46 protein-coding genes and 14 pseudogenes (2 of these 60 only partly in view) are annotated in these 57,671 nt (G+C 38.6%); 12 read left to right on the top strand and 48 right to left on the bottom strand.

What is annotated here, in order from left to right; genetic code table 11:
* The 6 genes and pseudogenes from NST05_RS06270 to NST05_RS06295 all read right to left on the bottom strand — a co-directional run.
* Positions 1-636 (bottom strand): annotated as a pseudogene (locus NST05_RS06270) (IS1182 family transposase); its annotated part reaches 922 nt to the left of the window's first position; the annotation flags it as partial.
* A gap of 397 nt (positions 637-1,033) precedes the next feature.
* Positions 1,034-2,482: a HEPN domain-containing protein gene (locus NST05_RS06275; protein ID WP_340742938.1), complete on the bottom strand. Its 1,449-nt coding sequence runs from the start codon at positions 2,480-2,482 to the stop codon at positions 1,034-1,036.
* 261 nt (positions 2,483-2,743) lie between these two features.
* Positions 2,744-3,958 carry a restriction endonuclease subunit S gene (locus NST05_RS06280; protein WP_340742939.1) on the bottom strand — a complete coding sequence of 405 codons (1,215 nt, stop codon included), beginning with the start codon at positions 3,956-3,958 and terminating at the stop codon, positions 2,744-2,746.
* Positions 3,948-5,543 carry a type I restriction-modification system subunit M gene (locus tag NST05_RS06285; RefSeq protein WP_340742940.1) on the bottom strand — a complete coding sequence of 532 codons (1,596 nt, stop codon included), beginning with the start codon at positions 5,541-5,543 and terminating at the stop codon, positions 3,948-3,950. The genes NST05_RS06280 and NST05_RS06285 overlap by 11 nt, the downstream gene beginning before the upstream one ends.
* Positions 5,543-8,619: pseudogene (locus NST05_RS06290) on the bottom strand (type I restriction endonuclease subunit R). The gene NST05_RS06285 and the pseudogene NST05_RS06290 overlap by 1 nt, the downstream one beginning before the upstream one ends.
* Before the next feature lie 10 nt (positions 8,620-8,629).
* Positions 8,630-9,004 (bottom strand): hypothetical protein, encoded by a 375-nt coding sequence (locus NST05_RS06295; RefSeq protein WP_239604323.1) that lies wholly within the window; start codon positions 9,002-9,004, stop codon positions 8,630-8,632.
* A 66-nt stretch (positions 9,005-9,070) separates the two neighbouring features.
* On the opposite strand from NST05_RS06295, the pseudogene NST05_RS06300 reads away from it, so the two are divergent.
* Positions 9,071-9,547, top strand: a pseudogene (locus NST05_RS06300) (IS982 family transposase); the annotation flags it as partial.
* 1 nt (position 9,548) lies between these two features.
* Positions 9,549-9,749 (top strand): annotated as a pseudogene (locus NST05_RS06305) (transposase); the annotation flags it as partial.
* Positions 9,750-9,878: 129 nt separating this feature from the next.
* On the opposite strand, the pseudogene NST05_RS06310 reads toward NST05_RS06305, so the two are convergent.
* The 19 genes and pseudogenes from NST05_RS06310 to NST05_RS06400 all read right to left on the bottom strand — a co-directional run.
* A pseudogene (locus NST05_RS06310) lies at positions 9,879-10,367 on the bottom strand (IS5 family transposase); the annotation flags it as partial.
* Between the two features lie 44 nt (positions 10,368-10,411).
* Positions 10,412-11,596 carry a hypothetical protein gene (locus NST05_RS06315; RefSeq protein ID WP_340742941.1) on the bottom strand — a complete coding sequence of 395 codons (1,185 nt, stop codon included), beginning with the start codon at positions 11,594-11,596 and terminating at the stop codon, positions 10,412-10,414.
* Positions 11,590-12,444 (bottom strand): nucleotidyl transferase AbiEii/AbiGii toxin family protein, encoded by an 855-nt coding sequence (locus tag NST05_RS06320; protein ID WP_010730321.1) that lies wholly within the window; start codon positions 12,442-12,444, stop codon positions 11,590-11,592. Before NST05_RS06320 ends, NST05_RS06315 begins: the two co-directional genes overlap by 7 nt.
* Entirely contained in the window at positions 12,441-13,034 is a 594-nt protein-coding gene (locus tag NST05_RS06325) for a type IV toxin-antitoxin system AbiEi family antitoxin domain-containing protein (RefSeq protein ID WP_010730322.1), read from the bottom strand. Before NST05_RS06325 ends, NST05_RS06320 begins: the two co-directional genes overlap by 4 nt.
* 121 nt (positions 13,035-13,155) lie before the next feature.
* Positions 13,156-15,960, bottom strand: coding sequence for a phage tail tip lysozyme (locus NST05_RS06330; RefSeq protein WP_340742942.1), 2,805 nt, complete (start codon positions 15,958-15,960; stop codon positions 13,156-13,158).
* On the bottom strand, positions 15,957-18,305 hold the full coding sequence (locus NST05_RS06335) for a VirB4-like conjugal transfer ATPase, CD1110 family (RefSeq protein ID WP_340742943.1): 2,349 nt from the start codon (positions 18,303-18,305) through the stop codon (positions 15,957-15,959). Before NST05_RS06335 ends, NST05_RS06330 begins: the two co-directional genes overlap by 4 nt.
* Complete coding sequence (locus NST05_RS06340; RefSeq protein ID WP_014294887.1) at positions 18,262-18,615, bottom strand: PrgI family protein; 354 nt, start codon at positions 18,613-18,615, stop codon at positions 18,262-18,264. The genes NST05_RS06335 and NST05_RS06340 overlap by 44 nt, the downstream gene beginning before the upstream one ends.
* Positions 18,616-18,670: 55 nt before the next feature.
* Positions 18,671-19,525: a conjugal transfer protein TrbL gene (locus NST05_RS06345; protein WP_340742944.1), complete on the bottom strand. Its 855-nt coding sequence runs from the start codon at positions 19,523-19,525 to the stop codon at positions 18,671-18,673.
* A gap of 16 nt (positions 19,526-19,541) precedes the next feature.
* Positions 19,542-19,784 carry a hypothetical protein gene (locus tag NST05_RS06350; RefSeq protein WP_001072180.1) on the bottom strand — a complete coding sequence of 81 codons (243 nt, stop codon included), beginning with the start codon at positions 19,782-19,784 and terminating at the stop codon, positions 19,542-19,544.
* A gap of 17 nt (positions 19,785-19,801) precedes the next feature.
* On the bottom strand, positions 19,802-21,622 hold the full coding sequence (locus NST05_RS06355) for a VirD4-like conjugal transfer protein, CD1115 family (RefSeq protein ID WP_340742945.1): 1,821 nt from the start codon (positions 21,620-21,622) through the stop codon (positions 19,802-19,804).
* On the bottom strand, positions 21,622-22,110 hold the full coding sequence (locus NST05_RS06360) for a hypothetical protein (protein WP_340742946.1): 489 nt from the start codon (positions 22,108-22,110) through the stop codon (positions 21,622-21,624). Before NST05_RS06360 ends, NST05_RS06355 begins: the two co-directional genes overlap by 1 nt.
* Before the next feature lie 76 nt (positions 22,111-22,186).
* Positions 22,187-22,768, bottom strand: coding sequence for a CPBP family intramembrane glutamic endopeptidase (locus NST05_RS06365; protein WP_180482470.1), 582 nt, complete (start codon positions 22,766-22,768; stop codon positions 22,187-22,189).
* Between the two features lie 2 nt (positions 22,769-22,770).
* On the bottom strand, positions 22,771-23,004 hold the full coding sequence (locus tag NST05_RS06370; RefSeq protein ID WP_105141499.1) for a transcriptional regulator: 234 nt from the start codon (positions 23,002-23,004) through the stop codon (positions 22,771-22,773).
* 9 nt (positions 23,005-23,013) lie between these two features.
* Positions 23,014-23,397, bottom strand: a complete 384-nt coding sequence (locus NST05_RS06375) for a hypothetical protein (RefSeq protein WP_180482469.1) — start codon at positions 23,395-23,397, stop codon at positions 23,014-23,016.
* Positions 23,398-23,406: 9 nt separating this feature from the next.
* On the bottom strand, positions 23,407-23,835 hold the full coding sequence (locus tag NST05_RS06380) for a hypothetical protein (protein ID WP_010730330.1): 429 nt from the start codon (positions 23,833-23,835) through the stop codon (positions 23,407-23,409).
* Positions 23,819-25,174, bottom strand: coding sequence for a DNA (cytosine-5-)-methyltransferase (gene dcm, locus NST05_RS06385; RefSeq protein WP_340742947.1), 1,356 nt, complete (start codon positions 25,172-25,174; stop codon positions 23,819-23,821). The genes NST05_RS06380 and dcm overlap by 17 nt, the downstream gene beginning before the upstream one ends.
* 157 nt (positions 25,175-25,331) lie before the next feature.
* Positions 25,332-26,156 (bottom strand): replication initiator protein A, encoded by an 825-nt coding sequence (locus NST05_RS06390; RefSeq protein WP_180482467.1) that lies wholly within the window; start codon positions 26,154-26,156, stop codon positions 25,332-25,334.
* Entirely contained in the window at positions 26,153-26,326 is a 174-nt protein-coding gene (locus NST05_RS06395) for a hypothetical protein (protein ID WP_018165721.1), read from the bottom strand. The genes NST05_RS06390 and NST05_RS06395 overlap by 4 nt, the downstream gene beginning before the upstream one ends.
* 356 nt (positions 26,327-26,682) lie before the next feature.
* Positions 26,683-27,225 (bottom strand): annotated as a pseudogene (locus NST05_RS06400) (amidase family protein); the annotation flags it as partial.
* A gap of 541 nt (positions 27,226-27,766) precedes the next feature.
* Between NST05_RS06400 and NST05_RS06405 the strand changes: the two are divergent.
* Positions 27,767-29,218 carry a peptide MFS transporter gene (locus NST05_RS06405; RefSeq protein WP_084828800.1) on the top strand — a complete coding sequence of 484 codons (1,452 nt, stop codon included), beginning with the start codon at positions 27,767-27,769 and terminating at the stop codon, positions 29,216-29,218.
* Positions 29,219-29,379: 161 nt separating this feature from the next.
* On the opposite strand, the pseudogene NST05_RS06410 reads toward NST05_RS06405, so the two are convergent.
* From NST05_RS06410 to NST05_RS06445, 8 genes and pseudogenes are all read right to left on the bottom strand, one after another.
* Positions 29,380-29,832: pseudogene (locus tag NST05_RS06410) on the bottom strand (amidase family protein); the annotation flags it as partial.
* Between the two features lie 85 nt (positions 29,833-29,917).
* Positions 29,918-30,547, bottom strand: a complete 630-nt coding sequence (gene pyrE / locus NST05_RS06415; protein ID WP_011681117.1) for an orotate phosphoribosyltransferase — start codon at positions 30,545-30,547, stop codon at positions 29,918-29,920.
* Between the two features lie 88 nt (positions 30,548-30,635).
* Entirely contained in the window at positions 30,636-31,331 is a 696-nt protein-coding gene (gene pyrF, locus NST05_RS06420) for an orotidine-5'-phosphate decarboxylase (RefSeq protein WP_084828799.1), read from the bottom strand.
* A gap of 244 nt (positions 31,332-31,575) precedes the next feature.
* Positions 31,576-32,532: a dihydroorotate dehydrogenase gene (locus NST05_RS06425; protein WP_171815035.1), complete on the bottom strand. Its 957-nt coding sequence runs from the start codon at positions 32,530-32,532 to the stop codon at positions 31,576-31,578.
* A 9-nt stretch (positions 32,533-32,541) separates the two neighbouring features.
* Positions 32,542-33,315, bottom strand: a complete 774-nt coding sequence (locus NST05_RS06430) for a dihydroorotate dehydrogenase electron transfer subunit (protein ID WP_252989160.1) — start codon at positions 33,313-33,315, stop codon at positions 32,542-32,544.
* Positions 33,316-33,585: 270 nt separating this feature from the next.
* Complete coding sequence (locus NST05_RS06435; RefSeq protein ID WP_084828797.1) at positions 33,586-34,134, bottom strand: DJ-1 family glyoxalase III; 549 nt, start codon at positions 34,132-34,134, stop codon at positions 33,586-33,588.
* 133 nt (positions 34,135-34,267) lie between these two features.
* Positions 34,268-34,399 (bottom strand): TraX family protein, encoded by a 132-nt coding sequence (locus NST05_RS06440; protein ID WP_207563313.1) that lies wholly within the window; start codon positions 34,397-34,399, stop codon positions 34,268-34,270.
* Positions 34,356-34,823 carry a LaaN protein gene (locus NST05_RS06445; RefSeq protein WP_340742948.1) on the bottom strand — a complete coding sequence of 156 codons (468 nt, stop codon included), beginning with the start codon at positions 34,821-34,823 and terminating at the stop codon, positions 34,356-34,358. Before NST05_RS06445 ends, NST05_RS06440 begins: the two co-directional genes overlap by 44 nt.
* Positions 34,824-35,185: 362 nt before the next feature.
* Between NST05_RS06445 and NST05_RS06450 the strand changes: the two genes are divergently transcribed.
* The 4 genes and pseudogenes from NST05_RS06450 (at position 35,186) to NST05_RS06465 (ending at position 38,563) form a co-directional block, all read left to right on the top strand.
* Positions 35,186-36,844 (top strand): Rqc2 family fibronectin-binding protein, encoded by a 1,659-nt coding sequence (locus tag NST05_RS06450; RefSeq protein ID WP_084828795.1) that lies wholly within the window; start codon positions 35,186-35,188, stop codon positions 36,842-36,844.
* A 925-nt stretch (positions 36,845-37,769) separates the two neighbouring features.
* Positions 37,770-37,940, top strand: a complete 171-nt coding sequence (locus NST05_RS06455) for a hypothetical protein (protein ID WP_263405624.1) — start codon at positions 37,770-37,772, stop codon at positions 37,938-37,940.
* Positions 37,877-38,214, top strand: a pseudogene (locus NST05_RS06460) (MATE family efflux transporter). Before NST05_RS06455 ends, NST05_RS06460 begins: the two are co-directional and overlap by 64 nt.
* Positions 38,215-38,290: 76 nt before the next feature.
* On the top strand, positions 38,291-38,563 hold the full coding sequence (locus NST05_RS06465; protein ID WP_232694069.1) for a hypothetical protein: 273 nt from the start codon (positions 38,291-38,293) through the stop codon (positions 38,561-38,563).
* Between the two features lie 608 nt (positions 38,564-39,171).
* On the opposite strand, the gene NST05_RS06470 is transcribed toward NST05_RS06465, so the two are convergent.
* Entirely contained in the window at positions 39,172-39,447 is a 276-nt protein-coding gene (locus tag NST05_RS06470; RefSeq protein ID WP_223899659.1) for an ABC transporter substrate-binding protein, read from the bottom strand.
* A 143-nt stretch (positions 39,448-39,590) separates the two neighbouring features.
* On the opposite strand from NST05_RS06470, the gene NST05_RS06475 reads away from it, so the two are divergent.
* Positions 39,591-40,226, top strand: a complete 636-nt coding sequence (locus NST05_RS06475; RefSeq protein WP_011681099.1) for an HAD hydrolase-like protein — start codon at positions 39,591-39,593, stop codon at positions 40,224-40,226.
* Between the two features lie 61 nt (positions 40,227-40,287).
* Here the strand turns inward: NST05_RS06475 and NST05_RS06480 are convergent, their stop codons facing one another.
* From NST05_RS06480 to NST05_RS06505, 6 genes and pseudogenes are all read right to left on the bottom strand, one after another.
* On the bottom strand, positions 40,288-41,052 hold the full coding sequence (locus tag NST05_RS06480; protein WP_084828792.1) for a nucleoside phosphorylase: 765 nt from the start codon (positions 41,050-41,052) through the stop codon (positions 40,288-40,290).
* 426 nt (positions 41,053-41,478) lie between these two features.
* On the bottom strand, positions 41,479-41,850 hold the full coding sequence (locus NST05_RS06485; RefSeq protein ID WP_084828791.1) for a hypothetical protein: 372 nt from the start codon (positions 41,848-41,850) through the stop codon (positions 41,479-41,481).
* Between the two features lie 461 nt (positions 41,851-42,311).
* Positions 42,312-43,019, bottom strand: a pseudogene (locus tag NST05_RS06490) (alpha/beta hydrolase).
* Positions 43,020-43,431: 412 nt separating this feature from the next.
* Positions 43,432-44,468 (bottom strand): annotated as a pseudogene (locus tag NST05_RS06495) (alcohol dehydrogenase catalytic domain-containing protein).
* Between the two features lie 62 nt (positions 44,469-44,530).
* Positions 44,531-45,719, bottom strand: a pseudogene (hemH, locus tag NST05_RS06500) (ferrochelatase).
* Positions 45,720-45,830: 111 nt separating this feature from the next.
* Entirely contained in the window at positions 45,831-46,727 is an 897-nt protein-coding gene (locus NST05_RS06505; protein ID WP_065973155.1) for a cation diffusion facilitator family transporter, read from the bottom strand.
* A gap of 133 nt (positions 46,728-46,860) precedes the next feature.
* Between NST05_RS06505 and NST05_RS06510 the strand changes: the two genes are divergently transcribed.
* Entirely contained in the window at positions 46,861-47,400 is a 540-nt protein-coding gene (locus tag NST05_RS06510) for a TetR/AcrR family transcriptional regulator (protein WP_002944663.1), read from the top strand.
* Between the two features lie 38 nt (positions 47,401-47,438).
* Positions 47,439-47,772 (top strand): annotated as a pseudogene (locus tag NST05_RS06515) (glucuronide permease).
* 55 nt (positions 47,773-47,827) lie between these two features.
* Here NST05_RS06515 and NST05_RS06520 read toward each other — a convergent pair.
* Positions 47,828-48,682, bottom strand: a pseudogene (locus NST05_RS06520) (SDR family NAD(P)-dependent oxidoreductase); the annotation flags it as partial.
* A 119-nt stretch (positions 48,683-48,801) separates the two neighbouring features.
* Here NST05_RS06520 and NST05_RS06525 point away from each other — a divergent pair.
* Both NST05_RS06525 and NST05_RS06530 read left to right on the top strand, forming a co-directional pair.
* On the top strand, positions 48,802-49,506 hold the full coding sequence (locus NST05_RS06525; RefSeq protein WP_252989159.1) for an ABC transporter permease: 705 nt from the start codon (positions 48,802-48,804) through the stop codon (positions 49,504-49,506).
* Positions 49,507-49,762: 256 nt separating this feature from the next.
* Positions 49,763-51,012 (top strand): annotated as a pseudogene (locus NST05_RS06530) (ISL3 family transposase).
* Positions 51,013-51,070: 58 nt separating this feature from the next.
* On the opposite strand, the gene budA reads toward NST05_RS06530, so the two are convergent.
* The 7 genes from budA to NST05_RS06565 all read right to left on the bottom strand — a co-directional run.
* Positions 51,071-51,790 carry an acetolactate decarboxylase gene (budA, locus tag NST05_RS06535; RefSeq protein WP_084828786.1) on the bottom strand — a complete coding sequence of 240 codons (720 nt, stop codon included), beginning with the start codon at positions 51,788-51,790 and terminating at the stop codon, positions 51,071-51,073.
* Between the two features lie 15 nt (positions 51,791-51,805).
* Positions 51,806-53,482, bottom strand: a complete 1,677-nt coding sequence (gene alsS, locus NST05_RS06540) for an acetolactate synthase AlsS (RefSeq protein ID WP_084828785.1) — start codon at positions 53,480-53,482, stop codon at positions 51,806-51,808.
* 252 nt (positions 53,483-53,734) lie between these two features.
* Positions 53,735-54,907: an MFS transporter gene (locus tag NST05_RS06545; RefSeq protein WP_084828784.1), complete on the bottom strand. Its 1,173-nt coding sequence runs from the start codon at positions 54,905-54,907 to the stop codon at positions 53,735-53,737.
* 6 nt (positions 54,908-54,913) lie between these two features.
* Positions 54,914-55,657, bottom strand: a complete 744-nt coding sequence (locus tag NST05_RS06550) for an arginase family protein (RefSeq protein ID WP_011225905.1) — start codon at positions 55,655-55,657, stop codon at positions 54,914-54,916.
* Positions 55,654-56,871, bottom strand: a complete 1,218-nt coding sequence (locus tag NST05_RS06555) for a radical SAM/SPASM domain-containing protein (RefSeq protein ID WP_014727516.1) — start codon at positions 56,869-56,871, stop codon at positions 55,654-55,656. Before NST05_RS06555 ends, NST05_RS06550 begins: the two co-directional genes overlap by 4 nt.
* Before the next feature lie 82 nt (positions 56,872-56,953).
* Positions 56,954-57,103: a KGR family RaS-RiPP peptide gene (locus NST05_RS06560; protein ID WP_002947897.1), complete on the bottom strand. Its 150-nt coding sequence runs from the start codon at positions 57,101-57,103 to the stop codon at positions 56,954-56,956.
* A 59-nt stretch (positions 57,104-57,162) separates the two neighbouring features.
* Positions 57,163-57,671, bottom strand: partial view of a Fe-S oxidoreductase gene (locus tag NST05_RS06565; protein WP_084828783.1) — the 3' portion only. The gene runs 292 nt beyond the window's last position; only the last 509 of its 801 coding nucleotides appear in the window; the start codon falls outside the window, past its right edge — the gene reads right to left on this strand; it ends in the stop codon at positions 57,163-57,165.

A 57,671-nucleotide genomic window follows, 5' to 3' on the forward strand; every position in this document is an offset into this window, starting at 1 on the left:
AGCTTCTTCCACCTCATCTAGTACTTGTTCAGTTTCTTGTAGGAGTTGTTTGAGCCCCTCGCTAGTGAGGCATTCTTCCTTGGACAAGGCAGTATTCACCCCTTCTTGAACTAGCTTGTCATAAAGGGCAGAAATGTTTCCATTTAAGGCATCTTCATAGCGTTCAACGGCCTTTTTCCACGTGAAGGAATACTTATTGGCATCAGCTTCTACCTTCGTTCCGTCAATGAAGAGAGCCTCATCTTCAATCAATCCATTCTCTCTGAGGAGGAGAGTGAAGTAGATGAAGGCAGTTTTGATGAGCTGATTGGCGTGTGTGCTAGCCCGAAAGCTATTTATGGTACGATAACAGACGTAGGTATCCTGACTCAGCCATTTCATAGGAATAACTTCTTCATTCATCTGAACGATTTTCCGACCAGAGAATACCTGACGAGCATAGGCAAACAGGGTCATTTTGAGCAACATAGCTGGATGAAATGCTGGACGACCAGTATGGGAAGTTTCTTCCAATAGAACGGATTGAGGAATAGTATCCACAAACTGACTAATCAGACGAGCCTCATGCGTTGCAGGTAAGTCCCAAGCAATATTTAATTCCAAACTAAGCTGATTTGTGTTATACTGTTTATACATTTTCATGCCTTTCTAGTTGTTTTGTGATTATTATAATTATAAAGCATGAAGTGGAAAACGAGCAACTCCTAATTGGAACTGCTCGTTTTTTTATTGTGAGAAGCTAGTTTTTGCCCAGCCTCCAAAAGATCTTTCTTTTTGTCATACAAAAAGAAGAAAAAATCTCTCGTATTTTGTTTGTTCATCCACTAAAAATATGCGAACAGTATGGCTTCATTCAATCCTGTTCTTACAAGTCAAAAGCATCGAATCGTCCTTGGACGATTCAACAAAAAAAGTAGTCGTTTTTGGACGACTACTAAGTTCTAAACATTCATTACTCTGTCCTCTCTGTCTTTTTTCTCAATTTTAAACTAAAATAGATTTTTTGGAAAACTTTGCAACAGAACCAACATATTTATGAATTTTCATAGACATATTTCATATCTAACTCTTTGTAAATATAAAATCTTAATATTTCTTGCAACAGTAATTTTGTTTCATACATTTCATTAAAATCACTAATCATTAATGGATATTTATGTTTGGAATCTCCGTGAGTATGATAATTACGTGTTTGAATTAACTTTTTTATTAATAATTCTTTATCTGGGTATTTCGAAAAGATTTTAACTTTACTTGGTTCGTCTATTGAATCAAATAAATTTGCCAGACGTTCGGCAAGCACAGGTCCTCTTGGGCCAAATTTTAATTTATTTTCGAACTTTTTCCTAAATTCTTGTAGAATTGATGTTTTTATAAAATCAAGCAAAGCTTTCCTTGCCATTTGCTCACCATCTGATAAATTTTCACATTTCTTAAAATTCATAAAGTTTCTAGAGTATACTTCTAAATTTCGTATTGCGTCAACAAGTTGATCTTCTAAGTATAAATCACCATGAAGATTTTTTGAAAATTCCCTAACTATAAATTCAAGTTCCTCTGATTTATCAAACCAATGATTTAGTATATTGTCAAAGTTTGACTCAATTTTCCTTAATGAAATCTCTTGATGGGTAAACTTATTCCAAGCTTTATATTTTCTGGCATGCTGTACAAAATACTTACCTCTAATAAGAGATAAGCGTTTTTCCTCTATTATTTTATAATCTACTAAAAACTCAATATCAGTAAATGACAATGGAATATTTGATAAAATCTCAATAAACTCTTTAAACTTTACCGAAGTTTTATAAAATTCGTCAAAATTTCTTGCTTCTAATTTTTCTGATTTAAGTTTAATAAAATAATCACTTTTAAAAGATGGAGTTGTGTATGAAGTATTTAATATTGCTGTATCTTCCAAAGTGATTCCCAAAGCATTAATCAATACTTTCTTCGATTGGTATTTATTTACTGCACTTTCAAAAATAGTTTGATCCGCCGTTCGCTTTATATCCACTAATGATTTATCTACCCATTCTTCAATGTGTTCAAAACTAAACTTATATTCTACAGATTTTTCACTCTCTAACTTATCAAACAGATTCTTAAAAGATTCAGAACTATAATTGAAATTTTCAATTGCACTGTAATATACATTATAAATTTTGAAATTTTTTACATGATATTTAGTTATTGGAAATCCAGGGGAGGAGGATGTTCCAGTAGGTTCTCCATAGGTATTTAATATTATAATTTTTCCATCGCTTGAATATCCGTAAATTTTCTCCAAATACTTTCCAAATCCAAAAGATATTCCAGACTCTACTTCGAACGCACCGAATAATTCAAGTACAATTTCACTAGGAGAATAATGTAAAATACCACTTAAGGAATCATGCTCATTAACAATATCTTCGGGTATTTCTGAAAAATACCCTTTTATTTCAAACTCTTTATCCCAAGTATAATCTTTAAATTTCATATTATTCTTTATTCTTTCTATTTTATTTTTCTTTTAAAAAAATCACTTATTATCATTTTCAACAAACTTTGCAACAGAACCCTTTCTGAAATTAAATAAATAATTAATTAAATTGTTTATTTATGACCAGGACCGTATTTCTAAACTTCTTTTATGGTTTATTATATCACTTAACAAAAAAACAGCCCCCATTATCTAATCAATAGATAATTAGGGCTGTTTTAATAGTATTTTCGAGGGGTTATTATCTAATTATAGCCCCTATACAAACATATTTTGTAAAAAGCCTTTTTTCTGTTCTTTCAACAAATCTAACTTACGTTGATGAAGTGCGATAGTATCGTCTAGATGTTTGAAGAACGCTCCAATTTTTTGTTGTTCTTCATAACTCGGATAAAATTCAACCCATTTTTCAACTTCCTTTTTGGATAAGTTTGTTTGACTTACTCCATCATCAAAACGTAAAAAATAATGATTTCTATTCATCAATGAATGCAAAAAATATGAATTAGTATCCGCATGTGGAGTGATCCCTGCAATTCGCTGATTCAAGCTATACTTATTATCTTCATTGATTAAAAAGGTTCGAGCAATTGCCCTACCATTTGGAACATCACTTAAAACAAATGCTATTTCATTCTTAGAAAGAGGTGCAATCATTTCATCAGAATACTTCTTAACCAGACCATTTGTAGAAACGAATTTTGAATTTACAACAATATAATCTCCATATTCTGAAATATCTTTTTCATGAGCTTTCCCGTTTCTATAATCGGCAACTTCAATTAACTTACGCTCTTCCCAATCGCCAGCAAACCCCGCAAATCTCAATTCAGGAATTTTTTCTCCAGCTTTTGGAAACATTTTTTGCAAGTAGCCTTTTTTCTGTTCTTTAAGTAAATCTAACTTACGCTGATGAAGAGCGATAGTGTTATCTAATTGTTTGAAGAACGAACCAATTTTTTCTTGTTCTGAAAGAGTTGGTGTAGGTATTTCTATCTCCAACATCTTTGTTTTAGATATGTTATATCGTGAAATTCCTTGTGCTAAGAACGTTATTTTCTTTCTAATAGAAGGTGAACGTAGCATAGATGCCATATAATTTAAATCGAAAGATACCCGAGGACGATATCCAAATGTAAAGCTATTTAAATATACATTTTCAGTATCGTGTGTCCAAACAGATGACATACCAACTTCTTCTGGCGTTTCTGAAGATGTTGTAAAGAATATATCACCCTTTTGAACTTGATTTTGTTTCTCATCGATTTCAATTGCATCAAGCTGATCTAGGGTTGCTATAGGATTTTGAAAAACATTGACATAGGTTACAAATTTTGCTGATCCATGACCAAAATCTTCTTTAGTTTTTCCAGTTAATCCAGTAAAAGTATTCCCAACATCATCTAACTTACGCTCTTCCCAATCATCCGTAAAACCTTCAAACCTTAATTGTGGACTCTTTTTACTCATCATGCCCACCTCTCAAAAGAAGACGCATCGAATCAATCAATGCTTGATTCTCTTCACTTTCTGAAAAATTGTTAATCAACGATAAGAGTACTTGCTCTTGTTGAACTAATTCTTCATTGACCTTAAGGAGATTGGTATTTACTGCAACCAAATCAACCGGTTCCTCTTCCTCAAAGGTATCGACATAACGAGGGATATTTAAGTTAAAGTCATTTTCTTGGATCTCATCAAAACTTGCAACATGAGCATATCTTTCAATATCTTCTCGCTTTTTGTAGATAGAAACAATTTTATCAATATGTTCATCCAACAGGACATTTTGATTTTTTTGTTTTTCAAAGTCTTGAGAAGCATCGATAAACAAGACATCACGACGAGAGCGGTTTTTCTTCAAAATAATAACCGTTGTCGGAATACTCGTTCCAAAAAAGATATTGGCCGGCAATCCAATGACTGCATCAATAGCTCCCATCTCTAAAAGAGCTTGACGGATGGTTCCTTCTGCGGCTCCTCTAAAGAGAACGCCATGCGGAAGGACAATTCCCATTGTTCCCGATTCTTTCAAATGGTAAAAACCGTGAAGGAGAAAGGCAAAATCCGCTTTAGATTTAGGCGCTAATTTTCCAAAACGCTCAAAGCGAGGGTCAGAGAGAAATTTATCTGCCGCTGACCATTTTGCTGAGTAAGGAGGGTTCATCACCACAGAATCAAACTGATAAGGCTCTTCTGATGGCCAATCGGCATCTAAAGTATCCCCATTATTAAGATTCATGCGTTCTTTATCTACCCCATGAAGAATTAAGTTCATACGTGCCAAGTTAAAGGTCGTCGTATTTAGCTCTTGGCCATGATAATGGACTTGATTAGGGTTTTTGAGATAACGACGAATATTAAGCATCAAAGAACCTGAACCCATCGCAGGGTCATAGATATGAAAAGGCGCACGGGTTTCTTGTCCGATCGACGTAATTTCTGACATGATGCGTGAAACAGCTTGTGGGGTATAAAACTCGCCTGCTTTTTTACCCGCACCTGCCGCAAACATCCCGATTAAATACTCATAGGCGTCGCCAATCACATCCCCATTGTGTTCAAATAAATCAATCTCATCTAAGGCACGCAAGACCTCAGTAATCGTCACATTACGTTGTTGTGCATTTGAGCCTAATTTTGTGGAGTTTAAATCAATGTCCGCAAACAATCCACTGAATTCTTCTCCTTGACGTTCCAACTCATTAAAACCTGCTTGTAAGTCGGTCAAGTTAAATTCATAGTTGTCAGCTTTGATGCGGTAGTGATAAAACAATTGATCGGGTTGGATAAAGTAACCTTGTTTGGGTTGGATATTTTCGATTAAATCGTCTTTGTCTTCTTCGTACCATTCCATGAAGCCTGCATACTGAGTGGAACGTTCTGGGAAGGTATCTGTCTTCCCATTTTCTTGTTCATAAACTTCTCTCAGCTGCGCATCAGACAAGTACTTATAGAAAATTAATCCCAGTAAGTAGTTTTTATACTCACTTGCATCCATCTTCCCACGTAAGATATCCGCAGAAGCCCATAGTTGTTGATTTAAACCTGTCGCCATTATAATTCTTCCTTCCATTTTTGAAGATGTTCAAAATTTTGTTGTAGTCGTTCTTCTAAAACTTTTGTTCTTCTTCTGTATTTTTCACCCGTTTTGGCTTCGAACTCTTCTTTACTAAGAGTCATCGAATCCAGTAAATGGGTTAAATAAGGGATCGTTTTCTTATCGCCTTGATATTCATTCATTGCAGACTGTAAAAAGTCGAAAGATAATCCAAATTCTTCGGCTTCTTTTTGAAGTTGTCTTTGAATTTCATTTTGAATCGATGTCTCTTTTAATTGAGCCACATCAATCTCTTCAGCAGTATTGACGAGTTGATCTTTCAAGGTGTGATACATCTGTTGGATTTGAGGATCCTTTTGTTGGATTTCTTTTTCAAATTTTTCAACGGCTCCTGCTTCGTTTAGTTGAATAGCTTTCAAAAGTTGATTAATATAAAAACTATCCACGACATCTTTATGTGTCGCATTGAGCTGCGAAGAAAAAGCAATCTCTTGTAAAAGCTTCTCAAAGTCCTCCTCAGTATGCCCCTCATCCTCAATCATTTCTTTAATCTTTGTTTTAACATTTTCCGTTTTACCTTGATATTGTGGCAACTGATCCACTACTTCTGAAAATGCTTCAAAGTCCTCTTCGTATTGATCATAGCTTCGGAGCGCTTTATAACTCTTTTCTAGCTTTTGATAAGCACTTACTTGCGCAATCATCGTTTTAAGATCATTGGGATTATCCCATAGGTCGGCTTCGCTTTGTTTATAAAGTGTTGAACATTCGATAAATTCTTTTTTGACTTCTTCATATTCTCTTGGAATCAGTTGACCAAAGTTTTGATTTTCATTTGAGAATAGACGAAACGTGTTTTGCACATTTTCTTTCATGGTGAAGGGTTTTCTAAAAGAGACAATCAACCCAGAATCTTTTCCTGTATAAATACGGTTGGTTCTTGAGAACGCTTGAAGGAGCTTTTGATAGTTCATTTCTCGATCAATATATAAGGTTTGAATCGTTGGAGAATCAAAGCCTGTCAATAAACGATCGACAACAATGACAAAATCTAGCCACTGACCATCCGATTGATATTGCTTTTCCTTACGGGCCAACCGTTTATTAATATTTTGATTGTAGAGTTTCTCATCTTGATAAGGAGAAGCATCAAACTGTTTCGCATACTCTTTCATGATCTCTACTAATTCATCGTCTTGTTCATTTTTTTTAATTGATCCGGATTGGTTGAGAAGGTAATAGCTACTCTTGGGAAATCTTTATCAATCAGTTGATGACGTTCATCAAATTGTCGCCCATTCAAGAGTGTCCCATTATCTTTCATTTCCTTTAAAATCCGGTAAATATGTTTGGCTTGGGCAATCGAGTGAGTGGTAAGAATGGCTGACATCGTAGGAAAACCATTCTTTACCTTGAACTTTTTGACCACACTTCTCCGATTAAAGATTTTTTGTAACATGGTACGAATATGTTCATCTGTTTCATAAAGTTCCGTAGGCAATAATTTTTCTTGTTGGAGGGCATCGTCTGGCAACTTTCCTTTATTGAGTTGGGTGACAATCACCTCTTGATCCTCTTCTGAAACCAGTGAATAATACTCGACTTGAAAGCCTAAAACAGCCCCATCATCCATAGCATTTTTGGTTGTATAGGAGTGAAGGAGTGGCCCGTACTGCTGGCTCGTTGTTCTAGCAAAAGTTCCATTTTCTTGCTTTTTATTTGCTTCAAAAATAGGCGTCCCCGTTAATCCAAACCAGGTTGAATTGGGTAATATTTTCTTAATCCGCTTCATTTCCTCATCACTAACCGCACGATGAGCCTCATCAACAATAAAAACAATATGTTCTTGCCGTAGCTTCTCAAATTGATTCGAGCCTTTTTCTTCACTCTCTTGTTGGGCGCTTCGCATAGCCGCAGAGAGTTTTTGAATCGTGGTCACTAAAATCGTATTATTATTTTTTGATGATAGGAGGTTTCGAGCCAACTGTTTTTGATTTTTGATCCCAACAATCAAAGTATTGGCTACCGAATTTCCGGTCGTTTGTCCGGTATGATATTCCGAGGCAAACTTAGTAAACTCATCCTGCGTTTGAGCATCTAAGTCTGTTCTATCAACAACCATGACCGTACGATCAACACCGATCGCATTTTGTGCTAATAATTTCGTTGCGACAAAACTGGTAATGGTCTTTCCTGAACCTGTCGCATGCCAAATGAATCCTCCTTCATGCTGTGCCGCTTTTTGACGAATCTTACGAATAGCATGAATTTGGTAAGGCCTTAAAACCATGAGGAATTTTTGATTTTTTTGATCATCGACGAGAATGGTATATTGGCTAATCAATTCATGGGCATCGGGTATCCGCAAAACTGTACGAGTAAAATCAAACAAATCGGAAACCGTTTGATTGTCTTCAGTCCGCCAATTAAATAAAAACTTCTTCATCCGAGCATAGGCTTCAGCGGTATCTTCACTAGGTCTTGCAAAGTATCGGGTATCGACTTTATTTGAAATCACCATGATTTGAGTAGTTGCGTAAATCCCTTTAAAAAATCCATCTTCTGCATAACGCTGAATTTGATAATAAGCTTGCATGAAACCGTCTTTAGCGGACTCTTTTTTGAGCTCAATATGAATGATTGGGAGCCCATTAATCAGCAAGCTCACATCTCCACGATCTACTCTAGAGGAATCTGGGACCACTTGGTGAACTACCTCATAAGAAGAAGTTCCTCCTGAGATATCCTTATTTCTAAAGGCTTCTAAAGTCACTTTTTTCCCATTTTCTCGCTCTAATAAAACTTGAGCCACCCCGTTTTCTCCTCTAAGCCATTGAGAAGCTAAAAAAGGCGTTCCGGTCAAACGTGAAAACTCGACTTTGACTTGCTTGAATTCTTTGTCCGTTAATAGTTGCTCTTCCAATACTGCTAAATTTATTCGGTTCAAATGGCCTCTAAAGTTTTGCCAAAGTGCTTCTTCCGACTTCAAGTCCGGACGATAAGTCCACTGATTTTCTTTCTCACTTAAGATCTGTATGAACTGGTTTTCAATCATTTGTTCCGAATGACTCATTTGATTCCCCTCATTTCCATAGTTGCCACCATTTTTTAGATTCTGTTTTTACCGGGTCTTTTTCTTTTGCCTTGTTTCGTTCTTCTTCTGATAACTTCAATTGAACTTTCTGTCGTTCAATTTCTTCCTGCGCCTCACCCCTTATCGACGAGCCATCTTTCATATCCTCCTGAGGCATTTTAAGAGCTTTCAATTCATTGATTTCTGATTTATACTCTTCTAGTACTTTTTTATCCTGTAAGGCTTGACGTTGTTGGTGGTCTAAAAGATTTTGCATATTACTTAATTGTTTAAATTGTTCATCTTTAGTGTTTTGTAAATCTTTTATCTGCTCTTTTTGATACTCAATTATATCTATTATACCCGAATTGCTAGTTGATTTCATTGAAAAATATATAAGTCGTGCTATCCTAAGCTTAAACCACTAAGAATTAGAAAGCGCACGACCTATATGACTTATAATAGCACACTTACAAAAGTTTTTGTTTATTTACTGACAAGCATTGAAGCGATTTATCAAACAAGCGTTCCACTCGAAATACAAAATCGAAAGAACGTCCATCTTGCAACATCTGACTGTTTAGTGATTACTTGTTACCTGTGGGGAGTGCTTCATTTTAGTGAAACACTTAAAGCAAAGCACCAATTGGCTCAAAGTCTATTCCCTAATTTTCTAGAATATTCTCGCTTTGTTCGTCGTTGTAATGCACTCTTACCGAGTATTCAACTCATTCGCCAAGCTCTCGTCTTTAAAGAAGTTGAAGGGATTGATGTGTCTATTATTGACAGCTTTCCCATTCCTTTGTGTCAGCCGATTCGTAATTTTAGAAGCAAAGTTTTGGGCGACTATGCAAATATTGGCTACAATGCTACCAAAGGTCAGTACTTTTATGGCTGTAAATGTCATGCTTTAGTCAGTGAATCAGGCTAAAATGTTTAATAAAATCATTTCGAAAATACGTGTCCGTATTGAACATGTATTTGGCTTTGTTGAAAATTCAATGCATGGTTCTAGTTTACGTTCTATTGGATTCGATCGAGCTGTTTTAAATACTGACCTTACAAATCTGACTTATAACTTATTGAGGTACGAACAAGTTAAACGTTTAAATCTCAAAACATGGAGGTAATCTGTCTAAAATAAGAATAAACAGTCAAGTGGCGTCTGTAACATAAAGAAAAACACAGTAGACTATGCTTAGTTTTCTGTGTTTTTTTCTAATTTCATTTAGAGGTGAATTAATTGGTAGTTATTAGAGGTGCCCTTTAATCAATTCATTTTCGTCTTTTGGATTACGTTGTTTAGGCGCCTCTATGAATGTTGCATCAACAATCTGTCCTTTATGAGCGATCATCCCTTGTGATTCAAGTTTTTCTTGAAAGGCAGAAAAAAGTCAGTTTCCTCTATTAGATTTTGATAGCTGATTTCTAAAGTTCCAGATAGTCTTTGCGTCTGGTACCTTGTCATCAATCTTAAGGAATCTTCTAAACGAAATCCGGTCAATCATTTGATATTCCATTGCATCATCAGATAGATTGTATAAGCGTTGTAAAATTAGAATTTTCAACATTAAAACAAGGTCATAGGGCGGTCTACCACCATGAGATTTATTTTTTAAATCATACTTAAAAATCCGGTTAAGAGTTGGGCGAAAACACTCGAAATCAACCACTTTTTCTAGCCGCTCAAGAGGGTCTCCTTTTAAACTTAATTTTTCAAGATAGTCACTATCTCCAAATAAATTCATCTTCAATACCTCGTTAGCTTATTTTTAATCTATTATACCTCTTTTCATACGTTTTTAGAGGTGCCCTTATACATATAACAACCAAATATATCTAGTATTCTCTCCCCGTATTCTTCAAATATTTGATGAATCTTTTGAGAAAGAGATAGATAAGAAATAACTGATTTTTTCAGATCTTTGTAAATTTTTTTCTTTTTACCTGTTGAGGTTTCAATTAAACACTCCAATTCTTTGCTGACTTCCTCTTCCAGTCTTTTTCTTTGATCACTTTTCCATTTATCTTCTGAAAATAGTTTGCTAAACTCCCATTCAAAGGCAGCAGTTCTTAGCACAAAACTGGCAGCATCAATTATCCGACTATCACTAAAACTCTTACCTAGATGTCTGAGATATAGATTATTTTCAGCTATGTCATTTAATATCTTCCCCTCATAACCAGCAATATATTTTTGTTGAATATATCTTCCATCTTTCAATGGCTTCATTTCAATCTCAATATCTTCTCCAATTTCAACGTATTGTCCAACATTACTTTCCCTACTTGACAATTGAATCTTAGTAAAACTAATATTTCTACGATTACAAAGAAATTGGATAAACTCTTTTGCAATACGATTTAATTCTAGTATAAAAGAATAATCTTGAGTTTCTTCAAAATAAAAAACCATTGACGATGATAGGGTTAGAGGTGGTTTTTCAATAGATAGACTCGTTGTCCTTGTAATTCCGAAATAAACTTGAACTTCTTTTCCAAAAACGGTAAACTTCTGTTCTTTTGTCGTTGTGGAGTCAAAATCATAGGTACTAATTTTTATTTTTCCATCATGTTCTTCAGGCTTATACGAAATTTCAAAAGCATGATTGATTGGATGAATATAGTTTAGTTCTAACCCACTGAAAGATATCCGACTAATCATCGGTCTTTCAGAGTCACTAAAAAAATAGGCCAAAAACGGTACAGTAATAACACCATTGTTTTCATGAAGTTGAATGTGTTTATTTGTTAGAAATGTAATAACTTGATTTGTTTCATTTGTACGTCCATAAAGAAAGTCTTCTTCTACAAATTTAGGATCTCCAGGCCAAGCATATCCCCCAGTTTCCAATTTTTTATGAAACCAAGAATACTTAATCGAATCTTTCTCTTCTTTAGGAATCAAGGATAACTTTTCTTTATCAAATGTAAAGAAAAATTCATAACCCATCATCTTCAAAGTTCCTGTCAGCATATACTACTAACTCCTAATTGATTTAAAATAATTGCCACCACTTCTATCGACTCCTCAAAACTAATTTCACTGGCATACCTAAATGATTTTTGATAGCGAGACCAAAGCTGTTTCTGGTAATCAGAGCTGCGGATTTCCTCTAGTTGACTTTCCCAATTTGTCAAAACATCTAAGCTTTCTCTTTTCTTAGCAGTATTGTTTAGAGCAGTTTTCAATATTGGGATATCAATCTCATCTTTTCGAAGGTGATATAATGTGAAGAGGTCATAGCGATCACGAGGTCTAGTTGAAGCAGCTCCTCGACGAATAATCGTTTCTAATTTTTCAGCAAGAACAGTTTCTAAATTATAAGTCCAAACTTCTAGTTTATTCTCTGAAAAAACAGACTGCAATTGATAAGTAATTTCTCGTGGTGTTATCCGATCACCTGTTGTTATATCAATAAAGACAACTTCACGTAGGGTATCGAATGTCGCCTTGAGTTTGAGGGTAAAGCCCCCATATTCATCATCTTGTCGAATTGGCTCTAACATATCAACTTCAAATTGAAAACCTTCGGAAGGTTGACTTACAATTTCTTTGAAGATTGTTTGAATATTTTCCTCGCTAAGAGGTTGGCCTTTCAAAGTAACATCTAAATCCATAGTTGTTCGTTTATCTAAGCCAATCATCTGTCCGATAAGGAATCCACCTTTCACAATGAAAGAATCTTTATACCGACTTTCAGAGATGAGTTTTAAGATTGTCTCAATCAAATAGTTCTGCTGAACTTGTTGAGCAGGTATCCCTTTTTCTCTTGCGATATTCTTAATTTTCGCTTTGAAACTATTAGCATTTGAAAATTTCACGACAAAACCTCCACATAAGATTGTAGCTTTTCAGTGACATTAAATAGTTTTGCATAGTGATACATCTTGGCATAATTCACAGTTCCTTTTTTGAAATAAGCTTGAAACGCTGGAGCAATGACTTGAACATCAACATGATAGGCTGTTCTCAAACACTCTACCAAAGTTCGTTCCATATCATATACTGAGATAAACTGTCCAGCCTGTCGCTCTAGTTTTATAATACCGATTTCATGATGATTTCTAGCAACAATCGGCTTAACACCAGCTTCTTTCATTAGCCTCGTGTTCGTCCCAAAAGGAAAAGTCATCACAGGTTCAAATGGAACAGTGAGGGAAAGGCCATGTAACCATAGTGCTGTTTCTAAGGAATAAATTCCTTTTGGAAAACGATACTGTAAACTAAAGAAATCATCAATATAGGTATCAGGCAGATGATAAATCCCTCTTTCAATTGATTCCACTTTACCTTTTGAGACCAATTGATTCAGTTGTTGGTAAGAAAAGTTAAGCTCTTCAATATCACGAAAAGTTATAACTCCATGATTTTTTTTTATGTAATTATAGACAGGTTTCTCTAACAAATCCACATTACCACCTCCTAAATAATATGCTAACATTTCACTACAATGTTAGCATATTATTTATAAAAAATCAATCACAAACAAAACAATATGCTAACAAATTGTTAAATTGTTAGCATATTGTTTTCTATTTCGTCGTATAGGCAAAGCTAATTGTACTATCGACTCCTGATAATTTACGGAATGTATAGTTAGGATTACCATTAACATTGGTCTCTGAGATGAGGAAAGAACCATCAGGATAAACTTTCTCGACAAAGGCGACATGACCGTATTCTGTTGGCGATCCATGACCTCCTCCCGCAAAGGAAATAATCGCTCCTGCTTTTGGTTGCTTGCCTGTATCTCCACCAAGACGTGCTGCTGTTGCCACCCAATCTTGACCATTACCCATGGTACTGATGATTGGGATTTTCTCACCGTTTCGGCCTTTGAGTTTCAATCCCAATTGGTTGATACGAGCAGCTACTCCCCACGTACATTGCCCATAGGCATAGCCCATACCGTCACCTCCACCTGGAACGGAATTGTCATAAAGGTCTCCTCGAACTGCTTCCAGCGCTTTTGGATCACTTTGAGCAGTTCCACCATTTGGTTGGCTAAAGCCTTTCTCAATTTGGTAATACCACTCTGTAGCTCTCGTTTGACGTTCTAGGAGTTTATCACCACTATTTCCCTCCCAATAAATGAGAAAGACTTGGGCAAGACTGGCTGGGCTACCTGAATTTTTGAAAAAGTCTTTTAACCAGTTGGTATAGTAAGGATTGTCCCCATGGAGCATAAAATCCAGTTGTAAGCCTAAGTCATACCACTTCTGATTTTTCCCTTTGGCATACTCTAATAATAAAGTATGTCTGCGTGACCCATCTGCAGTATCTGTCCATTGCCCCAAGCCTAAGCCACGTCTTAAAATATTCGGGTACCTGCCATTATAGATAGCTGGACCATTAAGGGACAACCAGCCCTCATCATCCCAAGAACTGGCACTTGCCCCAACAGGAGGCGATAAATAGTCACCTTCAGCTCGTTTAGGATTGATAGAGGATTCTACTGACCAGTTTCCTAAAATAGCCGCAATGGCTTGATTGGTCGCTCCTTGACTCTTCAAATACTCATAGATAGCTTTGGCTCTCGAAAACTCATCGCCTCCAAATTGACCAATAGTCGGGAGAATGGTCGTTTGGAGTTGAATGACTTTAGGAAAGTAAAAGGCTGGATTGACGTAAACCAGTTTCTCTGAATCATCGTCAACCTTTTTATAAGTCACTTTTAGACCAGCACCATCCTTGGTTTGACCAATCACTTCCCCTGCTTGGACTTTTTGGCCATCGCTCACTCTACCAGTATGGATATTAAACAAGGTCAATTGAGACTTGTTTAGTCCCTTACCTGACGTGATGATAATGTTCTCGCCATCTAGGGAAACCTTACCATCCATGGGAGCCACAATCACTTGATTTTCTTTAGCTTCTAGAATGATATGGTGATGAAGCGTTGGCTTGTCATCAATCACCTCATAACCATAACGAACTGTCATGGTAAGCGCGTCATCTTCAGTCTGATTTTGGAAAGGATTATCCAATTCTTGGAGGGCAAGGTAGGCGCCTTCCTCACTTAATTCCTTTAAGTCTTCTCTATCCTCATCAGAAAGCTTATAGGCAAGCTCCTTGGTCAACTCAAGCATGGATTTTAAAGAATCCCCACCGTTTAAGTCCTGCCAAAGCTGACTGAGATAGGCTTGATAAGTTTTATCCCCTTCTTCCATGACCTCATCTAAAGAATAATCTTGATACTTGAGATTCATAAAGCCCATGACATCATCAATCTTGGTGTAATAGGTAATGCCAGTGGGATTGGTTCGGGTGTTTTCCGCATCTTCCCACGTCATGTGCGTATAGGCTTTTGTCAGTTCACTCTCATCCTGTTGAATGAGAGTGGTTCCTGAAATTCCTATCACAAAACTCATCATCAAAAGCAAGAAAAACAAGAGACCTGACACGACCCAAGTCATAGGATTAAGGGCAATCGATGAAAAGAAGGTCTGGCTATTCTTAATCGCTTGAATAACCCTTGTTATTCCTGACACACTCTGTTTTCTAGCTTGTTTGAGAAAGGTCTGGTAACGTCTTCTTGGTTTTAAGGGTTTCTGTCGGGTGAACCCTTTCCCCTTTTTAAAGTTCTGATACCGCTCCCTACCATGAGCGGCTTTCGTCTTAGTAAACCGAAGACCTGTCTGCCCACTTTTGACAAGGAGTTTTCCTGACTGATAAGTAAATCTCCCATAGCGTCTTCCTTTAATCACAGACTCTTTTAGGGCTCTGATTCCCTCCAAGTCATCATCTTGAGCGACTACATCCAGTGATTCTGAAGCGACATAGCGTAACCCTCGTTTGACCTTAGTCGAGGGGTTCTTAAACTGATGTGCTTTTTTCAGTTGTTTCACGTCACGCTTCGCTGATTTCACCTCTTTTTCTGCCTGAAGGCGTTCAAGAGGTTTTTCTTTTTGAAACTGAAACCGTGGCGTTTTTGATTCTGTTGGCTTTTTCTGATCGGTAAACTTAGAAGTGGCTTTCTCCTCTTTTTCGGCTATCTTGACCTCTGCCAAGTGTTTTCTCGCTACTGCTAGGCGCTGTCTGGCTTGAGGAAGCCGATACTTCTTAATTTCCTTACGTTTTAGCCATCTGGGAGACACATAGGAAATGGCTTCCTTGAAGGTATCTGTCGCTAGGTCTTTTTCCTCCTGATAGGTTTGCTTCAGAGTCTGACGTTGTTCCCTTGTTTCAGCTTTCTCAGCTCGGCGCATGATAAAGCGTCGTTTAGGAAGTGAGCGTTTTAACCCCTTCTTCTCCCTACGGTAATGGATACGACTAGCCTTTAAACTACTCTGAAAGGTTTTACGGGCAACCTTGACCTTCTGTTGCTCTCTTGTCATGATTCACCCCTCATCTTTTCTGGATCGGTACTCATGATGTCAAAGAGTTGAGTTTGAAGTGGGATTTTATTTCTAAAGGGAACAACCGTTGAGCCTGCCTTAATCAATCCAGCTCCCTTTTCTGGATTAACCAAGTATTTCTCAAGCTCCTTAGATAAGCCCAAGAGATGGACCAATTCTTCTCGGTCACTCTTAGCTTGTTTTAGAAGTATCATGAACTCGCTATTAGCGATAATACGTCTGCCGTTGGCATCAAGAAGTAAGGTTTCTACGTTTTGAGTAATGCCTGTGGGAATGGCCCCATACTTACGGACACGGCTCCATAATTTGAAGAAGAAATCAGAAGCGTACTTATCCAACAACAGAAGCTGCATTTCATCAAAGTAAATCCAGGTCTTCTTGCCAAGTTTTTGGTTTTTAACCACACGATTCCAAATCTGGTCAAAAATGACCATGAGGGCAATCTGCTTCAACTCATCCCCTAACTTTTTGACATTGTAAATGAGGAAATGGCTATCCGTTTTAATATTAGTACGGTGTGAGAAAATATCGAGTGACCCTTCCACATAAAGCTCCATATCAAGGGCTAAGTCTTTGGCTTCTTGTTCAGGTTGTTTAGAGAGAACAAAGACCCATTCCACGAGAGATGGTGTCTCAAAATGCTTATAGGTCAACCGTGTCACACGGTCAATCAATGACTTTTCTCGACCATCCATTTTTCGGTCTAAGAGTTTCCCAATCCAAGAGAGAAGAAATTCAGATTTGACCTTAATAGGGTCTTCATCCATATTATCATCGGATAAGTCTAAAACATTTAAGAAAGTGGTAGAGTCAGGCGCAATATCAATGCTCTCCCCACAAAAGGCTTGACCAATGATACTGTACTCATTTTCAGGGTCTACAATGATGATTTCGGTATTACTCTCTTCTTCTTTTAACTTGGTTGAGATGATTTCATGCTTAGTCGCCATCCCTTTACCAGCACCTGATGTCCCTAGAATCAAGCCTGATGGGGTATTGAGTTTCCCACGGTCAATGGTGATGATATTACTTGAAATCTGATTTATCCCATAGAATTTCCCTCCCTTATCTTGTAGGTCAACAGAGGTCCAGGGGGAATTAACGGCAATATTTGAGGTCAAAAGAGACCGAGACACACCCTCAAGGTAGTTCTTGCCAAATGGCAATAAGCTATTAAAGGCAGCTTCTTGCATATAGGTCAGATTATCAATCACAAGGTCATTAGAACCTGCCACTTGTTTGATAATATCAAGGGAGTGCTTCAATTGGTCTTCGTCATCCGCAAAGACCCCAATCACAAAGAGGGTATCAAAGAGCTTATCGCCTGTTTGCGTCATGGTTTTAATCAGCTCATCGGCTTCATCGATGTTACTTTCTAGAACCTGACTAACCTTTTCAAGATATACGCCAGATCGTGCCATCTTTTGTTGTTCCCCAATTTTTTGCGATTCCATCAAAGTCTTCTTAGTGCGGAGCTTGGTCATGGCTTCTGACTTGGCTGACCCTTTAGCATGAAGACTAATCATCACTTCTAAATCCGACTGCATGAGTTCTCGTAAGAACTTATCCCCCAACTCCATCCCATAGTCACGAACATAGACAATCTGAAGCAGTTTATCATCCATTTCAATATGATTTTTGTGCTTAAAGGACAGACTGGTTGGGGCAATAAAGTGCTTAGTTGTTTGTCCTGAACGCACCAGGTCTTGATAGGTAAAGGGCAAATGATTTTCCCCTCGCAACATATCAGCCAAGTGATTCACACGGCTTTCTCCACTGAGGAGGGTAAAGTTCGCATCAATTTCAGAAAAACCACTCTTGAAGTATTCCCCAATCTGAGACAGGGAGCGATAAGCGAGTTTCGGATTTTGGTCTGACTTCCCAAAAGAAATGAGCTTAACCACTGAAAAGTTATTTTCTCCAGCTTCAAGGTTATTTTCCATGATACGATTGAGTTCTTCACGATAGGTATCGTAGCCATCCTCATGAAAAGGATACAAGACACCCTTTCTAAACTTATCCAAGTTGACCCTCTGGTTAAAAATAGTAAGTTGGAAATTGGTCTTGTCATCCAAACTATTAATCAAGTCCGAATAGGTTTCCATAATGGCTCCCTTATCCTCCAAACCAACCGTTTGGTAATTGACATCTCCTAAAAGATAGGACTGAGAAAAATAATCTGGGGTGACTTGCATGAGACCACTAGGAAAAAGGCATTGGTAAAGAAGCGTATTAACAGTTGTTGGTAGCACTTCTTTTGATTTACGTGTCTTCTTGTGCTTAGAAGAGGTCTTTGGTTTCATTGAGCGATTTGTTTTTTTCATTGCGTATTCCTTTCTGTCCAGTTAGTGTACGGTCTGGTATGGTCATTTCATAATGCCATCGATAATTAAGATAGGTTTCAAAAGGTAAGTCATTAGGGCGATAGACCCCAAATAACATGAGGGGAATGGTAAAGGTAAAGATAAGACCATAGACAAACCAATCCCCAAATTGCCAATAAAAGAGGTTTAATCCTAAAATCAGGATGGTAATGGCAATGGCTGGCAAGACAAAGATGACTTGTCGTGTGGTAAAGCCTAGCCAAGCCCTATGTTGGACTTTTGTGATGTCCTTAAAAACACGTGTATTCATAAGACTCCAATCTAAGATGAAAAAAGATTGGGAGGAACGTCCTTCCCAATCCTCCTTACATGCCTAGGATACTTCTGGCAGTCCGTTGACTGCCCACCAAGGCAATGATCAATAAAATAGCCTGAACTAAACCACCAAAGGCAGTTGCTAGCGTCTCCATCACTCCCGCACCATTTGAGAGAGCCAATTCCCCAGCTGATTCAAAGAGGGGAACAAGGGAAATAATTAAGAAAATCAAGACCCCTTGAAGGGCATAGACCATGATGTTTTTCAGGTAGCCAATCCCAACGCTTCGCCAGTCATCACTGAGGAAAGTCGGAATCGTTAGAGGCGCAAATGGAATCATGAGGTAAAGTTGGATAAAGCGAATGGTAATGAGGAGATTCACCACCATAACACTAACCAACCGCACTAACCATATCAGAATGGCAAAAAAGCCAACAATGAGTTTTCCAATAATTCCTGACCCTTTAAGTCCTGAAACGGTCTCATAAGTCGTTCCACCATGAGAAACGACACCAGCTACACCTTCAATGATGTGAGAAGCAACGGCTAAAATGGCTTCTACAATAACAGTGGTGTTTGTAATCACTACTGCCACCATGATATAAGAGATAATCATAGGGGCAATAGCTTCAAAGGTCATGGCACCACCTGAGTTGGCGATTTTCTTAGCCATCTTAGAAAACTCAAGGACTAAAACGACTGCTAAAATAGCCACTCCCAAGGGCTGCATCACTCCTTTTGTGATCGCTGACATATACGACCACACGGTTGGGTTATAATCCGCAAGGGATTTGACCAAGTTGGCCGTCGATTCTAAGTCCACGTTAAAGCCTTCAAAAAGGCTATCGCTCGAAATTTTCTCTGACGCTAGAAAGACAAAAGCTGAAGGTAATGTGTTGTTCATGTCATACTTAGCCCTCCTAAATGGTAATTTGAGTGATAAAGGCACCAGCGGCACCTACCATTACACCACCCACAATTTCTAAGATGGCATTGCGGACACCAGGTCCACCATCTTTGATATTGGTTGATAGGTTTATAATGCCCATGACGACAAGAAAGGCACCTGTCGCAACCATTCCTTTTTGTAAGAGCGCCATGGCTTGGGCAAACATGGAACTAGCGTCCACGCCATAAACAAAGCCTGTTAATTTTTGGTTCATACGATTCCTCTTTTCTATTAGTGTAGTGTGCTTTCTTTGCTTAAATCCCTAACCTTGTGGTCTGAGGGTTCAAACGGAACTTCCTCTGTTTTGAGGGGGTCAATGTGGTAATGCCACCAACGTTCATCTGACTCCTTATCCACCAGGTATTGCCAGTTCTTGTGTTTCAAGGGGAAGAACTTTTTCTCCTTAAAAACAGGAACCCCTGCTATTCTCACCAAGCACTCATCACGTTTCATGTTTCCAACTTCATCAGGGGTCATGAGATCCCTTGCGATTTTCTGATGAGACGTTGACCCAGACCCTGTTTGGCCATACGACCGACTGGTACTTCTCACATCAATGGTTTGTTTGCCTAAGAGACCACTCATAAACTTAAAGGTCTCTTCATCATTACCTCCAAGATAAAGCAAACTGTCACAGTTTCCTAGAATGGTTTTCCAAGCCTCCTTCTCCTTATAGAGCCCTTGAAGTTGGGCAATGTTTTGAAGAATGGGTACGAGACTCATGTTCCGTGAGCGAACTGTTGAGGTTTGTTCCGCAAAGTCTGGAATTTCACCGACATTCGCAAATTCATCTAAATAACTTCTCACGTGGATAGGTAGTTGTCCCTTAAAGTCCACATCAGCTTGTCTGGTTAAGGTTGAAAAGACGGTGGAGAAAAAGAGGGCTGAGAGAAAGCGAAAGGTGGTGTCATTATCTGGAATAACGAGATAGACCATAGTTTTCTGCGTTCCCCATGTTTTTAAGTCCAAGGTGTCACGTTTAGTTAAATCAATGACGGATTGGATATTAAAGAGGGCAAACTTAGCCGTTGTTACGGCAATTACTGAATCCAAGGTCTTATCCTTGTAGTTTTGGAAATCTGCCCAGTTACGCATGGTGAAGTTTTCTGTCCCATATGTCTTGGCATAGGTCTCAAACATCACTTCTAAGACACTCTTATCTTGATTTTCTCCTTTGGATAAGAGCTTGATGAGTTTTCCAATTTCAGAAAAAGAGGGGTAACGCCCTCGCTTACGACGACTGTCTGCTTCTTCTTTGGTACTGCCTGGAGGATTGTAAAAATCCACCAAGTAAGAGGAAATGGCTCTGACTAAGGTCATGGAAGCTTCATCCCAAAAAGGATCACTGCGACTGCCATTGCCCTTAGTGTTATTGAAATAGACCGTAAGCATACGGTTCAAATCATTCTCCGTTTCCACATAACGAAAAGGATTAAAACCATCTGAGTTGGTCATGTTTACGAGGTCTAAGACCTTGACCTGATAGTCATTCTCTAAAAAGAGCTTCCCTGTCTTTTCAGCTAAGTGATCCTTAGGGTCAACGACAATATTGGAACAGTTAAGCTGAATCAGATTGGGTTTGACAAACCGAAAGGTCTTCCCGCTACCAGACCCACCGATGACCACAAGGTTCTTGTTTCGGTCAAACTGTGGGACTTTCTTTTCTAACAGGGTTAGCCTAACGTTTCGTGACAAAATAGTGTCATTGAAAGGATTCTTACTGAGAAAGGCTTTACGCTCACGACTATTCCCAAACCGAGCAGAGCCATATTCAGCCCCCTCTCGGTAAACCTTTTGACCAGTTGAAACATAAAGATAGACTAGGCCCACCGTCACAATCCCAAAGCAAAAGCCTAAAACCGATCTACCAGTAAAATGACCATTCCACAAGGGATTTAAGACCTGATTCTGTCCTTCGCCTAAGAGATAGGCAAGCCGTTCCAAGGGCGGTTGATTAGGTAGGCTATCGTAAAGCAAGACTAGCCGATGGCAGAAATAGCCAAAGGCAAGCCCTAAAATACCAAAGATAAAAACTTTTTTCCCTGAGACCATTAGTGAATGACCTCCTTTGTTTTCACAGCAGAGGGTTCTGACATCACAATCTGTTCCTTGGCTTGTGCGATTTCCTCATCAAGGGTTTTATCCATAGTTAGCCCTTTCAGTTTTTCTGGATTGGAAACGAGCTTTTGAAGTAACTCATCTAAGTGCTTGTCTAAGAGCGACTTATCCTTAGCATAGAAATGCAGGTAATCTCCTTGCCAACTAATGGCAATAGGAAGGTTTTCTGATTCCACCAATTCCTTGAATTTCTCGACATCAACTGGTTTATCCAAAATGTCATTTGAGATATTCAGCGACTCAATGGCATATGGACTTTGAAGGAGTTCTTCTAACTTTTGAACCCCAATCTTATAAGCCGAGTCTTGTACTAGGACGTGTCTGGCTGACCACTCTAAGAGTTTGAGAAGGACCTTCACCGTAAACATAGCACTCCGTTCCGCATATTGAATCGCTTGGCGTTCCTGTTGTTCAGATGACATCATTTCCTCCTTTATATGATTCCCCATCAAAACAATAGGGTGCTTTCATGATACGAAAGCACCCTTGATTTTGGTATCACAATAAAGATAGGAAAAAGACAATTCCGTTCCAAGACAGGTGAACGAGAGTTGAGCTCAAACAGTCTGTTTGCCCTCTAACCACACCAAGGGTGAGACCTAAACTCCCATAAAGCACCCAAGTGAATAGACTGGATGGGTGATGAGCTAAAGCAAAAAGGGAACTCGTTAACAACACTTGAATCACTGGTTGAGACAAGACTCCCCACAACACCTCTCTATAAAAGACTTCTTCCACAACACTGGCATTAAGGAGAAAAAGAATAAAGGACAGAACAGGAATCTGGTCTTGAACAGTCACTAACGTTTCTTGGTTTGGTTCGCTTCCTGAAAATAGAGCACTCATAATAAGAGCAATACTTACCATGACACCTAGACTGCCAAGTACCCAAAGCCCTCTCTCCTTCAAGGATAGGTTTCTTTTAGGTATCTGGTACCTTTTCCAGCTCCACAATATCAGGGCTAGAAACGTCACTTGTAAAACAGGTAACCATGCCCCATTTAGCCAACCAACCAGGTACAAACTCACTAGGAGTACATTGACATGAATGGCTCCGTACATGACTACTAAACGTTTCATCTCTACCTCCTAAACAAATCTTCATAGTCAATCTCTAAAACATTCACTATTTTCTCCACCCATTTGCCTTGTGGCATGAGACGATGGGATTTGTAGTGACGAAAGGTTTGGTAGAGACGGTTAAACTCACTAGGGTAGACGTATTGCCCCTTAAACATCTGTCGAGCAAGGTCAGCCCATGATAGTCCTTTTTCCATAACGATAATTTCCAAATTTTCCCAAAAACGGTCGTTCATAACTCCTCCTTATGTCACCAGATCCTTAAAAAGATGTTCACGAAAGGAAACTACTTTTTGACTTCTCGGAAGAAAGGTTCTCGCTTCTTCTAAACTCATATCGGGATACACGTTATCCTCACAAACCACAAGTGGGAGACGAAGATTCTGGTCAGGTTTCCGTAGAACTACCGTCACTAACTCACTCAATTTCATCTCTCTATGACCTTTAAATCGTTGTAGCGAGGGGGATAAGAGCGTAAAACAATCACTGCTTTTGGTAAACAAGCCCAATAAGTCTTCACGTGACAGGTTACTTACTTCTTTACTGGAGTAGGAAATACCATGTGAGTCACAAAAAGATAGGAGTTTCTGATTCCGACTGTTATTTCGACTTAAATAGATTTCTAACATCGCTTCCTCCTACACAGATAGCTCCTTCTCTAATGCTTGAGTTGGTGGGGTAAACACCTTACTCATATCAATAGGTGACATGCCTTCACCGTAGCATTTAATTGTTATAAGACATTGGACCATTTCATATTGACCTTTGTATTTGTACAACTGACCATAAGTTCTGAATGCTAAATGATTTTCATCTGTTAAAAAGGCATCCCCACCATTTTTAAGATCCTCATTCTGAATAAATTCTTGATAATTCTTAAGATTTGATTCAAACAGCTTTGGTGGAATTTTCTCTTTGTGGTAACTATCCTCGTAGACGACCATGACATCACAATCATAGTCTGGTAGACTAGCAATTAGGCTATCCTGTCGTTCTGTTTCAGCATAATGTATTTCTAACTCAAGATCTGAGCAGTCCAATATACTTTTACTATGTAATAATTTCATGTTTTTCTTCCTCTTCAATCTTTCTAAATTCTCTAGCAATGGCTTCAATAACGGTGACGGTCACGCTATTGCCTGCTTGTTTATACAACTGACTTTTACTGGATACGTTCTCAGCTCTGTCATAAGCCCAATCAGGAAACCCCTGAAGTCTAAAACACTCTCTAGGGGTTAGGCGTCTGATTCTCAAACGATACAGTTTTCCATCTAGGATTATTCCAGTCACTTCATACCACTTGTCCTTACGGTATTCCAAAGCAGCAACTACCACTCCCATATTGTCAGAAGTGGTTAAGGTATTTGAAATCCCCTTTCCCACTCGACCTCTGCGTTTGGTAGACTCTGGGTAAGCAAGGTTGACAGAATCTCCCACTATTGCCTTGGCATAGCCTAGTTTGGTCGCTTCCCTAATTTTCAAATGTGGCGCTTCTTCACGACAGAGAATCTTAGGAACTTTATCCCCTCCTTGCATCGTGGTCAACGTTGGAGAAAGCCCTGAAAGGTCATAAACTCGTCCAGTCTGCACAAACGTTGTTGGTAAGGTTCCTGCGACAACTACACCATGCCGATCTTGGCTAGTTAAAGTAAACATCGGATCATCGTTCCCTTTAAAGCGTCTCCCATGTTGGCGTTTTTCTAGCCTATCAGGGGTTAAAACTGGAATGGCAATTTTAGTTCCCTCTCCTTTTCCTCTTGTTAAGGTTGGTGCTATCCCACGTGATAAATAGACTTCTCCATTCATCCCTTTGCCTGACGGATTAACATTACCTAATCGTTCAAGACCAGCTGAGCTACTTTCTCTTCTGATAGGAAATAGGAATCGGGGACGGTATCTTCTAGAATGTCCGATAATAAAAATTCTTTCACGGTTTTGCGGCACTTGGAAATCTTTACTGTTAAGCACCTGCCATTCGACATCATACCCCAACTCATCCAATGTGGTGAGGATTGTTCGAAATGTCTCTCCCTTGTCGTGACTGAGTAAGCCCTTGACATTTTCGAGGAATAAAAGACGTGGTTGGATCTGTTTGGCCGCTCGAGCAATCTCGAAGAACAAAGTTCCCCTAGTATCCTCAAATCCCAATCGTCTGCCTGCGAGTGAAAATGCCTGGCAAGGGAATCCCCCACAGATGATGTCCACTTGCCCTCTAAGTTGTCTAAAGTCCTGATCTGTGACTTGTCTAATATCATGAAATTCTATTTCTCCTTCGGTCTCATAGATGGCCTTGTAAGATTTCCTCGCAAACTTATCAATCTCACAAAAGCCAATACACTCATGGCCCTGACGAGTTAACCCCAGTCGAAAGCCTCCAATTCCTGCAAATAAATCTAAAAACTTCATGTCTCTCATTCCTTTCTGACAAAACTAAAAAGGACCTTACTTCTTGCGTAACGTCCTTTCTTAACAATGATCTTCCATTTCTGGGGCAGTGATAAGTTCAAAAATGAACCAAATCATTCCTAATCCCCAAATACCTAATAATATCCACCAAAACATCTTACTCACCCCCTTTTAATTCTTTTAAGCGTTGGACCTTAGTCCATTCGGATAAGACGCCATTAAAGACATACTCCGCTATCGTTTCTGTTCTGTCCGCAAACCTCATATTCTCTAAAGCGTACTGATACCGATGATCAAAATAAATCATAGCATAATCACTAGCAGCCTGTGATAGACCAACTTGTCTCAACTGGTCATGTACCAAGCCCCAAATGTAATCTCTGTCGTATCTTGTGACTCGGTCTACTTTACGTTGAAAATTGTCATTATCACTTTTCTTACTTGTTAGACTTTCTTTCTCCTCTTCGTCCTCAATGACTGACTCACTCTCTTTAGTTTCACTCATATTAGTCTCACTAACTTCAGTCTCACTAGTGGCTGATTTTAAGACTAGCCCCGGCTGATTTTGACACCCCCCTAGTGTTTTTTGAACACTACCCCCGTCTGAATTTGAGACTGGGGTAGGTTCATGTTCTAACTCCCCCAAATAAATCTTATTGGCCAAGCGTCCTTTTTCACTGGAAGACTGTTGGACTTCATCTATCAAACCATACTCTCGTAAGGTTTTCTTGATAGCAAGTAACTTAGATTTGGAACAGCCAAGTAGTGCCATGAGTTTGGAGTTGGAATAGACCAAATAAATAGCCCCATCCTCATCTATCCACCCTCTACTTAATGACAATTCCAAACGGTCTTTTAGAACAGCATAAGCAACCTTCACCTCGAGTTTCATGTCCTTATAGCGATCACTCTCAAACAAGAGTTTTGGGAGCTTATAGTAACGCTCTGACGTTTGATAGTGATTTGCGGTGATACGTTTCATGATTGTCCCTCCAACACTAATAAACCGATATTTCCTAACTCATCAAATTGAATGAGTCCGTTCTCCTCCATTTCAGCAACTATCCGCTTCGCTTTATTGATATCGATTCTCATGATAGCCATGAGATGACACATCACAATTTGTCGTGATGACTGTTCATTCTTTTGCATGATTTTCCTCCTGAAACTAAAAAAGCGAGAACACTTATTAAAATGTTCTCGCTAAAGCGATATTATTTATAAAATCTAAAAAATTCCTCCTTAATGACAGATTGTAGAACGCTCAAATCCTTGATTTAACAGCGTTTTAAGCACCTGTCATTATTATGACACAATCCCCAGCAGTCGCAACCTTAATACTGCCACGCTTCTCAATCTTTTCCCAGTTCTTGTCAGCTGAACTTTGTGATGAGCAAGCAACCAAAAAGACCGCATCCAAGATTAGGCTGAAAACGGCTAAAAACTCTTTTTCATCTTTATATGTCTCCTTAAAACAAATAATAAAGTTAAGTTAAAAACTTATAATCTTAAACTACACTATTTGAAAGGGTTTTACATAAAATTGAACTTTCTTCCATTTGCTTGGCTAACAGTAGCAAGAGGTCCTCTCTTCCCTTGGCGGATGTCAGTTGAAGTCCAAGCGATAGTCCATCTGCAATACGATAGATAGGTAAAGAAATTGATGGTTGTCCCGTCAAGTTAGCTCGCTGCGTAAAGGATGTCCAATCTAGGCTATCCGCAAACATGGCCCAAATAAGTTCCTGTTGCTTTGGCCAATCAAAATAAGCAATCTGTTTGAGTTGATTTTGTAGGCTTTCAGATAGAGCAAACTGTCCGTGTTTAGGTGTCACATCCGCAACTGTAGGTGTCAGAAGAATATCGTAAGCCTCATGAAAGACTGCCATCTGATAGCTATACAGGTCCCACTGAGCTAGTATTTTAGAATAAACTTTGGCTGGAATCTTTTGACCCGATTGAAAAATGGCCCAAGTCAGTAACTCCATATCTTCAAGTGTCATCGAACGGCCCAAAGCACCTTCTGTACCATCAAACATTGCAGCTGTCTCTACCACGGCTTGTTGCTTGCTAGCGAGTTCCGCCACTTCAATGGCACCGTTAATTGCAGACATCACGGGTGCAAACGACTTCGTATCTGCTGACACATAAAACATGTCAGCATTCCCATAGGTTGCCGATCTACGTGTCAAATTAACCGATACTTTATACCGATTAGCCTCAAAAACAATATGATTATAATTGAAATCATGTGCATAGTGGAATAGTGAGGATATAAATTCCCCTGCATCAAACTTTTCTTTTGCCATACTTTTGGACATCCCAACGGGTACGTCATTCCTTTAACTTAAATTCGTTCACCCTCTATTGTACAGATAAATCCACGGTCTGACCACTAATTCGCCCTATTTTACGATATCTTCACGTCAACCTATCGGTTAAGCACGGCTAATATGATATTATTTTGATACTAAATTGGGTAAATAATTTGTATTTTACACCATTTTAGCATAAAATAGAAGGATATTTTTAATAAATATGTTTGTAACGTTGTTAATTCAATAATAACGTATCAAAAATCAATCGGGGGATTTTATGGAAGACAAAGGAAAGACATTTTTCGGGCAACCTTTAGGACTGTCAACACTATTCATGACTGAAATGTGGGAGCGTTTCTCATACTATGGTATGCGCGCCATCTTGCTTTACTATATGTGGTTCCTCATCAGTACTGGTGATCTACACATTACACGAGCAACAGCCGCATCAATCATGGCAATTTACGCTTCAATGGTTTACCTTTCTGGTACGATCGGTGGTTTCGTAGCCGATCGTATCATCGGAGCACGTCCAGCTGTATTCTGGGGTGGTGTTCTCATCATGCTTGGACATATCGTGCTCGCTTTGCCTTTTGGCGCAAGCGCATTGTTTGGGTCAATCATCTTAATTATTATCGGAACTGGTTTCTTGAAGCCAAACGTTTCAACATTGGTTGGGACATTGTATGACGAACATGATCGTCGTCGTGACGCTGGTTTCTCAATCTTTGTGTTTGGTATTAACTTGGGTGCGTTCATTGCACCACTTATTGTTGGTGCTGCACAAGAAGCTGCAGGTTACCACGTGGCCTTCTCATTGGCAGCAATCGGTATGTTTATTGGTTTGCTGGTTTATTACTTCGGTGGTAAGAAAACATTGGATCCGCGTTACTTGCGCCCAACTGATCCACTAGCACCAGAAGAAGTTAAGCCATTACTTGTTAAAGTGGGCTTAGCGGTCGCTGGTTTTATTGCCGTCATCGTCGTGATGAATCTTGTTGGTTGGAACTCACTACCAGCTTATATTAACCTTTTGACAATTGTGGCAATCGCAATTCCAGTCTTCTATTTTGTTTGGATGATTGCTTCAGTCAAGGTTACGGCAACAGAACGTTTGCGTGTTGTATCATACATTCCACTCTTCATCGCCGCTGTTTTGTTCTGGGCGATTGAAGAACAAGGCTCAGTTGTGTTGGCAACATTTGCTGCTGAACGTGTTGATTCATCTTGGTTCCCTGTCTCATGGTTCCAATCATTGAACCCACTGTTCATCATGCTTTACACACCATTCTTCGCTTGGCTATGGACTGCCTGGAAGAAAAACCAACCATCATCACCAACAAAGTTTGCCGTTGGTTTGATATTTGCCGGCTTAAGCTTCTTGATAATGGCCATTCCTGGTGCTTTGTATGGCACAAGTGGTAAAGTATCACCACTATGGTTAGTTGGTTCATGGGCACTTGTTATCCTCGGTGAAATGTTAATTTCACCTGTCGGCCTATCCGTCACAACTAAGTTGGCACCAAAAGCCTTTAATTCTCAAATGATGTCAATGTGGTTCTTGTCATCAGCGGTAGGTTCTGCTTTGAACGCACAACTGGTGACGTTGTATAACGCCAAATCTGAAGTCGCTTACTTCTCTTACTTCGGATTAGGTTCTGTTGTACTTGGTATTGTTCTCGTCTTCCTATCAAAGCGTATTCAAGGTTTGATGCAAGGTGTTGAATAAATTGCATAAAAAAAGCGCTCACAATATATGAGCGCTTTTTTTATGCTTAATTATTTCACATCGTCGGGCTTTGTCAGCAACTTTTTTCAGCAGCCTTGTCAACATTTTCATTAACTTCTTTAGCCTTATCAGCAGCTTTATCAGAGAAATCTTCAGCTTCAACTTGACCCGTCAGCATTCCGTGTCACATCGTCAGGCAGATTGACAGAACCATGAATCTGGGCATCACTGATATTTTTGAAACCAAACTCAGGAGTGCTAGAACGCCCTAAAATAATGAAGCCCAGTTCTTCAAGATTCTTGACATAGTTATCCGTTTCTTTAGCATGGTAACTTGTAAATAGGCGAGAATCTGCTGTTGAAGGCTTCCCAGCTTGCTCCTGACCTAAATCCTTCAGGAAAATTGGTACTCCTGAAAAAGGCTTATCAGAAAAATCTCGATTTTCTGCTTCTACCAATGCTTTCTCGTAACGTTGACTGACGATAGCATTGATTTTAGTATTCGTCCTCTCCGCTTCACTTATAGTATCCTTTACTAGCTCTCGAGGGCTTACCATCTTATTTTGCACGGCTTCAGCCATTGCTGTCACATCTGACCACTCATTTATTGTCATCTCATAATCTCCTGCTTCTATTATCTTCTAAATTATACTAAAAAAAAACGAAACGCCTAAAACGTTCCGCCTTAAATCATAATAATTAGTCTTGCCAAGTTTCTTGGTTTTCTTTGAATTTCTTCAAGAGTTGAAGTCCGTCTGCAGTGATGTAACCTTTAACTTTAGCAACCTTAATCAACTCAGTGTAGTTTGAAAGAGTGACCAATTTCACACCAGCTTCTGCGAAGTTTTTCTCAGCTTTTGGCAATTCGTAAGTGAAGATAGCCACAACACCAATAACATCAGCCCCTTCACGCTCTGCAGCAGCGACAGCATCAAGTACTGACCCACCAGTTGAAATCAAGTCTTCAACAACAACCATTTTTTCGCCTTTAACCACACGGCCTTCGATCTGGTTACCAGCACCGTGATCTTTTGGCTTGCTACGGATGTAAGCAAATGGAAGGTTCATTTTGTCTGCAATGATCGCACCGTGAGGAATACCCGCAGTTGCAGTACCAGCAATTACTTCTACTTCCGGAAACTCTTCTTTAATCTTTTTCACGAACCCATTTTCAATAAGCGTACGTGTTTCAGGATAAGATAAAGTGATACGGTTATCAGTGTAGATTGGTGATTTAATTCCTGATGCCCATGTAAATGGCTCTTCAGGTTTAAGGTAAACCGCTTTGATATCTAGCAAGTCTGAAGCAATTTGTGATGCTAATGTCATAATTATGTTCCTCCGTAAAGCGTTTTCTATAGTTTATTATAACCCAATTCTTTCTATTTTTCTTAAGAAATCAGGTATTTTTGAAAATTTATTGATCGTTCCATTGGGCCTTGATGTCGTGATAAGCTGCCACTGGATCTTCAGCTTGCGTAATTGGGCGACCGACAACAATGTAGTCTGAACCAATTTGATGAGCATCAGCAGGTGTCATGACCCGTTTTTGGTCACCAACCGCTGCTCCTGCTGGACGAATACCAGGTGTCAAACAAACGAAGTCTTGGTTAGTTGCTTCTTTGATTTTGGCTACTTCGTGTGCTGAACAGACAACACCATCGAGACCTGCTTCAGCAGTTTTCTGAGCATAATGAACCACTGATTCTTGAAGTGTGGTTTGGATATTTTGAAAATCACGCATCTGCTCTTCAGACGTAGAGGTCAACTGGGTTACAGCAATCAAGATTGGTCCATCTCCCAAGCCTTCACGCGCAGCTTTCATCATCTCCACACCACCAGCCGCATGCACATTTGTCATATCAATGCCAAGGTTAGACAAGACACGCATAGCTGATTTGACAGTATTTGGAATATCGTGAAGCTTAAGGTCAAGGAAAACACTATGGCCAAGCTCTTTAACGTAGCGTACAATCTCAGGACCAGCCGCATAGTAAAGCTCCATACCAATCTTCACATAGAGCTTTTCATCAGCAGGAAACTTAGCAAGGAAAGCCTTCACATCCTCAAGAGTCGGGAAATCAAGGGCAATAACAGGACGATTTTCTCTCATTTCTTATATCCTTTCACACAAAAAACCTCCGCCAGTCAGCGAAGGTTGCACGAAAATAGGGCAGTCCCTACCCTTTAGTGATGCCGTAGCATCTCAGTACACCTTTCTCGCCTCTCTGGACTCGATTAAAGGTTCAGTTCAATTTGTTCTATTATAGCGCTTTTATATGGGATTGTCAAAAGGGAATATGAGTACGTTCTTTGAAAATACTTTTTCCTAGGCAAATATACCTATTAGCACTATATTATTTTCCCAACAAGTCTGTTCGAACTTCCTCACGCAAGTCCTCAAGAGTTGTGATGCCATACTTGTCCATGACTTCAGGGAGACGATCAATGATTTTAGGGCAGGCATAGGGATCTGCGAAGTTTGCTGTTCCGACACCGATGGCTGAGGCACCAGCGATAAACATTTCGATAGTTGCTTCGGCACTGTCTACGCCCCCCATACCGATGATTGGAAGGTCTGATGCAAGAGCGACTTGGCGGATGAGTTTAAGGGCTACTGGGAAGACAGCTGGTCCTGACATACCACCTTGACCATTGGCAATGATTGGTTTGCGAGTCGCCAAATCATAGCGTGTACCAACCAAGGTGTTAATCATGGTGAAACCTGTCGCACCGGCATCTTCGACTGCCTTGGCAACACTTGTAATGTCAGCCACGCTTGGTGTCAGTTTGACATAGACGGGCACATCAGAGTGAGAAACACTGGCTTTTACGGCTGCATAGGCAAGTTCTGGTACTTGTCCTATGAGAAGACCGTTATTGCCATGGTCCACGTTTGGACAGGAGATGTTAAGCTCGATTGCCTTGACGTTACTAGCTTTGGAAATCTTGTGAGAGACTTCTGCATATTCTTCGTTAGAAAATCCAGCCACATTCGCAATGATTGGCAACTCAGGATAATGTTCCTGTAACCATGGGAGTTTTTCAGACAAGATAGCATCAACACCCGGATTTTGCAATCCAATGGCATTAAGCATACCTGATGGTGTCTCTGCCACACGGGGTGTTGGATTCCCAAAACGCGGGTTGGCAGTTGTTGCCTTAATCATGATCGACCCTAGTTTGTTCAAATCATAGTACTTGGCATACTCTTGACCAAAACCAAAGCAACCAGAAGCTGGGATAATGGGATTTTTCAAATCGATCCCTGGAAGACTAATAGCTAAACGATTTTCTGATTTCATCTCTGACATGGTTACCTCCTAGACGATGACTTTTCCGGTAGGAAAGACTGGTCCCTCCTCGCAAACACGAAGATTTTTAGTATCCGTTTCTCCTTTAACGTGAACTACACAGGCATAGCACGCCCCCATTCCACAAGCCATACGAGCTTCCATAGAAACATAGGCGTGAGGATGATTTTCAAACTTGCTGTCAACATATTTGAGCATACCTGGAGCTCCGCAACTGTAAACGGCATCTGGTGTCCAGTCGAAGTTATCAATGACTGTTGAAACGTAACCCTTGATACCGTATGAACCGTCGTCAGTCGTCACATAAACATCACCACAAGCCCTGAGTTTATCCTCCAAAATAACGGCATTCTTATTGGCGAAACCAATTACTGATACGACTTCCACTCCCTTAGCCTTCAACTGCTTAGCCGTCTCAACCAAAGGTGGCACGCCAATACCACCACCAACAAGGAGAGCTTTCTGCCCAGCCTCAATAATAGAAATATCAAAACCATTTCCTTGAGGGCCCATGGTATCAATAGTTTTACCGGCTACCATCTTTGAAAGGATAGCTGTTCCCTCACGCTCCACACGATAGACAATGGTTGCCTCTTTTTTATTGTAGTCAATCTCTGAGATGGAAATCGGACGACGAAGAAGCTTGCTTGGGTCTGGCACTTTGAGGTGGATAAACTGACCAAGCTGCATATCCGCAACCATCTCCCCCTTAAGCACCATCTCAAAAATACGAGGTGCAATCTCACGCTGACTCACAATGGTTAAATCTTCAATTAAAATCATGACAACCCTTTCTATACTGCAAAATGTCATCAAAAAAACCTCACCATACGGCAAGGTCGCACAAAAAATCACAGGAGAAACCTGCTGTTTCAATCTGTCCGACCTTTTAAGCCTCTCTGGACTCATTTAAAGGTTATTTTGTGATTATTATAACCATTTTCAAGCGAGATGTCAAAGCAGAAAAGAAAAAACCAAAGCTCTTAAAACTAAGCTAAGGTCTCTCCAGCCTACAACTAGGCCATTTGTTTGATACATGCTCTATTATCAATCTTATTGAAACAGTCTGTCGTAGACCATAGTATGAGCCAACTGCTGACCATCACCGCCCAACAAATCAACCAATGCATAAGCAAACGCTAATGCTGTTCCGGCACCACGGCTAGTCACAATATTGTCATCCACGACCACTACGTCAGTTTGATGATCACCAGATGCAATTTGTTCCTCTACACCTGGGAAACAAGTAAATTTTCGCCCTTCAAGCAGGCCTGCACGTTCGAGAACAATTGGTGCAGCACAGATAGCAGCAACATATTTTCCAGCTTTAGCAACTTCTTGAAGAGAGGCAATCAAGGCTTGGTGATCACGTAGTTTAGTTGAGCCAGGCATGCCGCCAGGGAGAACCACCAAATCATATTCATTTAGATTACCATCAAATACGCCATCCATAGTGACTTGAATCCCATGAGAGCCTGTCACTGATGCACTTTCAAGTCCTAACATGCTACAGTCAAATCCAGCTCGGCGGAAGACATCCACTGGGCTCAAGGCTTCGATTTCTTCAAATCCGTCCGCAAATACTACTGCTACTTTTGTCATGATATACCTCCAATTTAGTTATCACAAGATTCTATTACTCCTTAAATTATAGCAGTTTTAGAAGCAGGAAACAAATTATAAAAATTGGACTTTGAGCACGAAAAAAGACAGTATGAGGACTGCCTTTGTCTTCTTATCTGAAAAAACTTGCTAAGATCCACAAGAGATAAATATGGGCTGGATAGAATATGTAGAAGAAATTCTTATTGCCACTACCACGCTCACCGTTGTAGAAATACATAGGAATCACAGCGAAGATCATCATCCACTGCACAGTTAGTTGTCGGATCAAAGAGATGGGCAATCACTGATATAATAGCTAATACGATAATTTGTGCGATACGATTGGTACGGAAAATATAGAATAGCAAACCAAGAATAACCATCACAAAGCCACCTTCAACCATGATAATACTTGGCACAAGTGACAAGATAGAGGCAACAATTTGCACAACAAGTGGGTTTGCATGTGGTATTTCATTTATACCTGCCAGGACTACAACTGGAATAGATGAAAGAATTGGCAAGAGAATGATGGCGTTGCCAATGGTCATGAACCAACTCATGTAGAGGAGACGTCTGAGGTAGGCCAATCGATCATGAGTATAATGGAAACTATCAGCTGCTAGAAAAAGGAAGATAGGAAAAACCAAACGCCCTAACATAGTTAACCATAGTGGCACTCCCATACCCTCAAACATCTGATGGATGTGATCCAAAACACATAAGTACAATAGCTAGGTATTTCAAATTAGTCGCATTACATAGCTTTCTAATATTATTCATTATAATACTCCTTAAATTTTAAGCGTATTAAATGATACCATAACTAGAATATAATTCAAAAGAATATTTGAAGAATTTTGATATGTTTTAGCTACTTATGTCATACCATTTTTTATGATAATTTATAATAAATTAAAATAATCAGTTTAGACTCTCGACCCTCCCCAAACATTTCTACCGGATTTATGCTATAATGGTTAAGCATTTTATATATTATCACAATTAAAATAACAACCATTACCACTAACAAGAAAGGAAGTGCATCATGTCTTTTGACGGCTTTTTTCTTCATCATATGACGGCCGAGTTACGTGAGCAGGTGCTTTACGGGCGTATCCAGAAGGTTAATCAGCCTTTTGAGCGTGAATTGGTGTTGACCATTCGTAACAATCGTCAGAATTACAAGCTTTTGCTTTCGGCTCACCCTGTCTTTGGGCGTATCCAGACAACCAAGGCAGAGTTGCCAAATCCTCAGAATCCAAACACCTATACCATGATTATGCGTAAATACCTTCAGGGAGCTGTTATTGAGGATATCCAGCAGCTGGAAAATGACCGTGTTCTTGAGATTTCCGTGTCTAACAAAAACGAAATCGGTGACAGTGTTAAGGTTACTCTTGTTATGGAAATCATGGGGAAACACTCCAACATTATCCTTATTGACAAGAACGAGAACAAAATCATAGAGTCTATCAAGCACGTTGGTTTCTCGCAAAATAGTTACCGAACTATTTTGCCTGGCTCTACCTACATTGCTCCGCCAAAGACAGATGCTAGAAATCCTTTCGATATTTCAGACGAAAATCTCTTTGAACTCTTACAGACGGAGGATTTGTCAGCTAAAAACCTTCAAAAACTCTTCCAAGGGTTGGGGCGTGATACGGCTAATGAATTATCAGCTTTATTAGAGACTGATAAACTCAAGAATTTTCGTGACTTCTTTAATCGCGAGGTCGAACCTAATCTTACGACTAAGGCATTTTCAGCTGTAAGATTCTCAGATAGTCAGGACCAACCTGAGTTTGAGACCTTGTCAGAGCTTTTGGACTACTACTACTTGGACAAGGCGGCGCGTGACCGTGTGGCTCAACAGGCTAGTGATTTGATCCATCGTGTGCAAAATGAACTGGAAAAAAACAAGAAGAAACTTGTTAAACAAGAAAAAGAGCTTGCTGCTACTGAAAATGCTGAGGAGTTCCGTCAAAAAGGTGAACTTTTAACAACCTTTCTGAGCATGGTGCCAAATGACAAGGATAGTGTAGAACTAGACAACTACTATACTGGCGAAAAGATTACCATTCCTCTAAATGTGGCTCTAACGCCTAACCAGAATGCTCAGCGTTACTTCAAGAAATACCAGAAACTCAAGGAAGCTGTTAAGCACTTAACTGGTTTAATTGAAGAAACCAAGCAAACCATTAACTATTTGGAAAGTGTCGAGTTCAGTCTTTCTCAAGCTAAAATGGATGAGATCGAAGACATTCGTGAGGAGCTTGTACAAGCTGGCTTTATGAGGCGTCGTTCAACTGACAAACGTCAGAAACGCAAGAAACCTGAACGTTATCTAGCTTCTGATGGCAAGACCATTATCATGGTTGGTCGTAATAACCTACAAAACGAGGAGTTGACCTTCAAGATGGCTAAAAAAGGTGAGCTCTGGTTCCACGCCAAGGATATTCCAGGTAGTCACGTGGTCATCAAGGACAATCTTAACCCAACCGATGAAGTCAAGACTGATGCGGCAGAACTAGCTGCCTACTACTCTAAGGCTCGTCTATCAAACTTGGTTCAAGTAGATATGATTGATGTTAAGAAACTCAACAAACCAACAGCAGGTAAGCCTGGATTTGTGACTTATACGGGACAAAAAACCTTACGTGTCACACCAACTGAAGAAAAAATTGACAGCATGCGAATGAAATAAATTGAACATTCCACCAACCATTATGTAATGCCTAGTGGTTGTTAATGCTAGTTTAATTGTAATAAAAAAGGAACTTAGTAGGTTCCTTTTTTTCATTATATTAGTAGTTTATTTTATATTTATTATTCAATACATATTCTTGTGATAATCTTGAGTATTTTTTGTAAACTTAAAATTTTTGTAAAATCCAATTACACTACCTATTGTAAAACACAGAAAAATAAATGAAATCACCCATATTATTGAGTCTGAAGAAGCATCATAAGTTAATGGAACAGTAATTAAATACACAAGAAGTGCTATTGGTAAAAATGATAAAGTAACAGAAGCATGTTTGATACGTTTGTTGTCATCAATACTGTTAATATCTACAAATCAGCCTACAGGAAGAAATCGCATCCAATATTTAAACTTTTGAGCTTGAGACTGGCTAACTTTTTCTGAGAACAAGTTTGTTATAACTTTATAATAAGCTAATGCTACTAAGTCTATAAGTTTTACAAAGAGCAAAGAAAAGACTGTTAGTAGACTTATAATCAACATGATATAACTAAAATCTTCATTGAACCTTGAATTTTTTGACATTTTCTTTCCTCATTCTATTTTTTGGAGGGCTTCTATTCCATCTCATTTCTGAGACCAAGAGCCAGTACACTCCTCCCTATATTTACTTACAGCTTCCAATGATTGCGGCCGGTTATATCCATATGTCACAAAAGCTCAACCGCTATCTAAAGTCTATGAAAAAGTCATCCTAGGGTGACTTTTTATTATTGTTTCACAGTTACTCTCTTGTTATAATAGTACTATAAAAAATTCGTCAGTTGATCTTTTACGAGGCCCAATTTTGAGGTCTCTTTTAATCTTTGCTCTGCCTACTCTAGTTTCTAATATTTTCCAGCAGCTCTACAATACTGCTGATGTCATGATTGTGGGACGATTTATAGGACCTGATGCCTGGGCTGCTGTTGGGGCTTCCTCTTCTATTTTTGATTTGGTAATCGGGATTTGCCCTTGGTGTTGGAAAATGGTATGGGGGTTGTTATTGCACGTTATTATGGTGCGCAAAAATATGATAAGCTTCGTCAATCTGTAGCTGCCACACTTGTTATTGGTCTAGGCTTAAGTGTCTTAGTTATGTTTTTAGGGCATTTTGGTCTTTATCCTTTGCTAACTTTTTAGGAACTCCTAGTTCTATCATTAGACAGTCCTACCAGTATATTTCTATGATTGTGTCTTGTGTTGGGGTAAGCTTGGGTTATAATCTGTGCGCAGGGCTTCTTAGGGCGGTTGGGGATAGCCTCACAGCTCTCTATTTCCTGATTTTTTCAGCCTTAGTTAATATCATTTTAGACTTTTTTATTACATAGCTCCATCTTGGCGTACAATCAGCAGGCTTAGCGACTATTATCTCACAGGGTCTGTCTTTACTATATTAAGAAAAAGGTGACCTTTCTCCTACTACATAAGTCTGACTTTGTTCTTGATTCAAGCCTTTATCTGGACCTTTTTGGACAAGGAATGGCCATGGGCCTCATGAATTCCATTGTTTCTATTGGAACTGTGACCTTACAGTACGCCATTAATGGCTTCTGCCCTCTCATCATTAGTGCTCAGGTGGCAGCAAGACGAATTATGTCCTTTGCGGTTCTACCCTTACCTCCCTTGCTGCTGGGTGACGACCTTCACCTCACAGAATTTCGGAGCCCAACAGTTTAAACGTATTGTTGAAGGGTCGAAACAGTCATGCCTTGTCTCTATCATTTGGTCCATTATTGCTGTGTCCTACTCTATATGACAAGTCCCTTCTTGGCTGGTCTTATTTCTGGGTCTGATTGTGAACCATTGCTTTGGATTCCTATGACTATTCAGCTCTATTTTTCTTTGAGAAACACACCAGACGTTTGTTTGTCAGCTAGATCCCTTTTTAGTTTAATTCAATCCCCATTCATCAGCTATTTGTTTCATAATTATTTCTTGCGACACAATGCTAAATCCAAGCATATAAGTTAAATAATCTGCATAGATAGCCTTATTATTTTGAACAGCTTTAAGCTTACTCCAGATAGGTGAGTTTTTAAGTTGGAACATATCATCTGGATTATAGGTTTCGCACGATTGAACTTATAAATATCATACAGGTAACCAAGATGCCCGTAAGTATAGTAACGGATTTCATTGACAGTCACGCTCAAATACATAAGTTTTTGGAAGCTAAATTTAGCTTTGACATTTTCCGCAAAAACAGCCTCCTTAGCATCAACTCTATCGAGATCTTTCTTCATTTCATCACGTTTGTCAAAGATGTCTGCTTTTCATTTGTGTTGCTATAAATAGCCAACAGTTGGTGCAATCTCAGACAAATCTTCATAAAGATCCTTTCGCTCTCCTGTCATAAGGATTAAATCAGGTTCTAACTCAACAATCTTTTCTAAATCTGGATTTTCCTGCCAACCCACTGAAATCACTTTTTTATTCTTGTATTGTTTCTTAAAAAGGGTTGAAAAATCTTGACTTCCAGTTTGACCGGTTGTCTCACCCCTTATAGGAGTTATATCTAATGGGTCTAAAATTTCACCATAGAGGTGGTCGAGGATAACGATATGTTTGGAAGCTTTTTTTCAACTCCACCCTATCAAAATCAAGCACAATCGTCTTCTCTTTGAAAGTCTGACTTATATTGTTTGACTTTGCATTTTGTCCTATCATGATATAATAAACAAATAACATTGTATTGGAGAATCATATGACATTTACACACATTTTCTTCGACCTTGATGGTACTCTTATAGATAGTTCCGAGGGCATCCACAATGGTTTTGTCCAAACCTTTGAAAGACTGGGCCTACCTGTTCCTAGCGACCAAAAAATTCGAACCTTTATGGGACCACCTCTAGAAGTGACATTCAAAGAAGAAATTAGCGAAGAAGGTGCTGCCCAAGCTGTCAAAATTTATCGTGACTATTATGAGACCAAAGGACAGTTTGAAGCTCACCTCTACGACGGTATAAAAGAGGTTCTAGAAAAGCTGAGTCACGATCCAAATAAGAAAATCTATATTACGACTTCCAAAAATGAGCCTACCGCTCTGGAAATGTGCGAGTACCTTGGCATCACTGAGTTTTTTGACGGTATCTATGGGGCCACACCTACTGCTTTCCACAAGGCTGACGTCTTGCAGCGTGCTATCACTGAAAATAATGCGAATAAGGACAGTTCTGTCATTGTTGGTGATACCAAGTTTGATTTGATTGGTGGAAAAACAGTTGGCATCAAAACAATAGCGGTTACCTGGGGATTCGGGACTAACGAAACCTTATTAGCTGAAAATCCAGATTTTGTAGCTGAGACTACCCAAGAACTTTGGGATATTTTGAAATAATAACTTACATCTAAAAAGAGCACGATTATATAGTCATGCTCTTTTTTCTATTGAATTAGGATTACATCTGGACAATGATATCCAGACAAAGCTCTAAAGCCTTATCAAAAGCCTCTGAGCCCCAATCTCGTTGATCGTAATTGTCAATATCTACAAGGGAATCTGCCGTAAAGAGTAGTAATCCCCAAATAGCTCCTCGAAGTTGAGCAACTGCTGCAAGTGCAGAACATTCCATCTCTACAACACTACAGCCCTCTTCAATACGATAGGAAACCTTATCTGGTGTTTCTCTATAAAAACCATCTGTCGACCAGGTCATGACCTCTTCATAGGGGATTTTCTTTTGTTTTAAAGTTTTCTCAATAGCTTCCAGAGCTTGTTTATTCATGTCTATATAGCGGGATGGCGCAACATAGTGGTAACTCGCTCCTTCATCCCTCAACGCTCTAGTAGGAATCAAAAAAACATTTTCCTTCATGTTTACCAAAACGCCACAAGTTCCAGTTGAAATGATTTGTTTTACGCCATAACCAATTAACCAATCAAGAAATTGTGCAGCTGCAGCTGATCCAACTGGAGCTTGAGCCAAGCAAATCTCCTCCCCATTGTAAGTCATAACAAATATAGGATAAGTTTTGGTCGCGGAGACAAACTCTCCAACTTTATCAGCCTCAACAGCGTTCGCATAGCGTTCAATCTCTTCTTCTAAAAAAGCGTAAATACACCTAGCCGGCAAGTCTAAATCCAAGTCCTCATGTGTCGGCATAATCACAGCCTGAGGACTATCATCAAACTCTAAAATTGGGATTTCATGTTTATGTATCATCTGTTGCCTCCTAAGTTTTAAGAATTATTATATCAAAAATTTAAACTGATTATATGATTTCATAAAATCTATTAGCTTATAATCAAGAAAAATAGATGATTAAATCATAACACCTAAAAAAGACATGAATCTGTTTTAGTCAGAAACATGTCTTATTTGTGTTCTATTCAAGAAAGATTATTTCAATCATCTTTTATTGTCTCACGAAATCTTCTGATGTTAAGAACCTATGCACGATACTCTGAAATAATCTCTCCTATCCAGTTTTTAAAAGGATTGTGAGAATGAAGATTCTTGATAATAACAAATAAATAGAATTTATAACTTTTCTTCATCTCCTCACCTTTAATCATCATCTTCTAGTACTAGATTCTCATCCTCATAAAAAACGACTTTCCCATCTTTTACTTTAAAAGAATAACTGATTTAATCTTGATTCTCATCCTTGGTATTGGAATAAAAGAAATTATATTCACCATTCGGAAGATCACTAGCATCTAACTTTTTAGCCGCATCTTTCATATCTTGTGATTTGACTGTTATCTTTTCATCGATATAAATGACCATCTCAATCAACTCTTTATCAATCAAGGTTTGGTATGAAATTTGATAGTAACCTGCAAAGTCCTTCTTACCTTCTTTGAGATTGTCTGAGGATAAGGTATCCAGATTTTTCTCCTTTTCATCATGACTGAAGTTAGATAGAAAACTAAATGAACTAATAGGAAGACCGAGTTTTTGTTTCTTCAATTGTTTTTTAATTTCCTTCTCAACCTTTTGGACAGATTTCTGCTTCAAAAACGATTCCTTATATTCTGGAACATTGCCATAAGAGTCACTTGATCCTTCTTCATGAATAGCCGTATTTTCTCTAATACTACTTTCTGGTCATCGTTAGTTTTATCAGAATAGGTATAAGTTACGTGGTAAGTTGGTATTTCTAAGGCTGTCCAATATAATTTAGTGATAGTAACCTTACCATGCAGACCCACTTTATTACAATTCTCGACAATAACTCCTCTGACCTTGTTATAATCACTAGACTTCATCTTTCTGAACTCCATCAAAAACAAGGCTGTAAATATTATGAGAAACAAAAGTAAACGATTACATTATCTTATCTTTATTTAACATTCTTTACATGAAATGTCAGATGAAATTGGATTCGTTCTTTTACTTCTCTTCTCTGCCAACCCAATCATTGTATTAAAAAAATCTAGTAGACAGCCTCTACTAGATTTTTTTATATTCTTATCAACTCATTTTCCCCACAAGAAAGCATTTAGAGGCTTATCGACCAAGGTTGTTTCATGGAGTTTACTGTGTTGGCCGTTAAGACCTGTGATTTTCTTTTCTTGGTAGGATTTGACATGACCTTTAAGCAGATAGGCTAGGGATTGACTGGATAGATTGGTCACGCGCTCATCACTCTCTTTACCTGTATTGCCATAGATGTTGAGGACTTCAACTTGTCCTTGAGGATAGTTGTCTCCAAGAGACAAGAGCTCCCCATATGACTCGGTCATGCTAGTTGGTTTTCCTTCGCCATCTAGAGAGTTTTCTTCCGGTTCATCCATGCCGATAATCCCGTTAAAGTGACCGGGGATATCCACATGTTTGACTAGTTTAGGAAGACTGGTATCACTGCCATACTAGAGCATATAATAGACGATAGCTATATTGCCGTAGGAGTGACCAACCATGTTCATCTCAGTGATTCCGTAGGTATCCTGGAGAGCTTTGACGACAGCGTAGGCATAGTTGCGCTGGTCCTGAGTGCTGGCCCCTCAATTATTGTCAAAATTGACTAGGACAATCGGATTGACCGCATCTTTTTGAACAGTCCCTTTCAGAGTAACGGTCCCATCTTCAGCCACATTGGCTTCGATAATGGTTTGGGTCACGCCAGATTTTTTAGCTGCATTAGCCATGTGTCTTTCCGCATGACTGCTTGAGCTCCCAACCATGGAAAAAGATGGTTGGACGGCTTGATTGAATAAATGTTTTTCTTGCTTCTGCTTTTACGGCCTACGCTTGGTTTTGGGAAATAAAATACCAACCACCTACACAAACAAGACCAAGTATTGCTAAAAGATTGAAAATAAGAGTTTTTTCTTCATATATACCTTTCTGATTTGCTTTATGTAAGAGCTAAATAATCCTAACTTTTTTACTTGCAATACTGATTACGAACTCATTCATCTTACATGTTTTCCTTAATGAAACGATCCATCTCTTCAAACGGAATCACGTTCACCTGGTCATAAAGGTCTGTGTGACTAGCCCTTTCGACTGTAATCATTTTTTTCTCCTTTGCAACATATAAAAAGGCTTGGAAACACAGCTCTCTTGCATTACCAAGGCTTTTGTATAACTTAACTAATTTAAAACAATCATAGATTTAATAGACTTGCGTTCATCCATATCTTTATAAGCCTGATTAATATCTTCCAATTTATAACTTGTCGTAAAGACTCGGCCTGGATTGATGTCGCCATCAAGAACAGCTTTTAACAAAACTTGTTTATCATAGGTTGTGACAGAGGCTACCCCTCCCGCCACTAAAATATTTTGGGCAAAGGTCGAACCAAGGGAACGGTTATTATAATGAGGCACACCGACAAATCCCATACGACCACCGTTATGGAGGACACCAAGAGCTTGTTCTACTGCTGCTTCAGTACCGACACATTCGAGAGCTGCATCTGCTCCTCCCCCGAGGATTTCACGGACTTTGTCAATGCCTTTTTCGCCACGCTCAGCTACAACCGCAATCGCACCTGACTCCAAAGCCATCTTTTGACGATCTTCGTGACGGCTCATAAGGACAATTTGAGAAGCTCCACGCATCTTAGATGCAATGACAGCACATTGACCAACAGCCCCATCTCCGATAACGACAACCTTATCACCCTTTTGTACATTAGCCACACGCGCAGCATGGTAACCCGTCGGCATAACATCAGCAAGTGTCAAAAGTGACTTGAGCATGCCTTCGCTATAATCTGAAGGTTGCCCAAGAATTTTGACAAGGGCCCAGTTGGCAAAGTGGAAACGGATATACTCAGCCTGCACGCCCCCAGACCAGTTATTACCTGAGTGGTTATCACAAGAGCCGTCAAAACCAGCTCGACAAGCATCACACTGACCACACCCATGTGTGAAAGGTGCAATGACAAAGTCTCCTGGTTTTACCGTAGTAACTTGCTCGCCAACTTCTTCGACAATTCCGATAGCCTCATGACCACTATTCTATGTCCCTCTTCCATTTCCGGATTACGGTAACTCCAAAGGTCAGATCCACAAACGCAAGTACGTACTATCTTGATAATGGCATCATCTGCTACCACGATTTGCGGGCGATCAATTTCTGCCAGCCCCACTTGTCCAGCTTTGGTATAAACTGCTGATTTCATATATCTACCTCTATTTCTTTAGTTATAGTTAGTATATACTTTTAGGCAAGCTTTAGTTCACATCATGCCCTCCAAATTACTTTCAAACAATAGCAACTAATCATATTTTTTCCATACTTCTTTTCAAGCATTTTCTTAACTAGATATGGCATCTTGACATTTTCTCGACCTTTTTTAACAATCAATTTCTTGACGAAATCGGGCATTTGAATATCCTTTTCCTCATCCAAAATCTGACCTGTGCTAGAAGGAGTTTCCAGCTCATCAAAGGTCTCAAGCTGAGGTTGATAGTAACTATAGTCACCGTCTATATGAGACTGAATAGCTGAAAGAAGGGCCTTGATTAAACGAGGATCGCTATTTGGCATGGGAGGTCTGTGATAGGCTACACCTAGCTCTTGGCAAAGTTCCTTACATTCCCACATCATTATCAAAAAGAACCTCAATATGCTCACTAATAAAGACAATAGGGACAAAAATATAGTGGTCTGGGTGTTCACGCTAATCTCGTAGATATTCTAAGACATCAGGCTTAATCCAAGGAATACCTATATCACTCTCACTCTGCCAAGTATTAGTGTACTGCTCTTCCCTAAGTCCTAAATCCTCCGCAATTAAGCGACTATTATCATAAATCTGGTCGATATAAGGGTCACCAAAATCTAGTGCCAAAACTGGGACACTGTGAGCTGAAAAAATCACCTTATAACTGTCGTCTCCAATCTGATCTAAAATCTTCCGGATTTCATCAGCCCAATAGTGAAGAAGAGAAGGTTCGCAGTACCAGTCCTTGATAATTTGGAACCTAATATGCTCACTTTCTAAAAATTTCTCATATCCTTCGACATTTTCACCACTCGCTTTTCGCTCTTTCCCTGCATACAGACCTGCATTGTTAAACATGACAGAATAGTAAGAATAATGGGGCTCTAAAATCAAGCACAAACATTCTTCAATTCCGTCATTCTCCATCTGTGTAATCACATCTGTAATGAAAGGTCGTGAAAATTTATTGGCAAAGTAAACCGACACTTGTTCTCCAAGAGCAGAAGCAACCAAATCAACTTCTTCTCTGGTTATCCTTTGGAGTGGAGTTCCACCAATTCGGAGGTAATTGTCATGTAAAGTCTGAATTTCATGTGGTTCAGGACGAACACCACGCCGTATATTCGTGAAAAACTCCGCTACTCCTTCATAGGTAATCTCTTCTGGTGACCCAAAGGTCATCATCAACACAGCTCTCTTACTCATAATTAATCCTTGTTCTACATTTGTTCTATTTTATCATGAAAAGGATCACTTTAGGGAACTTGGTATCAAAATAACTCTTAAAGGTAGACTCTAAGAGTTTAAAAACAAACCTTAATGATGGTGTTGCTGCTCACTTTCTGCTTCTAGCTCTTCGATATTTCGCTTGTGAGCTTGGTGGGTTGCCAAGTCTTCATCAACTTCGATGGTGACATTTTGAAAGCCACTCTCTTTGAGCAAGTCTCGGATAGACTCTTTACAGACCTCGATATGTTTGACATGCTCCAGACAAACATGGACAATAGCATTTTTCTCCAAGCCGTCCATGGTCCAAAGATTAAGCTGATTGATACTAGCAACATTATCCAACTGCTCTAAGTCATTCTTAACTTGCTTGATATCTACCCCTTCTGGCACAGCATCCAGGAAAATCTTGAGCGTGCTCCAAAAACGTGGAATGGCTTTGGACAGAATAAAGAAGGAAATAGCAAGAGACAAGAGGGGATCTAGGATATACCAGTCCGTAAATCGGAGGACAATGGCCATCAGGATGACAGCCAACCAACCTAAGGTATCTTCCAAAAAATGCAGGCTGAGAATAGACTCATTCTTGGTCTGACCCTTACGAATGACCAGACTCGCCAGCAGATTGACACTGATAGCAATAATTCCCAACCAAAGAAGCCCTTCGTCATTGACGGGTTGTGGGTGGAAAAGCTTGCTTACATTTTCTAAAATCACCATACCAGACCCTGTCATCAGAATGACTGCCGTTACCAAAGCCCCTAATAAGCTAAAACGCTTGTAGCCTAGGGTATAGCGACTATCTTCTTCACGATTGGAGATTGTTTCTAGAAAGGCCGAGAGGCCAATGGCTAGAGCATCCCCCAAGTCATGGACAGAGTCAGCGAGAACAGCACTGGAAACAAAGATTCCCCCTGCAATAAACTCAACAATGGCAAAGCTTAGATTCAAGAAAAAAGCCAACCAGACTGCATATTTTGAACTCATTTTTTACCTTCCTTTGGTATAATAGATTCACGAACATCATATTCAATATCTATTATCCAATACTACCAACAGAAAGGATAGGGGCAAACCGTTCGCTGTGTACGTTACTGAACAGTTTGTTCATAGTGTCCATATGACTGCACAAGATCGTCGCATTACCAAGACTAGAAAAGCCATCTATCAAGCTTTCTTGTACTTACTTAACCAAAAAGATTATGAGGCCATCACCGTTCAGGAGATTATTGACTTGGCTGATGTGGGGCGTTCGACCTTTTACAGCCATTATGAGAGCAAAGAGTTACTACTGGATGAGCTCTGCCAAAAGCTCTTTCACCATTTGTTTGAGCGTACTCAATACCTCTCTCCACAAGACTACCTGGCCCATATCTTTCAACATTTCAAGAAAAATCAAGACCATGTAACCAGTCTCTTGCTTTCAAAAAACGATTATTTTATCCGGCAGCTGCGAAAAGAACTGGAACATGACGTCTATCCAATGGTAGCTGATGAACTGATTCAATCACACCCCAACATTCCTCACTCATATCTCAAGCACCTGGTTGTAACCAACTTCATTGAAACCCTGACCTGGTGGTTGAAAAAAGGCAAGTCCTACAGCGAGCAGGAAGTAGTCCAGTTTTATTTGGAGATTTTAAACGTCGCTTCTAACTAAGGTGCGACTTTACATCATGTATCATAGAAAGGAAAACTATGCTCCTCCTCATTCTTCTTGGTATTTTCACAGCTTTCTTATCCCTTGCTTTTGCTCTTCTTCATTTAATGGCCAGTCTTTCAGAATTAAGAAAGCACAAGAATACTCTAGGAAATCGGCTTCTCCTTATCGGAAGCAACCTTGCGACCTTCTCTCATCCTTTACTTCCTTTTGCCAATTGTTGCTTTATTCCTTTGGCTGATCGGAGTTAGCTTGATTTGCTACGGAGCCTATTGGAATGGCAAGCATAAAGGAAATTTCCATCTAGTAGCCCACTACCTGATTCGGATCGGAATCGCTCTGGTAATTACGATTTTATTAACTCTTGTATAAGAAAAGATCAAGTTTTATTAATGAAAACTTGAGCTTTTTTCTTATATTTATGATATTAAACATTCTGCTTTTCTTTAAACATTTTGACCTTTTCTTGGCAGTAATTCATTAATTTCTGTGCTTTTTCAAATGAGTAGCCTTTTTCAGATACCGACTTGACTTTCTTTTCATCAAAGTAGTAGCCAGTCAAGCCACTGACTTCCTCTGATAAGGTGAGATAATAGCCTGTTTCGATTCCCTGATCTAAATCTTTTGAAAGAGACTTCATCAAGCGTCCGAAGAGAGACTTTTCCGTCTTTTTATCACTAGAATTATTCCCTAAGTTGGTTAAAATCAAGCCGGGATGGTAGGCATTAATAGTGGTATTTGAACCTTTTAAAAAGAAATCTCTTGCTAGATAGCGTGTCATCCAAATGGTGTAGAGCTTGGAATTATTGTAGGCCAAACCGGGATTGTATTCTTTCTCAAAGCCAAAGTCCAAATCCTTCACTTTCGCAAAATGGTGCATATAGGAAGAGGTATTGATAACAAGGCCATCAGGCAATTTTTCTAACAAGGGGATTAGCTCTGTTATAAAAATATAGGGAACCAGAACGGATAACATGAAAGTTAGTTCGACATTTTCACCACTCGCTTTTCGCTCTTTCCCTGCATACAGACCTGCATTGTTAAATAAGATATCAATCCTTTGAAAGTCTCGCTTGATTTCCTCCACAAATCGATAAACATTATCTAATTTTGAAAAATCAGCCAAGTAGCTAGACACTCTGCCTCTCAAGGAGACTGCCCGAACCTCCTGAGTAGCCAATTCCAGCTTTTGAGGATTGCGACCGTGGAGGATGATATGATAGCCTTCACTAGACGGTTTCTTTGCTAGATGCTTACCGATACCGTCCGTAGCACCTGTTAGATGTAGGAAGTAATAACGATCGTCAAGATATCACAACACTTGTTGTCAATGATAAAGATCAAAAAACACTTCAAAATTACATCAAACTCAATCATCGTGAAACTGGTCAGAAGCTTGATTTGACTGAAAAAGGCATTATTATCTCAGAGAAATTGGCGGACCTAGCTGGTATTTCTGTAGGTGATGAAGTAACCGTTCAAAATAGCCAGGACAAAGACATCAAACTCAAAGTTTCTGGTATTTCTGAGATGTACATGGGGCACTTCATCTTTATGAACGAATCTACTTATAAGGATGCTTTCGGAAAAGAGGCTAGCCAAAATGCTACGATACTTACACTAAAAGATCATTCAGACAAAAATGTTGAGCAAACAGCCAGTCGATTTATGTCTCTTGATGGTGTAAAAGGGGATGTCCAAAATACTACTCTAAAGGCACAAATTAAGACCATCGTCAACTCACTTAGCCGTGTTATGGGAGTTTTGATTGGTGTTTCTATTCTTCTTGCTTTTGTTGTTCTCTTCAATTTAACGAATATCAATGTGGCAGAGCGTATCCGCGAATTATCAACCATTAAGGTTCTAGGTTTCTTTAATAAAGAAGTGACGCTCTACATCTATCGAGAAACAATTTATCTTTCTATCATTGGTATCTTGGTTGAATTCGGACTTGGTTTGGGACTGCATCAATACATGGTAGATGTTATCACGCCTGAAAATATTATGTTCAATCCAAATCTTGGCTGGCTCATCTACGCTGTTCCAACACTAGTAATCATTATCATTCTGACAGGTTCTGGGTATCTTTGTGAACCAACACCTTAAGAAAGTCAATATGCTCGAGGCTCTAAAATCTGTTGAGTGAGATATGCTATAACTTAATAAATAAAACGGAAGAGTTAGGACCACTTCGTCGTTTTAAAACAAGATACTCCCCTATGTCGAATAGGGGAGTATCTTGGCTCTATAATTTCTGTAGTGGGTAAAACTACTGTAGAGATTATAGAGCTTTTTGAGTGTACACAAAAAGTCCCATAAGAACTATAATGAAAAGCAACCAAACCATCATTAGGAAAAACTCATGAGGCTTATTAAGAATACCACAGAATTAATCGGAATTAAAGACCAAAATATCAAGATTTCACTTGTTTTTGAAACTGATACTCGTATCGAGATTCAAGCAAAACTCGATTACCCTGCACCATCATGTCCTCATTGCCATGGAAAGATGATCAAGTACGATTTTCAAAAGCCTTCTAAAATCCCTCTTCTCGAGCAAGCGGGAACACCAACTCTACTACGTCTGAAAAAACGTCGTTTCCAGTGTAAAAATTGTAGAAGTGTCACGGTAGCTGAGACATCTATCGTTGAGAAAAACTGCCAAATCTCCAATCTAGTCCGACAAAAAGTTACACAACTCCTAACTGAGAAAGTGTCACTAACTGATATTGCAAGAAGACTTCGCGTGTCGACGTCCACTGTCTATCGTAAGCTTGATCAGTTTACTTTCAAGGAACATTATGACAAACTCCCTGCTGTTATGTCCTGGGATGAGTTTGGGTTCAAGAAAGGGGAATTGGCTTTTGTGGCGCAGAATTATGAGACAAACGAACTCATAACCATCCTTGATAATCGCCGCCAAACTACTATACGAAACTACTTTTTGAAGTATCCATTGAAAGTCCGACAACAGGTACAGTTTATCACGATGGATATGTCTGGAGCTTATATTCCACTGGCTCGCAAGCTCTTTCCAAACGCAAAAATCGTTCTTGATCGTTTCCACATCATCCAGCACCTTGGACGTGCCTTTTTAAAGACAAGAATTGCAATTATGAACCAATTCGATAAAAAGTCACTACCCTATCGAGCCTTGAAAAATCACTGGCGACTCTTCCAAAAGGACAGCTGTAAGTTATCTCTCAACTCTTTTTATTCAAAGACTTTCCGCCAAACTTTAGCACCACATGAAGTTGTTAAGAAGACACTAGTCTTTTCAAAAGAGCTTACTGACTACTATACACTTTATCAGCTTTTGCTTTTTCACTTTCAGGAGAAGAGAGTAGGTGAGTTCTTTGACCTGATAGAGGAAAATAGAAGCAAGGTCAATCACTATTTTCAAACGGTCTTTAGGACTTTTCTTAGACACAAGCAATACATCCAAAATGCACTAGAAACAGACTATTCAAACGCAAAACTTGAAGCGACTAATAAGTTAATTAAAGACATTAAACGCTTGGGCTTCGGTTTTAGAAACTTCATCAACTTTAAGAAACGTGTCTTCATCACACTGAACATACATAAAAAGAGGACCTATCCGGTCCTCTCTAGATGTTAGCTTTTCGTCACCCACTACAGTTGACAAAGAGACAGTATCTTATTTATATGCTTATTCAGCCTTAGTAATATCTTTACGCATTTCATCAACATTGAATTTAGCAAAGAGATATTGACGGTCTTGAACTGGGAAGCGTTGATCGAGTTGGTCAACTGGTCCAACTTCAATAATACCATTCTCGATAACAAAATCCATAACGTGACCACCGAATGTCAAGTCATCTGAAATAAAATGGAGATGGTAACCAGCAACACTCACACCGTGGAACATTTCAGGTGTCCAGATACCAACGATTGTACCTGAAATATTATCAGATTCATACTCTGGTTGATGAGTCGCAACTTCAGCAAATTTCGTATCAGGAGTAGACTTAGGTATCATGCGGACATGCATGTGCTTAAAATGCCCTTTAATCTTGATGGAACGGAAGAGATTAACCCCATCATAGTAAGATTCAATACGATCCTCAAGTTCTTTATCAGTCATTTCAAAACGTTGACGGAAGATAACTTCAGCTTGGTGAGGTACGACTGCTGCATAGGGAACTTTTTCATCTGGAGAAACTTCTACCACTTCGACTTTACCTTCAGAGCCTTTAGCTTGATAGGCTTTACCGTCAAGAACAATCAACTCACCATCGATAGAATCTAATGTTCCGAGACCCAAGTCTCCATGCTCTAACAACTCTCCAACGGTTAAAGTACCTCCATAAAGCCCAGCCATCAAGGCTCCCAAAGTATTATATTGAAATAATTTTATGGCTTCAGACATGTCTACACCCTCTTTTTAGTAAAATTCATCTGGCAAAATAGTTTCGCCGAGTTTAATGTTATCTTTATAGTCAATTGGAACATCAATAAGGACTGGTCCATCTACAGCCTGAGTCAAAGCCTCTTGAAGCAAGCTAGCAAACGCTGCTTTACTTGTTGCACGATAACCTTTGGCTCCAAAGCTCTCAGCATATTTTACAAAATCTACAGGACCAAAGTCAACCCCAGATGAACGACCGTACTTCATTTCTTCCTGGAATTCCACCATATTGTAATGACCATCGTTCCAGATAATATGGACAATTGGCAATTTCAAACGAACTGCTGTTTCCAATTCTTGTGCTGAGAAGAGGAAACCACCATCACCAGAAACAGAAATCACTTTTGTCTTAGGACGAACCAAAGCTGCAGAGATAGCCCATGGAAGAGCAACACCTAGCGTTTGCATCCCATTTGAGAAAAGCAAATGACGTGGTTCATACGATTTGAAATAACGTGCCATCCAAATATAGTGACTACCAACATCAACCGTAACAGTCATATCATCATCTGTTTGTTCTTGCAAAACTTCGATTAAATCTAGCGGATGCACCGTACCTTCATCAGGCTGACGGTCAAACTTAACATCCTCAACAACATTGTTTTTCAAACCTTTAAGATATTCAACCGAACCTTCAGGCAATTTATAACCTTGAATAGCGGGCAAAAGCAAGTTTAAGCTCGCTTCTACATTACCAATCAATTCACGTTCCGGTTGGAAGTAAGTGTCCACCTCGGCCGGCTCAACATCAATAACGATGATACGTGCTGAAATTTCAGCATTCCAGTTACGTGCTTCATATTCGATTGGGTCATAACCAATGGCAATAACTAAGTCGGATTTTTTAAGCAACATGTCTCCGGGTTGGTTACGGAAAAGACCTACACGACCAAAGAAAGTATCTTCTTCAAGGTCACGTGACACGATACCGGCACCTTGGAAAGTTTCAACAACTGGCAATTTAACATGCTTCAAAATTTGGCGAATAGAGTAAGTTACGGCTTCTGATGAGGCACCATTTCCCAAAAGAAAGACTGGCAACACTGCATTTTTAATGGCTTGTGCTAGATAGTTAATATCAGAAACAGATGCTGAACCAAGTTTTGGATCTGTCATAGGCTTAATAGCCTTAACACTGACCGGAGCATCCGTCACGTCTTGAGGAATTGAAATGAAGCTTGCACCTGGTTTCCCTGACTTAGCGTGACGATAGGCATTAGCAACCGTTTCAGAAAGGGTGTTAGCATCATGTACTTCAGCAGCATATTTGGTAATTGGCTCAAGCATAGCAACGTTATTCATTGATTGGTGGGCACGTTTCAAGAGATCTGCACGCTTAACCTGACCACCAATAGCAAGAACAGGGTCTCCTTCATCCGTCGCTGTTACCAAACCAGTAGCCAAATTGGAGACACCTGGACCAGATGTTCCCAATACTACACCTGGTTTCCCAGTAATACGTCCAACACCTTGAGCCATAAAAGCAGCATTTTGCTCATGACGGGCAACAATCAATTCAGGTCCCTTATCTTCCAAGGTATCAAAAACCCTATCGATTTTTGCGCCTGGAATCCCAAAGACATACTCAACATCATGGTTGATCAAACTATCAACCACTAAATCTGCACCATACAATTGCTTTTCTTCTGACATGAACACAGTCCTTCTAGCCCTAAAATGGTAGAGCCAACTTTCCTTTCAAGTATAAGTCACAAAGTGTCAAAGTCTGCTCGTTTTTTCACAAACTTTCATCAATTCACAATTCTGTTATCATTATAGCACAGTTTTCAGACAATCTTGTGAAAAAAGGCAGACTAGGTGACTAAAAAAGACAAACACTCAAAATAGCGTTTGTCTACTTTATAAATTAACTATCTCATTTGCTTGTTTTCTGATTTATAAATATTACTTATCAATGCTTAGTTTTTTGAGGTTTACAAACACACAATAACACAGAAGAATAAACAGAGCAAAAACAGCAAGACTTCTGAAAACTAAAACAAGATGACTACTTAAAAAGGCAAAACTTCCTATTACTAAAACAGCAATGCCTGAAAATACAGAATGTAAGGTCTCCGAGTAAATATATAGTTTCTGTAATTCTTTCATGTTAAGTGACAACTGAAAATAATTGGTTTCGATTATCCCCATCATTGTCTGACCTATCGCTAGAAAAACATAACTCATTAGTACTGTATAAATGTTCGAAGATGTACTAAATAAAAGTAGATATAGAACATAAAATGAAAGACCTAAGGCGAAAGCTTTCATATGAGAACTTATTTGTTTCACGAAGCTAAGAAGGAAGCTCATTACTAAGAATGAAACTGCTAAAAATGATAAGGAAAAGGAATACATAGAATCACTAATACCGAGATACTTTGTTAAATAAACAACTTCATAAGTATCATAAACAACTCCAATTGATCCCACAATAACTCCAGATAATAGAACTAATGCAATTTTTTTGGATCTCAGAATGTTAAATAATGTAATGTTTAAATTTTGTTTTTTTCTTTCTTCTTTCAAATTTAAAGTCGAAATATTTGGTAAAAATAAAAGACTAGTAGCTCCCACTATCAAAAGAAGAGCATAAACTGTAAACAATAAAAAGTGACTTTTATTAATAAATAAACCAACAAACAACGGTGCTAAAAAATAAGATACTGAACCAATGCTTGTATACCTAGCGTTAAACTTAATCAATGAATCCTTGTCTATAATAATTGGTACACAACTATATAATAAACTGGAAAACAATACATTGACAACCTCAATTATGAATACAACTAATAGGACAATTATATGGTTTAATCCAAAACCTAGTAAGAAAAGTAAGATTGCCTTTGTAATTTCTAACAGAATAAGCAGGTATTTTCTGCTCAGTTTACTATTTGAGATATTAATCCTATTTGTAACTATTGCAGCTAAACACTTTACCACCCAAAAATACATAACTAATTGCACAGAAATTCTAGACAATAGAATGTTGATCAAGATAGTATAACCATACTCTGAGATTAACGATGAGAAACGATTAAAATAAATACTCAATGCTGCATATTTTTTTATTTTCAATATTTCCTATATCCTCCTTAATTTTGATTTAACAAATTGAATCATTTGGTAAAAAATGTGAGCATTATCACTTCCAACCATCGGATTGTACTCAACTATATCACAAAAATATACCTTATCAGAACATAAAATTTTGGAAATTATTCCAAGAAAATCGTTCATTTGAAATCCTCCAATAATAGGATATGATACTGAATCAAAAACAGATGGATCCAAAACATCAATGTCTATTGATAAGTAAATATCTTTTGACTCATCAATATAACTATCTAACTTTTTCAAAACTCTACTCTTATTTAACCAATACTCCTCCATTGAGAGGATGATTATTTTATTATCAAATGAACTAGGAAACTCAAAATTCCTTTCCCCAATGATAATTATTTTTTCAAAAATATCGGTTAAAAAACTTAAAAAATTCCAATTTTTTACAACACTTTCAAAGTCTTTGAAGTAATCTAAATGAGCATCTAAAACAATTAAATATGCTCCCTCTCGAACAGTGGCCTTTGCTAATAGATAAGTAACTGAATGATCTCCTCCTAAAGCAATCTGAACTTTAGATTCAGCAATAGTTCGACTTAGACTTTCTAAATCAATAGAAAATAAATCTTGATTACCTAAATTAATTGTAATTATATCAGAATCTTTCCTATCATATAACATCGCTTCTTGATAATATTTTGTGGGAGCAAATCTCGCTCCTGGAATTCTACTTCCACCATCATAAATAATAGATAATATTTTCATAAACTCATTGACTTTGGCTTAATCCCAGTTAAATTATATGCTAACTTGCACTCCTGTATATCGGGACTCCCAATAGAACCTCCGAAAAACTGAGCTCGACTTCTACACCCACCTTGACAAACATAATTTGCAGGGCATTCATTATAATACTTACATCGTACATTTCGAATATGATTGAAGAACTTCGAATTAATCCAAATATCATTTAAAGTCTTTTCATTAATGTTACCTCCACAAAATTTAGTGGAGGATAATGTCGGACAAAATCCAACATCACCTGACGAATTTATAAACACATAAGAATTGCCAGCACCACAATAAAATGATTCAAATGTGGATTCGGATATATTATTACAATTTGCTTGAATATTGGGAATACACAAAATAGCATTATTGAATTCTTCATCACTAATTGATAGTCGATTATTCCTTTCAAAAGGTAAAAACCTATCAAAAGCATATTTCACATCTAATCGATCAAACAACTCCAAAAAATACTTCACTCCACTAATATTCTTGTTATTCAAAACAACATTAACAGTAACAGGTACTCCTAAACTCCTAAAATATTCAATATTCTTAATTGTTCTCTTAAATGTACCTCTTCCTCTAATTGAATCATGTATTGTTTCATTCCAACCATCTAAACTAACTTTTAGTCTTATACCATCATATCTTTGAATCAATATTTTAAAATCTTCAGGAATATATACAGCATTTGTAAAAATTGTTGTACACATTCCCTCTTTTAATACTTCCTCGATAATTTCACTTAATCCCTGTAATAATAATGGTTCGCCTCCAGTGAAATCAACATCCATTACTCCTAGCTGCTTAGCTTCATATACTATACTTGAAATTTTCTTTCTATCGAGCTCCTTTGAATAATCAGGTAAATAACAATGCATACATCTTAGGTTACATTTGTTCGTGACCTCAATCTGTATCACTTTTAATGGTATTTTCGTTGAAAATTCAACAATTTTAGTGTTGGTCTTAGAGAGTGATATTTCATTGTTATTTAGAAAATCTATAACATTTTTTATTACCTGACTCTTTGAATCAGAAAACTTTTTCAATGAAAATTGGTACATAAATTTTAAAGCTAAAAATGTAGCTAAATTTAATGAAAATAGTTTATTATTCCTATTATTCCTGAGTATTCCTTGCTTATTGTACCAATTAAAAAAAATCGAGTAAACATTGCTCGTCATATTAATTCCCTGCAATCTTCCAAAAATATTAATATAAAAACCAAAGGATTAGAAATAGACTCTAATCCTACAATCAGTTCTATTAGACAGACGGTGGGCAACGACCTTTGAGTCCATCAATCAACTCTGTAGCAACAGAAGGTTTAATTTCCATAATGTCAATAGATAGACCGCTAGAAACAACTTCTTCTTCTGCTAATTCAATTTGTGCAATAGCATCACTAACTTGCATCGTAATATCCTCCATTATTTATTTAAGAATCAATAAGTACCCATAACAAATCATAGAAATCATTCTTTATCTATAAAATTTAGCTGAAAATGCTTTGAAATTATCTTATTAAACTGATTTGCAATAATAAAGTATATGTTATCTGTTCGTATATATGATATTTTTTTATAAACATCTTCACAAACTCTCTTGTAAAGATTCCAAAATTGATTTGCTTGTGAACTTGTATAAGATAAGGGTATACTTCCCCATCTAAAATCTAAATAATATATATACCATTTTTCATATTCTTTAAACTCTGTAGTGCCATCGGCAGTCTTTGTTCGATAATACTCTGATAAAGTGTTTTTAAAATTGTTTTGATACTCAATCTCATATTTCAGCCTTTCCTCTGAAACATGCAAAGACGGACTAAAAACTGGCACCCCAGTTTTAATATATCGTAAAACTACATCCTCTATATCCTTGTACCTCTGCCCCTCACCAAGGTTCAGTTGAAATGTCGGACAAGGAGTAAAAGAAACAATATAGAAGTTCTGAATTTTCTTAATATGAAAAGGATATAATT

This window comes from Streptococcus sp. FSL E2-3494 (assembly GCF_038007085.1).
Classification (GTDB): Bacteria; Bacillota; Bacilli; order Lactobacillales; family Streptococcaceae; genus Streptococcus; species Streptococcus thermophilus.

Excerpts from the sequence above, each read along its gene's own strand:
- NST05_RS06275 (WP_340742938.1), bottom strand. The coding sequence starts at position 2,482 with ATGAAATTTAAAGATTATACTTGGGATAAAGAGTTTGAAATAAAAGGG.
- NST05_RS06280 (WP_340742939.1), bottom strand. The coding sequence starts at position 3,958 with ATGATGAGTAAAAAGAGTCCACAATTAAGGTTTGAAGGTTTTACGGAT.
- NST05_RS06285 (WP_340742940.1), bottom strand. The coding sequence starts at position 5,543 with ATGGCGACAGGTTTAAATCAACAACTATGGGCTTCTGCGGATATCTTA.
- NST05_RS06295 (WP_239604323.1), bottom strand. The coding sequence starts at position 9,004 with ATGAAATCAACTAGCAATTCGGGTATAATAGATATAATTGAGTATCAA.
- NST05_RS06315 (WP_340742941.1), bottom strand. The coding sequence starts at position 11,596 with ATGCTGACAGGAACTTTGAAGATGATGGGTTATGAATTTTTCTTTACA.
- NST05_RS06330 (WP_340742942.1), bottom strand. The coding sequence starts at position 15,960 with ATGACAAGAGAGCAACAGAAGGTCAAGGTTGCCCGTAAAACCTTTCAG.
- NST05_RS06335 (WP_340742943.1), bottom strand. The coding sequence starts at position 18,305 with ATGAAAAAAACAAATCGCTCAATGAAACCAAAGACCTCTTCTAAGCAC.
- NST05_RS06340 (WP_014294887.1), bottom strand. The coding sequence starts at position 18,615 with ATGAATACACGTGTTTTTAAGGACATCACAAAAGTCCAACATAGGGCT.
- NST05_RS06345 (WP_340742944.1), bottom strand. The coding sequence starts at position 19,525 with ATGAACAACACATTACCTTCAGCTTTTGTCTTTCTAGCGTCAGAGAAA.
- NST05_RS06350 (WP_001072180.1), bottom strand. The coding sequence starts at position 19,784 with ATGAACCAAAAATTAACAGGCTTTGTTTATGGCGTGGACGCTAGTTCC.
- NST05_RS06355 (WP_340742945.1), bottom strand. The coding sequence starts at position 21,622 with ATGGTCTCAGGGAAAAAAGTTTTTATCTTTGGTATTTTAGGGCTTGCC.
- NST05_RS06360 (WP_340742946.1), bottom strand. The coding sequence starts at position 22,110 with ATGTCATCTGAACAACAGGAACGCCAAGCGATTCAATATGCGGAACGG.
- NST05_RS06365 (WP_180482470.1), bottom strand. The coding sequence starts at position 22,768 with ATGAAACGTTTAGTAGTCATGTACGGAGCCATTCATGTCAATGTACTC.
- NST05_RS06370 (WP_105141499.1), bottom strand. The coding sequence starts at position 23,004 with ATGAACGACCGTTTTTGGGAAAATTTGGAAATTATCGTTATGGAAAAA.
- NST05_RS06375 (WP_180482469.1), bottom strand. The coding sequence starts at position 23,397 with ATGTTAGAAATCTATTTAAGTCGAAATAACAGTCGGAATCAGAAACTC.
- NST05_RS06380 (WP_010730330.1), bottom strand. The coding sequence starts at position 23,835 with ATGAAATTATTACATAGTAAAAGTATATTGGACTGCTCAGATCTTGAG.
- dcm (WP_340742947.1), bottom strand. The coding sequence starts at position 25,174 with ATGAAGTTTTTAGATTTATTTGCAGGAATTGGAGGCTTTCGACTGGGG.
- NST05_RS06390 (WP_180482467.1), bottom strand. The coding sequence starts at position 26,156 with ATGAAACGTATCACCGCAAATCACTATCAAACGTCAGAGCGTTACTAT.
- NST05_RS06395 (WP_018165721.1), bottom strand. The coding sequence starts at position 26,326 with ATGCAAAAGAATGAACAGTCATCACGACAAATTGTGATGTGTCATCTC.
- NST05_RS06405 (WP_084828800.1), top strand. The coding sequence starts at position 27,767 with ATGGAAGACAAAGGAAAGACATTTTTCGGGCAACCTTTAGGACTGTCA.
- pyrE (WP_011681117.1), bottom strand. The coding sequence starts at position 30,547 with ATGACATTAGCATCACAAATTGCTTCAGACTTGCTAGATATCAAAGCG.
- pyrF (WP_084828799.1), bottom strand. The coding sequence starts at position 31,331 with ATGAGAGAAAATCGTCCTGTTATTGCCCTTGATTTCCCGACTCTTGAG.
- NST05_RS06425 (WP_171815035.1), bottom strand. The coding sequence starts at position 32,532 with ATGTCAGAGATGAAATCAGAAAATCGTTTAGCTATTAGTCTTCCAGGG.
- NST05_RS06430 (WP_252989160.1), bottom strand. The coding sequence starts at position 33,315 with ATGATTTTAATTGAAGATTTAACCATTGTGAGTCAGCGTGAGATTGCA.
- NST05_RS06435 (WP_084828797.1), bottom strand. The coding sequence starts at position 34,134 with ATGACAAAAGTAGCAGTAGTATTTGCGGACGGATTTGAAGAAATCGAA.
- NST05_RS06440 (WP_207563313.1), bottom strand. The coding sequence starts at position 34,399 with ATGATGATCTTCGCTGTGATTCCTATGTATTTCTACAACGGTGAGCGT.
- NST05_RS06445 (WP_340742948.1), bottom strand. The coding sequence starts at position 34,823 with ATGGGAGTGCCACTATGGTTAACTATGTTAGGGCGTTTGGTTTTTCCT.
- NST05_RS06450 (WP_084828795.1), top strand. The coding sequence starts at position 35,186 with ATGTCTTTTGACGGCTTTTTTCTTCATCATATGACGGCCGAGTTACGT.
- NST05_RS06455 (WP_263405624.1), top strand. The coding sequence starts at position 37,770 with ATGATTGTGGGACGATTTATAGGACCTGATGCCTGGGCTGCTGTTGGG.
- NST05_RS06475 (WP_011681099.1), top strand. The coding sequence starts at position 39,591 with ATGACATTTACACACATTTTCTTCGACCTTGATGGTACTCTTATAGAT.
- NST05_RS06480 (WP_084828792.1), bottom strand. The coding sequence starts at position 41,052 with ATGATACATAAACATGAAATCCCAATTTTAGAGTTTGATGATAGTCCT.
- NST05_RS06505 (WP_065973155.1), bottom strand. The coding sequence starts at position 46,727 with ATGAGTTCAAAATATGCAGTCTGGTTGGCTTTTTTCTTGAATCTAAGC.
- NST05_RS06510 (WP_002944663.1), top strand. The coding sequence starts at position 46,861 with ATGACTGCACAAGATCGTCGCATTACCAAGACTAGAAAAGCCATCTAT.
- budA (WP_084828786.1), bottom strand. The coding sequence starts at position 51,790 with ATGTCTGAAGCCATAAAATTATTTCAATATAATACTTTGGGAGCCTTG.
- alsS (WP_084828785.1), bottom strand. The coding sequence starts at position 53,482 with ATGTCAGAAGAAAAGCAATTGTATGGTGCAGATTTAGTGGTTGATAGT.
- NST05_RS06550 (WP_011225905.1), bottom strand. The coding sequence starts at position 55,657 with ATGAAAATATTATCTATTATTTATGATGGTGGAAGTAGAATTCCAGGA.
- NST05_RS06555 (WP_014727516.1), bottom strand. The coding sequence starts at position 56,871 with ATGACGAGCAATGTTTACTCGATTTTTTTTAATTGGTACAATAAGCAA.
- NST05_RS06560 (WP_002947897.1), bottom strand. The coding sequence starts at position 57,103 with ATGCAAGTTAGTGATGCTATTGCACAAATTGAATTAGCAGAAGAAGAA.